40 protein-coding genes (2 of these 40 running past the window's edge) are annotated in these 57,671 nt (G+C 69.1%); 26 read left to right on the plus strand and 14 right to left on the minus strand.

Annotated elements, in window-relative coordinates; all coding sequences use genetic code 11:
• The 4 genes from LRA89_RS00275 to LRA89_RS00290 all read left to right on the plus strand — a co-directional run.
• A protein-coding gene (locus LRA89_RS00275; RefSeq protein WP_230635486.1) for a carboxylesterase/lipase family protein crosses the window boundary here: on the plus strand, positions 1 to 45 show its 3' portion. The gene continues 1,587 nt to the left of window position 1, outside the view; only the last 45 of its 1,632 coding nucleotides appear in the window; its start codon lies beyond the left edge, outside the window; the stop codon is at positions 43 to 45.
• Positions 36 to 1,610 carry an AMP-binding protein gene (locus LRA89_RS00280; RefSeq protein ID WP_230635488.1) on the plus strand — a complete coding sequence of 525 codons (1,575 nt, stop codon included), beginning with the start codon at positions 36 to 38 and terminating at the stop codon, positions 1,608 to 1,610. Before LRA89_RS00275 ends, LRA89_RS00280 begins: the two co-directional genes overlap by 10 nt.
• A gap of 20 nt (positions 1,611 to 1,630) precedes the next feature.
• A complete protein-coding gene (locus tag LRA89_RS00285) occupies positions 1,631 to 2,530 on the plus strand; it encodes an SDR family NAD(P)-dependent oxidoreductase (protein ID WP_230635490.1) in 900 nt (299 codons plus the stop codon).
• A gap of 114 nt (positions 2,531 to 2,644) precedes the next feature.
• Positions 2,645 to 2,995 carry a DUF6481 family protein gene (locus tag LRA89_RS00290; protein WP_055757587.1) on the plus strand — a complete coding sequence of 117 codons (351 nt, stop codon included), beginning with the start codon at positions 2,645 to 2,647 and terminating at the stop codon, positions 2,993 to 2,995.
• Positions 2,996 to 3,041: 46 nt separating this feature from the next.
• On the opposite strand, the gene LRA89_RS00295 is transcribed toward LRA89_RS00290, so the two are convergent.
• Entirely contained in the window at positions 3,042 to 4,040 is a 999-nt protein-coding gene (locus LRA89_RS00295; RefSeq protein WP_230635492.1) for an AraC family transcriptional regulator, read from the minus strand.
• Positions 4,041 to 4,401: 361 nt separating this feature from the next.
• On the opposite strand from LRA89_RS00295, the gene LRA89_RS00300 reads away from it, so the two are divergent.
• On the plus strand, positions 4,402 to 20,535 hold the full coding sequence (locus LRA89_RS00300) for an autotransporter outer membrane beta-barrel domain-containing protein (protein ID WP_230635494.1): 16,134 nt from the start codon (positions 4,402 to 4,404) through the stop codon (positions 20,533 to 20,535).
• Positions 20,536 to 20,763: 228 nt separating this feature from the next.
• On the opposite strand, the gene LRA89_RS00305 is transcribed toward LRA89_RS00300, so the two are convergent.
• The 5 genes from LRA89_RS00305 to katG form a co-directional block, all read right to left on the minus strand.
• Positions 20,764 to 22,917, minus strand: a complete 2,154-nt coding sequence (locus tag LRA89_RS00305) for a TonB-dependent siderophore receptor (RefSeq protein ID WP_230635496.1) — start codon at positions 22,915 to 22,917, stop codon at positions 20,764 to 20,766.
• Positions 22,918 to 23,040: 123 nt separating this feature from the next.
• Complete coding sequence (locus LRA89_RS00310; protein ID WP_230635498.1) at positions 23,041 to 24,123, minus strand: alpha/beta hydrolase; 1,083 nt, start codon at positions 24,121 to 24,123, stop codon at positions 23,041 to 23,043.
• 27 nt (positions 24,124 to 24,150) lie between these two features.
• The gene (locus LRA89_RS00315; RefSeq protein WP_230635501.1) at positions 24,151 to 24,786 is read right to left on the minus strand and encodes a hypothetical protein; all 636 of its coding nucleotides are present in this window, start codon (positions 24,784 to 24,786) and stop codon (positions 24,151 to 24,153) included.
• Positions 24,783 to 25,085, minus strand: a complete 303-nt coding sequence (locus LRA89_RS00320; protein ID WP_329958499.1) for a PadR family transcriptional regulator — start codon at positions 25,083 to 25,085, stop codon at positions 24,783 to 24,785. Before LRA89_RS00320 ends, LRA89_RS00315 begins: the two co-directional genes overlap by 4 nt.
• A 121-nt stretch (positions 25,086 to 25,206) precedes the next feature.
• Positions 25,207 to 27,426 (minus strand): catalase/peroxidase HPI, encoded by a 2,220-nt coding sequence (katG, locus tag LRA89_RS00325; protein ID WP_230635503.1) that lies wholly within the window; start codon positions 27,424 to 27,426, stop codon positions 25,207 to 25,209.
• Positions 27,427 to 27,570: 144 nt separating this feature from the next.
• Here katG and LRA89_RS00330 point away from each other — a divergent pair, with 144 nt between their 5' ends.
• A complete protein-coding gene (locus tag LRA89_RS00330; protein ID WP_230635505.1) occupies positions 27,571 to 28,050 on the plus strand; it encodes a nucleoside deaminase in 480 nt (159 codons plus the stop codon).
• A gap of 156 nt (positions 28,051 to 28,206) precedes the next feature.
• Here LRA89_RS00330 and LRA89_RS00335 read toward each other — a convergent pair whose 3' ends face one another.
• The 3 genes from LRA89_RS00335 to LRA89_RS00345 all read right to left on the minus strand — a co-directional run bounded on the left by LRA89_RS00335 (position 28,207) and on the right by LRA89_RS00345 (position 30,647).
• Complete coding sequence (locus LRA89_RS00335) at positions 28,207 to 29,085, minus strand: polysaccharide deacetylase family protein (RefSeq protein WP_230635507.1); 879 nt, start codon at positions 29,083 to 29,085, stop codon at positions 28,207 to 28,209.
• 242 nt (positions 29,086 to 29,327) lie between these two features.
• Positions 29,328 to 29,717 (minus strand): hypothetical protein, encoded by a 390-nt coding sequence (locus LRA89_RS00340; RefSeq protein WP_230635509.1) that lies wholly within the window; start codon positions 29,715 to 29,717, stop codon positions 29,328 to 29,330.
• Between the two features lie 318 nt (positions 29,718 to 30,035).
• Positions 30,036 to 30,647 (minus strand): TetR/AcrR family transcriptional regulator, encoded by a 612-nt coding sequence (locus LRA89_RS00345; protein WP_230635511.1) that lies wholly within the window; start codon positions 30,645 to 30,647, stop codon positions 30,036 to 30,038.
• A gap of 107 nt (positions 30,648 to 30,754) precedes the next feature.
• Here LRA89_RS00345 and LRA89_RS00350 point away from each other — a divergent pair, with 107 nt between their 5' ends.
• Complete coding sequence (locus LRA89_RS00350; protein WP_230768856.1) at positions 30,755 to 31,207, plus strand: tRNA (cytidine(34)-2'-O)-methyltransferase; 453 nt, start codon at positions 30,755 to 30,757, stop codon at positions 31,205 to 31,207.
• 156 nt (positions 31,208 to 31,363) lie between these two features.
• On the opposite strand, the gene galA is transcribed toward LRA89_RS00350, so the two are convergent.
• Complete coding sequence (gene galA, locus LRA89_RS00355; protein ID WP_230635513.1) at positions 31,364 to 33,850, minus strand: beta-galactosidase GalA; 2,487 nt, start codon at positions 33,848 to 33,850, stop codon at positions 31,364 to 31,366.
• Between the two features lie 151 nt (positions 33,851 to 34,001).
• On the opposite strand from galA, the gene LRA89_RS00360 reads away from it, so the two are divergent.
• From LRA89_RS00360 to LRA89_RS00410, 11 genes are all read left to right on the plus strand, one after another.
• Complete coding sequence (locus LRA89_RS00360; protein WP_230635515.1) at positions 34,002 to 34,436, plus strand: LuxR C-terminal-related transcriptional regulator; 435 nt, start codon at positions 34,002 to 34,004, stop codon at positions 34,434 to 34,436.
• A 29-nt stretch (positions 34,437 to 34,465) separates the two neighbouring features.
• On the plus strand, positions 34,466 to 34,804 hold the full coding sequence (locus LRA89_RS00365) for a hypothetical protein (protein ID WP_230635517.1): 339 nt from the start codon (positions 34,466 to 34,468) through the stop codon (positions 34,802 to 34,804).
• Between the two features lie 21 nt (positions 34,805 to 34,825).
• Positions 34,826 to 35,299 carry a hypothetical protein gene (locus tag LRA89_RS00370; RefSeq protein WP_056498537.1) on the plus strand — a complete coding sequence of 158 codons (474 nt, stop codon included), beginning with the start codon at positions 34,826 to 34,828 and terminating at the stop codon, positions 35,297 to 35,299.
• On the plus strand, positions 35,296 to 35,730 hold the full coding sequence (locus LRA89_RS00375; protein WP_162233455.1) for a MarR family winged helix-turn-helix transcriptional regulator: 435 nt from the start codon (positions 35,296 to 35,298) through the stop codon (positions 35,728 to 35,730). The genes LRA89_RS00370 and LRA89_RS00375 overlap by 4 nt, the downstream gene beginning before the upstream one ends.
• A gap of 31 nt (positions 35,731 to 35,761) precedes the next feature.
• A complete protein-coding gene (locus LRA89_RS00380) occupies positions 35,762 to 35,944 on the plus strand; it encodes a hypothetical protein (RefSeq protein WP_056498539.1) in 183 nt (60 codons plus the stop codon).
• Positions 35,945 to 36,090: 146 nt separating this feature from the next.
• Positions 36,091 to 39,168 carry a TonB-dependent receptor domain-containing protein gene (locus LRA89_RS00385; RefSeq protein WP_230635519.1) on the plus strand — a complete coding sequence of 1,026 codons (3,078 nt, stop codon included), beginning with the start codon at positions 36,091 to 36,093 and terminating at the stop codon, positions 39,166 to 39,168.
• Positions 39,169 to 39,226: 58 nt separating this feature from the next.
• Positions 39,227 to 40,801 (plus strand): rhamnogalacturonidase, encoded by a 1,575-nt coding sequence (locus LRA89_RS00390; protein ID WP_230635520.1) that lies wholly within the window; start codon positions 39,227 to 39,229, stop codon positions 40,799 to 40,801.
• 141 nt (positions 40,802 to 40,942) lie between these two features.
• Positions 40,943 to 42,292: a S41 family peptidase gene (locus tag LRA89_RS00395; RefSeq protein ID WP_230635521.1), complete on the plus strand. Its 1,350-nt coding sequence runs from the start codon at positions 40,943 to 40,945 to the stop codon at positions 42,290 to 42,292.
• A 3-nt stretch (positions 42,293 to 42,295) separates the two neighbouring features.
• Positions 42,296 to 42,775, plus strand: a complete 480-nt coding sequence (locus LRA89_RS00400; protein ID WP_230635522.1) for a disulfide bond formation protein B — start codon at positions 42,296 to 42,298, stop codon at positions 42,773 to 42,775.
• The gene (locus tag LRA89_RS00405; protein WP_056499232.1) at positions 42,772 to 43,311 is read left to right on the plus strand and encodes a demethoxyubiquinone hydroxylase family protein; all 540 of its coding nucleotides are present in this window, start codon (positions 42,772 to 42,774) and stop codon (positions 43,309 to 43,311) included. Before LRA89_RS00400 ends, LRA89_RS00405 begins: the two co-directional genes overlap by 4 nt.
• A gap of 34 nt (positions 43,312 to 43,345) precedes the next feature.
• Complete coding sequence (locus LRA89_RS00410) at positions 43,346 to 43,753, plus strand: hypothetical protein (protein WP_414887053.1); 408 nt, start codon at positions 43,346 to 43,348, stop codon at positions 43,751 to 43,753.
• Between the two features lie 7 nt (positions 43,754 to 43,760).
• Here LRA89_RS00410 and LRA89_RS00415 read toward each other — a convergent pair whose 3' ends face one another.
• The 3 genes from LRA89_RS00415 to LRA89_RS00425 form a co-directional block, all read right to left on the minus strand.
• Complete coding sequence (locus LRA89_RS00415) at positions 43,761 to 44,873, minus strand: acyltransferase family protein (RefSeq protein ID WP_230635524.1); 1,113 nt, start codon at positions 44,871 to 44,873, stop codon at positions 43,761 to 43,763.
• A gap of 451 nt (positions 44,874 to 45,324) precedes the next feature.
• Complete coding sequence (locus LRA89_RS00420; RefSeq protein ID WP_230635526.1) at positions 45,325 to 46,611, minus strand: homoserine dehydrogenase; 1,287 nt, start codon at positions 46,609 to 46,611, stop codon at positions 45,325 to 45,327.
• A 213-nt stretch (positions 46,612 to 46,824) separates the two neighbouring features.
• Entirely contained in the window at positions 46,825 to 47,778 is a 954-nt protein-coding gene (locus LRA89_RS00425) for an isopenicillin N synthase family dioxygenase (RefSeq protein WP_230635529.1), read from the minus strand.
• 32 nt (positions 47,779 to 47,810) lie between these two features.
• Between LRA89_RS00425 and LRA89_RS00430 the strand changes: the two genes are divergently transcribed.
• From LRA89_RS00430 to LRA89_RS00460, 7 genes are all read left to right on the plus strand, one after another.
• Positions 47,811 to 49,190, plus strand: coding sequence for a multidrug effflux MFS transporter (locus tag LRA89_RS00430; RefSeq protein WP_230635530.1), 1,380 nt, complete (start codon positions 47,811 to 47,813; stop codon positions 49,188 to 49,190).
• 124 nt (positions 49,191 to 49,314) lie between these two features.
• On the plus strand, positions 49,315 to 49,656 hold the full coding sequence (locus tag LRA89_RS00435) for a DNA primase (protein WP_230635532.1): 342 nt from the start codon (positions 49,315 to 49,317) through the stop codon (positions 49,654 to 49,656).
• The gene (locus LRA89_RS00440; RefSeq protein ID WP_230635533.1) at positions 49,653 to 50,285 is read left to right on the plus strand and encodes a hypothetical protein; all 633 of its coding nucleotides are present in this window, start codon (positions 49,653 to 49,655) and stop codon (positions 50,283 to 50,285) included. The genes LRA89_RS00435 and LRA89_RS00440 overlap by 4 nt, the downstream gene beginning before the upstream one ends.
• The gene (locus LRA89_RS00445; RefSeq protein ID WP_230635535.1) at positions 50,282 to 50,683 is read left to right on the plus strand and encodes an acyl-CoA thioesterase; all 402 of its coding nucleotides are present in this window, start codon (positions 50,282 to 50,284) and stop codon (positions 50,681 to 50,683) included. Before LRA89_RS00440 ends, LRA89_RS00445 begins: the two co-directional genes overlap by 4 nt.
• A 230-nt stretch (positions 50,684 to 50,913) precedes the next feature.
• Positions 50,914 to 53,829: an isoleucine--tRNA ligase gene (ileS, locus tag LRA89_RS00450; RefSeq protein ID WP_230635537.1), complete on the plus strand. Its 2,916-nt coding sequence runs from the start codon at positions 50,914 to 50,916 to the stop codon at positions 53,827 to 53,829.
• On the plus strand, positions 53,826 to 54,338 hold the full coding sequence (gene lspA, locus LRA89_RS00455) for a signal peptidase II (protein ID WP_200909712.1): 513 nt from the start codon (positions 53,826 to 53,828) through the stop codon (positions 54,336 to 54,338). The genes ileS and lspA overlap by 4 nt, the downstream gene beginning before the upstream one ends.
• Positions 54,331 to 54,732 (plus strand): DUF3035 domain-containing protein, encoded by a 402-nt coding sequence (locus LRA89_RS00460; protein WP_055757637.1) that lies wholly within the window; start codon positions 54,331 to 54,333, stop codon positions 54,730 to 54,732. Before lspA ends, LRA89_RS00460 begins: the two co-directional genes overlap by 8 nt.
• Here the strand turns inward: LRA89_RS00460 and LRA89_RS00465 are convergent, their stop codons facing one another.
• Positions 54,733 to 56,343, minus strand: coding sequence for a glycoside hydrolase family 43 protein (locus LRA89_RS00465; protein ID WP_230635539.1), 1,611 nt, complete (start codon positions 56,341 to 56,343; stop codon positions 54,733 to 54,735).
• 69 nt (positions 56,344 to 56,412) lie between these two features.
• On the opposite strand from LRA89_RS00465, the gene LRA89_RS00470 reads away from it, so the two are divergent.
• Positions 56,413 to 57,671 carry the 5' portion of a hypothetical protein gene (locus tag LRA89_RS00470; RefSeq protein ID WP_230635541.1) on the plus strand. 949 nt of this gene lie beyond the right edge of the window, so 1,259 of the gene's 2,208 nt are visible here — the first part of the coding sequence; its start codon is at positions 56,413 to 56,415; the stop codon falls past the right edge of the window.

Here is a 57,671-nt window from a genome sequence, read left to right on the forward strand (position 1 = left end):
GGCGTGGCGTCGCCGGTGCTCGCCAGGACGGAGGCATGCCGATGACCGCCGAGGTGATGCCGGGGGCGATGCAGGATTTCCCGCTGACGCTCGACCGCTTCCTGACCCATGCCGGCAAATGGCACCCCCATGCCGAAGTGGTCGCCGCCACGCCCGACGGGTCGGTGCAGCGCATCGGCTATGCCGAACTGGAGCGGCGGTCGCGGGCGATTTCGGCGGCGCTGATCGCCAAGGGGATCGGCCTTGGCGACCATGTCGCCACGCTGGCATGGAACAGCCGGGCGCATGTCGAAACGTGGTATGCGATCATGGGGATCGGCGCTGTGTGCCACACGCTCAACCCCCGGCTGACGCCCGCGCAACTGGCCGACATGCTAGGCCAGTCGCAGGCGAGGATCGTGGTGGCGAGCGCCGACCTGGTCGCGTTGGCGCAGGCGGCGGCGGCGTTGCTCGACCACCCGCCGGCATTGCTGGCGATCGACGGGCCGGCGGCGGTCGACGCGCTCGACACGCTGGTCGAGCCGGGGGCGTCGGCGATATGGGGCGGGTTCGACGAGCGGATGCCGTCGGGGCTGTGCTTCACCTCGGGCACGACCGGGCGGCCCAAGGGCGTGACCTATACCCATCGCGCCTGTTTTCTGCATACGTTGCGCAGTTTGCAGGCCGATGTGATGGCGATCACCGCCGCCGACCGGGTGCTGGCGGCGGTGCCGATGTTCCATGCCAATGCCTGGGGGCTGCCGTTCGCGGTGCCGGCGGTCGGCGCGACGCTGGTGCTGCCGGGGCGGACGACCGATGGCGCGAGCCTCGCCCGGCTGATCGCCGTCGAAGGGGTGACGATCGCGGTCGGGGTGCCGACGGTGTGGCTGGGGCTGGTCGAGCATCTCGACAGCGTCGGTGGCGAGGTGCCGAGCCTGAAGCGGATCATCGTCGGCGGCGCACCGATGCCCCCTGCGCTGATGGAGCGGCTCGAACGGCGGCTGGGCGTGACCGTGCAGACGAGCTGGGGCATGACCGAGCTGTCGCCCGCCGGCACCTTCGCCCCGCCCGGCGACACCGACCGGCAGGCGGCATCGTCCGGCCGGCCGGCGATCGGGATCGACCTGTTGCTGACCGATGCCGATGGCGTTGCCCTGCCCGAACAGCGCGAGGTGGAAGGGCATTTGCAGGTGCGCGGCGCGGCGGTGGTCGACCGTTATTTCGGCCATGCGGCGCCGGCGACCGATGCGGCGGGCTGGTTCGCGACCGGCGATCTGGCGCGGATCGGCCGGGACGGCAGCCTGTTCATCACCGGTCGCGCCAAGGATCTCATCAAATCGGGCGGCGAATGGATCAACCCGGCCGAGATCGAGGGCGTGGTCGGCGCGTTGCCGCAGGTGTCGATGGCGGCGGTGATCGGGCGCAGCGACGTCAAATGGGGCGAACGGCCGATCCTGGTCGTCGAACTGCGCGACGGGGAGGACATCCGCGACGAGGCGCTGCTGGCGACGCTGCGCGGGCGGGTGGCGCCATGGTGGATTCCCGACGCGGTCGTACGCCTGCCCGCCATGCCGCTGGCCGCGACCGGCAAGATCGACAAGCTGCGGCTGCGTGCCGAGCATGGCCAATGAACTTCGAAAAGGATGACAGGATGCAGCTTCAGGATCGGGTCGCGATCGTTACCGGTGCCGGCGGCGGGCTGGGCCGGACGCATGCGCTGTTCCTCGCGCGGCAGGGTGCGCGGATCGTGGTCAACGACGTGTCGCCGCAGCAGGCCGAAGCGGTCGCGCAGGAAATCCGCGATGGCGGCGGGGCGGCGATGGCGCTGGCCGGATCGGTGAGCGACGAGGGGGCGATCGGCGAGGGGGTGGGCGCGGTGCTGGCGCGGTGGGGGCGGGTCGACATCCTCGTCAACAACGCCGGCATCCTGCGCGACAAGAGCTTCGCCAAGATGACGATGGCCGATTTCCGGACCGTGATCGACGTCCACCTGATGGGCGCGGCGATCTGTTCGAAGGCGGTGTGGGACCCGATGCGCGAACAGCGCCATGGCCGGATCGTCATGACGACGTCGTCGTCCGGGCTGTACGGCAATTTCGGGCAGGCGAACTACGGCGCCGCCAAGATGGCGCTGGTCGGGCTGATGCAGACGCTGGCGATCGAGGGCGCGAAATACGACATCCGCGTCAACGCGCTGGCCCCGACCGCCGCGACGCAGATGACGCATGGCGTGCTGCCCGACGACAGCCTTGCCCGGCTCGACCCGGCACTGGTCAGCAACGCCCTGCTGGCGCTGACCGGCGATGCCGCACCGACGCGCGCGATCCTGTGCGCGGGCGGCGGACATTTCGCCGTCGCCAACGTCACCCTCACCGATGGCGTCTATATCGGTGACGGCCCCCATGCGGCCGATCGATTGATCGAACGCTGGGACGAGGTTCGCGACCGGAACGGCGAAACCGTCCCCGAATACGGATTTTTTCAGGCGGAGCGCGAAGTCGTCAGCGCGCGGAACGCAGCATCGCGGCGTGCCGCCGCAAGTGTTGGATGACCGCGGCATATACTGTCGCCGAAGCAGGCCTGTGTTCGGTTGTCTCTTTCGTCGACGCCGTTGCGCCTTATATACGGCCCGGGGGCAGAGTCGCCCCTGCAATGGAACGTATTGATGCCGGCATTCAAAACCCCTGATTTCAATGAGCGCACTGCTGCTGCCCGAGCGGCCAAACTACAGGCGTTGAAGCAATATCGCGAACGGCCCGAGCCGGACCCCGCCGATGTAGCTGCACGCCAGGCCGCGCGTCAGGCGCGGGAGGCCGCGCAGGCCGAGCGCCAGGCCGCGAAGCAGGCGGCGATCGAACTGGCCAAGGCGCAAGCTGCACAAGCCGCAGCGGAGGCCGAAGCCGCTGCCCTCGCCGAAGCGGAAGCCATCAAGGCGAAGCGTCCGAAGGTGCCTACCGCAGCCGAGCTGAAGGCGGCACGCGACGCCCGCTATGCCGCGCGCAAGGCCCGCAAATAACACGCCGGCGGGGTTGCTGCCGATGCGGTCGCATGGCTGAACCCCGCTAATCGATACTGTCGAGCGCGTGTCGGATCCGGTCGGGTACGGCACTGGCCGTCGACGACAGGATCGCGGCGTGGCCGTGGCCCAGGTCGCTTGGTGCCGATCCGAACGCCTTGCGAAAGCTTCGGGAAAGTGCTGCCTGATCGCGAAAGCCGTAGCGTGCGGCCAGCTCGACCAGGGTGCTGCCGTTCAGCGGATTGGACATCGCCCGGTGGACCGCCCGCAGGCGGCGCATCCGGTCATAGGCGAGCAGTCCGCCGTCCCGCTCGAACAACCGATAGACGACCGAGCGCGAGATGCCGAGCGCGGCGGTGATGCCCGCGACCGACAAGGTGCCGGGCGGTTGCGCCGCGACATAGTTTTTCGCCATGGCGAGCAGCGACAACTGGTCGGTGCGCCGGTGGATGCCGGCGCGCAGCAGCGCGGCGGCGGCAAGATCGCGCAGGATCGTCGCATAGAGCGGCGCGCTGTCGGCCGATGCCGCCGGAAAGAACCGGATCATCCGGGTCGCGATGGTCTGAAGCAACATCAGGTCGGGAACGGGGGCGAGCGCACCCTGAAAGTCGATCGGCCCGACCGTTTCCTCTAGGAAATCGCGCGCGAAATACAGGATCAGGCAGCGGATACGGGTCGAGGTCGCGGTGCTGGGCCGGCCATAGTCGCGCAGGAAGGAGACGGGCGCTTCCAAGAGCGTCGTCTCGCCATCGGATTCGAAGGTGATCGAGCCTTCGAGCAACTGGACGAGTTGCAGATAATCGGCATCGACCGCGTTGACGAGCATCTGATCGCGGATCGCCACGAACGGATCGACCTCGACCAGCGTGATCTGCAACCCGCCGAGGTCCCACAGATCACCGCGCGCCAGAAACGGTCCCGGCGCAAGCGGTCGCAACCGTGCGCCGCGCGAGTGCGCCGCCCAATAGGCGAATTGCTCGGCCTCCGGCAGAACCGAGGAATCCATGGCGATCTTCGGGATCGTGGCGTGAGAATCGTCGTGCATTGCGGACCCGGTATTGTTGCGCGTCGCGTGTCATCGGTCGAGTAACCGGTCCGGGCAAGCTATCCGTGCCACGGCTTTTACTTCGGAAGCCAATGTTGCGGCGCGCAAAAATCGGGATTTGCGGGTTCCTGGCAAATGATGCCGGCGATTGTGTCCGATATGGTTCGACACAGAATCCCGTATGGAATTGCCGGCCGTCCCAACTGTTCCAAAATGCTCTGACGTAACGATTTTTTGGAAGACGACGCCGATTGTCAATTTGCCCCTACCGGATATGGGTGATGGATTAGGGCGATGTTGCTTCGCGAATGACGGGTTTCGTTCGACGGCGATCATCCTGCCGGGGTATCGGGGGTAGAGTATGATTTCGGAACGCACCGTGTCGCGGGCGGCAGTCGCCGTTGTTCTCGAACGCTTCATGGACCAGTTCGATTTCGCGAAACTGACGGCGGCCGAACGGTCGCTGGCCCGCCGCGAACTCGTCCTGCTCCGCCCGTCGCTGGCGGACGATGACGGACGGCTTGCGGCCGCGCTGGAACGGCTGGATCAGGCGTTGGGAACGCCCGGTCCCGTCCGGCAGGGTCACGTCCGTTCCGGCAACGCCACGCAGGCCAGGCGATTGCAGCGGCTGCTGCGCCAACTGGCGCCGCTGACGCTGGGCGGCGTGGCGGCGGCAACCGTCGGTGCGGCGCCCGCATTCGCCTATGCCGCCCCGGTATTGGGCGATTCGGTCGTCAACCCGGAGACGGGCACCACCGAAACGGTGATCGAGCTGATCGGCGACCATTCGGTCCGCACCGACAAGAACAACGTCATCCTGCTGGCACAGGCGGTCGGCGACGTCTTTACCGCGACGGTGCCCGATACCAGCACGACGCCGACGGGCACCAAGACGGTGACATACACCGTGACTGCCGTGTCGCTGACCGACGGCCGAGTCACCGGCGTCACGCTCAAGGATGCGGCGGACGTGGTGTCGACGACCGCCGTCGTCAAACCGGTCAACTACACGCCGCCCGCGGCGGGCGGTGGCCAGGGTTCCGCCACCAGTTTCACATTGCCCAGGGCGACGGGTGAGCGCGGCCAGTTCTCCGACATCCGGCAGGGCGGCAACGGCGGCAACGGTCGCGACGGCGGCGGCGTCGAGGTGTGCTTCGGGGCGCTCGGCTGCGCGCGCATCGCCTATGATCCCAAGCCCGGCGGTGCCGGCGCGGCGGGCCCGACGTTCGTCGCCACGGTCGATGCGACCAATGGCGATGTCACCACCATCGCCAACAAGCGTCCGGGCATCGCGATCGTCAGCACCGGCGGCAATGGCGGCGAGGGCGGCACCGCCTATGGCACCATCCCGGCGGCGCAGGGCGGTGCTGCGGGCGCGGGCGGTACGGTTCGCGGCAACAATTACGTCAACGTCGTCACCAATGGCGAGAACAGCCATGGCATGTTGGTCCAGAGCACGGCGGGCCGGGCGGGGTCGGGCGGCGGCTGCTATATCGGCTGCACCGGCGGCGGCGGCGGGACGGCGGCCAGTGGCGGCGTCGCGTCGGGGTACAACTACGGCGACATCTTCACCTATGGCAAGGGCGCGGCCGGCATGGTCGTGCAGAGCATGGGCGGCAGCGCCGGGACCGGCGGCGAAAGCTACGGCATCGTCGGGATCGGCGGCAAGGGCGGCGTCGGCGGTAACGGCGGCAACGCCTATGCCCGCAACGAAGGGCGGATTCGGACCGCCGGCGAAGCCGCGCACGGTGTGCTGGCGCAGTCGGTCGGCGGCGTCGGCGGCAATGCCGGCGCGGGCGGCGGGCTGGTCGCGTTCGGCGGCGATGGCGGCGGTGCGGGCAACGGCGGCACGGCCGAGGCGAGTGCGGGGGCCGGCAGCGTCATCGTGACGACGGGCGACTTCGCGTTCGGCATGTCGAGCCAGTCGATCGGCGGCGGCGGCGGCCTCGGTGCGATCGCCGGGGGCATCGTCTCCTTCGGCGCGAGCGGCGGCACCGCCGGATCGGGCGGCACGGCCAAGGTCTCGCTGGACGACGGGGCCTATGTCGAAACCAGTGGCGAAGGCGCGTACGGCGTCTTTGCCCAGTCGGTCGGCGGGATGGGCGGCACCGCCTTCGGGACCGGCGGCGTGTTCACCATGGGCGGGACCGGCGGCGTCGGCGGCAATGGCGGCATGGTCGACGTCGTGTCGGGCGCGACGATCGTCACCGGCAAGGATGGCGACGGCACCGACGCGCGCGGCATCTTCGCCCAGTCGGTCGGCGGTGGCGGCGGCAACGCGTTGGCATCGGGCGGCGTCGTAGCGCTCGGCGGCAGCGGCGGGATCGCCGGCGACGGCCAGACGGTCCGGGTCGAGACGACGAAGGCGAGCAGCGTCACGACGCGCGGACTGGGCGCGGACGGCATCTTCGCCCAGTCGGTCGGCGGTGGCGGCGGCGCGGGCGCGTCGTCGGGCGGCGTCGTGGCGATGGGCGGATCGGGCGGCGGCGGCGGCATCGGCGGTGCGGTGTCGGTCCGCAATGCCGGCGAGATCCAGACATGGGGACAATTGTCGCGCGGCATCCTCGCCCAGTCGGTCGGTGGCGGCGGCGGCACCGGCGGCGACGGATCGGGGCTGGCCGCGATCGGCGGCAGCGGCAGCAAGGCGAGCCAGGGCGGCGACGTCACCGTCGGCAACAGCGGCGCGATCACGACCAACCGGAACCGTTCGCACGGCATTCTGGCGCAATCGATCGGCGGCGGCGGTGGCGAGGGTGGGACGACCGGCATCGACGGCGATACCGGCTTCGCGATGTTGCTGGCGATCGGTGGGTCGGGCGGCGGTGGCGGCAGTGGCGGCATCGTCACGGTCGACAGTTCGGGCAGCATCGTCACCCGGGGCGATGATTCGCACGGCCTGTTCGCCCAGTCGGTCGGCGGTGGCGGCGGCAACGGCGGGTCGAGCACCTCGCTCAGCCTGTTCGCCGGGGTCGCGATCGGCGGATCGGGCGCGGGTGCCGGCGATGGCGGCACCGCCACGCTCAACTTCGCGCAACAGTCGATCGATGTCGGCGGCGTCGCCACGCTGCTCGACCCGACGATCACGACGGCGGGCGAGCGGTCGCGCGGCGTGTTCCTGCAATCGGTCGGCGGTGGCGGTGGTTCGGGCGGCTTCGCGGTACAGGCGACCGGCGGAATCATCGGCGCGGTCAGCGTCGCGCTGGGCGGATCGGGATCGGGCGGCGGCAAGGGCGGCGAGGTGCGCGGCACCGGCGACGTCCGCATCTTCACCGCCGGCGCGAACAGCGAAGGCTTTTACGCGCAGTCGGTCGGCGGCGGCGGCGGGGCGGGCGGCTATTCGATCGCGACCGCGGTCACGCCCGCCGACGGCGCGGCGATCGCGGTCGGCATCGGCGGATCGGGGGCCGGCGGCGGCGATGGCGGCTTCGTCAAGCTGACCACCGGCGGATCGATCGTCACGCAGGGGATGTTCTCGACCGGGCTGCTGGCGCAGTCGGTCGGCGGCGGCGGCGGCAACGGCGGCTACAACATCTCCAGCGCGGTTGCCGCAGGATCGATCGCGGCGCTGGGCGTCGCGTTCGGCATGGGCGGCACCGGTGCTGGCGGCGGCGCGGGCGGCGATGTCGACGTCGTGTACGACGGGTCGATCGCCACCGGAAACATCGACGGGTCGGGCAGCGATTCGGCGGGTGCCGTCATCCAGTCGGTCGGCGGCGGCGGCGGCAACGGCGGGGCCAATACCTCGGGCGCGATCGCCGGCGGCGGGCGCGTCGCGATCGGCGTGGCGATCGGTCTGGGCGGCGCCGGGGCCGGGGGCGGCAGCGGCGGCGAGGTCAAGGGCACGGTTGGCGGCGGCGTGGTGACGCGCGGTGAGCGATCAACCGGCGTGCTGGTCCAGTCGGCCGGCGGCGGCGGCGGCAATGGCGGCTATAACATCAGCGGCAACCTGACGGCGGCGGGCACGCTGGCGGGCGGTGCGTCGATCGGCTTCGGCGGTGCGGGCGGGCTGGGCGGCGACGGCGGCATCGTGACCGGCCGCAGCAGCGGGACGATCGCGACCTACAATGCCGATTCGTCGGGGCTGGTGGTGCAGAGCGTCGGTGGCGGCGGCGGCAACGGCGCGCTGAACGTCGCGGCCGGAATTACCGCGAGCGCGGCGATCGGCGGCGGTTTCTCGCTCGGCTTCGGCGGATCGGGCGGCAAGGGCGGCAAGGGCGGTAAGGTCGAGGGCTATGCCGACCGGACCGTGACGACGCAGGGCGACAATTCCACCGGCGTGCTGGTCCAGTCGACCGGCGGCGGCGGCGGGGCCGGCGGCCTGAACGTCGCGGCGGCCGTGGCGCTGACGGGTACGGCGGGCATCGGCATCGGGATCGGCTTCGGCGGCGCGGGCGGTGGTGGCGGCGACGGTGGCAGCGTTACCGCGGTCGGCCATTCGGTGACAACCGCGGGGCTGAAATCCAGTGGGTTCGTCGCCCAGTCGGTCGGCGGGGCGGGCGGCACCGGCGGGATCAACATCGGCGCAGGGATCGCGATCGGCGTGGGGCAGAGCGCGGCGGTCGGCGTCGGCCTTGGCGGGTCGGGCGGCGGCGGCGGTGCCGGGGGTGTCGTCGATGCGACGGTGATCGGCAGCGTATCGACCAAGCGCGATATGTCGCATGCGGTCATCGCGCAATCGGTCGGCGGTGGCGGTGGTGTCGGCGGGTTCAACATCGCGGGCGGGCTGGCAGCGGGCGGCATGGGCGCGGGCGCGTTCAACTTCGGCCTCGGCGGATCGGGCGGCGGCGGTGGCGGCGCGGCGGCGACGACGCTGCGCGTGAGCGGCGACGCCGTGACCGGCGGCAAGAACAGCGACGGTATCGTCGCGCAGTCGCTGGGCGGCGGTGGCGGCAATGGTGCGTTCAACGTCACCGGCGGCATCGCGGCCGGCGGCACGACCGGGATAGCGATCGGCGTCGGCATCGGCGGTGCGGGCGGCGGCGGCGGGGCCGGCGGTGCGGTCACGCTGGAGGTCAACGAAGGTGCGGCGGCGGGCGATCCGGCGCTGGTCGCCGCAACGACCGTTGGCGACGGGTCGCGCGGGATCGTCGCGCAATCGGTCGGCGGTGGCGGCGGCAACGGCGGCTTCAACGTGACCGGCGGCGCGACGCTGTCGGGCGCGGGCGGCGCGACGATCGCGGTCGGGGTCGGCGGCATCGGCGGCGATGGTGCCGGATCGGGCGCGGTCGTCGCCAAGGTCAGCGGCCGGACGACGACGCAAGGGGCCAAGAGCGATGCGGTGATCGCGCAGTCGGTCGGCGGCGGCGGCGGCAATGGTGCGTTCAACATCTCGGGCACGCTGGCGCTGGCCGGCGGCGGGGACGCGGCGGTCAGCGTCGGCGTCGGCGGGGCGGGCGGCAAGGGCGGTTCGGGCGAGAGCGTCACGCTGGCCGTCAACGCGGCGGCGGCAAACCCCGCGACGACGTTGATCGCGGCGGCGACCGCCGGCGAAGGATCGCGCGGGATCGTCGCGCAATCGCTGGGCGGCGGTGGCGGTAACGGCGGCTTCAACGTCAGTGCGGCCGTCAGCCTGAGCGGCGGTGGGGCCGGTGCGGTCAGCGTGGGCATCGGCGGATCGGGCGGCGACGGCGGCAATGCCGGCAAGGCGGGCGCGGAGGTGCCGGGCACGGCGCTGCGCGATCAGGATTATTCGGTCGACGCCACCATCCGGGGGCGGACGCTGACCACCGGCGTCAACAGCGACGCGGTGGTCATCCAGTCGCTGGGCGGCGGCGGCGGCAACGGCGATTTCAACGTGTCGGGCGCGCTGGCGATCGGCGCGGGCGGCGTGGGCGGCACCGGCAGCGTCGGGATCGGTGGGTCGGGCGGCAAGGGCGGTCAGGCGGGCGCGGTCCGCCTGCGATTGAACGACGGGGCCGATGCGAGCGATGCGGCGCTGTTCGCCGCGACGACGCAGGCATCGGGATCGCGCGGCGTCGTCATCCAGTCTCTGGGCGGCGGCGGCGGCGGCGGTGCGTTCAACGTCAGCGGCGGGATCGCGATCGGTTCGGGCGGGGCCGGGGCGGCCTCGTTCGGGATCGGCGGATCGGGCGGCGGCGGCGGGGACGGCGCGCGGATCGACGCGACCGTGACCGGGCGGAGCGCGACGGCCGGCGCGGGCAGCGACGCGCTGGTTGCGCAATCGATTGGTGGCGGTGGCGGTTCGGGCGGTTTCAACGTCGCGGCCGGCGTGGCGTTGTCGGCAGGGGGATCGGGATCGGTCGCGATCGGCATCGGCGGATCGGGCGGCGGCGGTGGCGATGCCGGCGTGGTCCGGCTGGGCGTCAATCAGGGCGTGGCCGTGCCCGCCGATACGCTGGTTGCGGCATCGACCGAGCGCGAAGGATCGCGCGGGATCGTCGCGCAGTCGCTGGGCGGCGGTGGTGGCAATGGCGGCTTCAACGTGTCCGGTGCGCTGTCGGGCGCGTCGGCGCTGGGCGTGGCGGTGGCGGTCGGCATCGGCGGTGCCGGTGGTGATGGCGGCGACGGCAAGGCGGTCGACCTGTCGATACAGGGAATGACGCAGACGCTGGGGGCCGACAGCCATGGCGTGGTGGCGCAGTCGGTCGGCGGCGGTGGCGGCAGCGGCGGGTTCAACGTCGCGGGCAGCATCGCGTTGGCAGGGGGCGGATCGGCGGCGATCGGCGTCGGCATCGGCGGATCGGGCGGCGGCGGCGGCAATGCCGGCGCGGTAGACCTGCGGCTGAACACCGGGATCGTCATCAACACCGACGTGGCGGCGGCCGTTACCGGCGGCGATCGTTCGGGCGGCGTGCTGGCCCAATCGATCGGCGGCGGCGGCGGCACCGGCGGCTTCAACGTCACCGGCGGGCTGAGCCTTGCCGGACAGGGTGCGGCGGCGATCGGCATCGGCATCGGCGGATCGGGCGGCGGCGGCGGCAGCGGCGGCGCGGTGGCGGCGGCGATCAGCGGCCGGACGGCGACGAGCGGCAAGGCGAGCGACGCGGTGCTGGCGCAATCGGTCGGCGGCGGCGGCGGGTCGGGGGCGATGAACATCACCGGCGGCATCGCCATCGCCAAACAGGGGGCCGGCAATTTCGGCTTCGGCATGGGCGGCAGTGGTGGCGGGGGCGGCGATGGCAGCACCGTCGACCTGCTGGTCAACTACGGGATCGTCGATCCCGCCGACGGCCTGATCGCGGCATCGACGCAGGGCAGCGAATCGCGCGGCATCGTCGCGCAGTCGCTGGGCGGCGGCGGCGGCACCGGCGGCTTCAACGTCACCGGGCAGCTCAATGCGGCGGGCCAGGGTGCAGGCGGCCTCGCGATCGGGGTCGGCGGTTCGGGCGGCGGCGGCGGCAAGGGCGACCGGGCGACGCTGGTCGTGCAGGGCGCGACGCTGACGCAGGGCTTCAAGAGCGACGCGGTACTGGCGCAATCGATCGGCGGCGGCGGCGGTGACGGCGCGTTCAACGTGGCGGGCGGCATCTCGCTGGCCGGCAAGGGGGCCGGCACGGTGGCGATCGGCGTCGGCGGGTCGGGCGGTGACGGCGGTGCGGCGGGGGCGGCATCGGCGATCATCAACGCCACGGTCCGCGACAGCCGGCGCGATCTGGTCGCGGCGCTGACCTCGGGCGATCAGGCGCGCGGCGTCGTGGTGCAGTCGATGGGCGGCGGCGGCGGCAATGGCGCGTTCAACATCAGCGGCATCGTGCAGATCGCCGGCACCGGCGCGGGTGGCGTCGCGTTCGGCGTGGGCGGATCGGGCGGCAAGGCGAGCGACGGCGGCCTCGCGACCGCATCGATCACCGGACAGACGATCACGCGCGGCGCGGACAGCGATGCGATCGTCGTGCAGTCGGTCGGCGGCGGCGGCGGCAATGGCGGCTTCAACGTGTCGGGCGCGCTGTCGTTCGCCGGCAAGGGTGCTGGCGCGGGCGTGATGGGCGTCGGCGGATCGGGTGGCGGCGGCGGCAAGGGTGGCGATGCCGCGGTGCGCGTCAATTCGGGGGTGATCGTCCCCGGACTGGACCTGTTCGCGGCCAGCACGACCGGCGCGGGATCGCGCGGCATCGTCGTCCAGTCGCTGGGCGGCGGCGGCGGCGACGGCGCCTTCAATATCAGCGGGCAGATCAGCGGCGCGGCGACCGGCGCGGGGGGCCTCGCGATCGGTATCGGCGGATCGGGTGGCGGCGGCGGCGATGCCGGCAGCGTCCTCGGCGACATCACCGGTCGGACGACCACGGCGGGGGCCGGCAGCATCGGCATCCTCGCCCAGTCGGTCGGCGGCGGCGGCGGCAACGGCAGCTTCAACGTGGCGGGCAGCATCGCGCTCGCCAAGAGCGGCGCGGGCAACGTCACGATCGGCGTCGGCGGATCGGGCGGCAGCGGCGGCGATGCGGGCAGCGTGACGCTGGACGTGAACCAGCACAGCAGCGACCCGACCAACGCGCTGGTCGCGGCGGCGACGGCGGGCGACGGATCGACCGCGATCGTCGCGCAATCGCTGGGCGGCGGCGGTGGCAACGGCAGCTTCAACGTGTCGGCCGGCGTCGCGATCGCCAAGGACGATGCCGGCAACCTCGGCTTCGGCATGGGTGGATCGGGCGGTATCGCCGGTGTGGGCGGTGCGGTGAAGGCGCGCATCCACGGCGACATCGCGACCGGCGGCATCGATGCCGGCGGCGCGCTGATCCAGTCGGTCGGCGGCGGTGGCGGCAATGGCGGCTTCAACGTATCGGGCGGACTGGCGGCCACCAAGAGCGGTGGCGCGGGCAATATCATGATCGGTGTCGGCGGCTTCGGCGGCGCGGGCGGCAACGCCGGCACGGTCGACGCGGCGCTGGTCAGCGACATCGTCACGACCGGGAACAATGCCTATGGCGCGGCGATCCAGAGCATCGGCGGCGCGGGCGGCATCGGCGGCTTCAACGTCACCGGCGGCGTCAGCCTGACGATGGGCACATCGGCGGCGGGCACGTTCGGCCTTGGCTTCGGCGGGTTCGGCGGCGGCGGCGGCGATGCCGGCAACGTGGTCGCGCGGATGCTGGGCAGCATCACGACCAGCGGCGCGCAGGCGCACGGCCTGCTCGTCCAGTCGCAGGGCGGCGGCGGCGGTGCCGGCGGGATGAACATCACCGGCGGCGTCGCCATCGGCAAGGGCGGCACGGGCAATATCGGCATCGGCGTGGGCGGCTTCGGCGGCACCGGCGGCTATGCCGGAACGGTCGATGCGACGACGCGCGGGCCGGTGTCGACCAGCGGGGCCGGCGCGTACGGCGCGCTGTTCCTCAGCCTTGGCGGGGCCGGCGGGGTCGGGGCGATGAACGTCACCGGCGGCGTCAGCGTTTCGGTGGGCGATTCCAGCTCCACCTCGGTCGGGATCGGCGTCGGCGGCTTCGGCGGCGGCGGCGGCGATGCGAAGCGGGTAACGGCGAGCGTCGACGGCCTCTACCGGACCGATGGCGTCGGCGCGGCCGGCGTGGTCGCCACCAGTCTGGGTGGCGGTGGTGGTGACGGCGGCATCAACGTGTCCGGCACGCTGGCGATCTCGTCGAAGGGGGCGGGCACCAGCGTCGTGATGGGCGTGGGCGGCTTCGGTGGCGACGGCGGCACGTCGGGCGACGTGACGCTGACCCGCACCGGACAGACGGTGACGCAAAAGGCATCGTCCGACGGCGTGGTCGCGCAGTCGATCGGCGGCGGTGGCGGCCGGGGCGGCATGAACGTGTCGGGCGGTATTTCGGGCACGCTCGACGGCGAAGGCACCAGCGTCGTGATCGGCGTGGGTGGCTTTGGTGGTGCGGGCGGTAATGCCGGCAAGGTCGACGCAACCATTCGCGACAGCGTGTGGGCGGCGGGCAGCGACGCGGCGACGCCCTTCTACCCCGAGGATCTGGCGCTGGCCGATGACCAAGTGGTTGATTTCGGTGCCAGGACCAGTTTGCGCAACGGATCGAGCGGGATCGTCGTCAAGTCGCTCGGCGGTGGTGGCGGTTCGGGCGGCATCAACATCAGCGGCGGCATCGCGCTGGCCCCGAGCAAGGGTGACGGCAACGCCAGCGCGCTGGTGCTGGGCATCGGCGGGTTCGGTGGGGCAGGCGGCGATGCCGGCGACGTGACCGCGACCATCGGCGCAGCATCGGGTCCGCGCATCCAGGTGCAGGGCACGGGCGACCAGAAATCGGCGGTCTATGTCGCATCGATCGGCGGCGGCGGCGGTGACGGCGCGCTGAACGTCTCGGGCGGAATCACGACCGAGGGGCAAGTGGTCGCCGGGATCGGCGGCAGCGGCGGCGGCGGCGGTTTCGGCCGTGCGGTCGTCGCCCGGGTCGATGCCGATCTGTTCGCCACCGGCTATCAGTCGAGCGGGCTGGCGGTGCAGTCGCTGGGCGGCGGCGGCGGCAATGGCGGCATCAACATCTCGGGCGGCCTGAAGACGCTCCGGCGCGAGCCGGTCATCGTGTTCGGCATGGGCGGCGATGGCGGCGTCGGCAATTCGTCGGGCAACGTAACGGCGTATCAGCACGGCCAGGTCGTAGTGAACGGCTTCAATTCCACCGGCGTGCTGGCGCAGAGCATCGCCGGCGGCGGCGGCAACGGCGGCATGAGCTTCGTCTCGGCGATCAGCCTTCAGGGCGGGAACAGCCAGTCCGATTCCTTCACCGCCGCGATCGGCGTCGGCGGCAGCGGCGGGCGCGGCAGCAAGGCGGGCGACGTCCGGGTGGAAAGCACCGGCGACATCCTGATGAACACCGTCGTCACGATGGACGACAAGGATAATGCCGTGCTGTCGGCCGGGTCCGAGCAGGGCATGTCGACCGGCATCAAGGCGCAGTCGATCGGCGGCGGCGGCGGCAACGGCGGCTTCAACTTCGTCGGCACGGTCGCCTTCAAGAACAGCCCGCTGGTCGTCGCGGTGGGGGGCAGCGGCGATGTCGGCGGCGACGCGGGCGATGTCACCGTCATCCGCGGGCTGCGCGAGGACGGATCGATCAGCCGGTCGCTCATCAACACCTTCGGCATCGCCTCGACCGGGCTCGTCGCCCAGTCGATCGGCGGCGGTGGCGGCAGCGCCGCGACCAACCTGTCGCTCGGCTTCGCGCAGACGCCCGCCGAGCGCACGTCGTTCGGCGGCCTGTTCCAGGTCGGCGGGGACGGCGCCACGTCGGGCGATGCCGGGCGGGTGAACGTCGTCCATGTCGGGTCGATCCAGACCAACGGCGCGGCCAGCGAAGGCATCCTCGCCCAGTCGATCGGCAAGGGCGGCGGCAACGCCGCGGTCAATCTGGGCATCCTCGTCGTGAAGGCGGCGAAGGGTGCCCCCGATTCGGGCAAGTCGTCGACGATCAACGGCCTTGCCGTTGCCGTCGGCGGGGCGGCGGGCGACGCCGGAACATCGAACACCGTGACCGTCCGCCATGACGGCACGATCCAGACGAAAGGCAACAGTTCGAGCGCGATCGTCGCGCAGTCGATGGCGGGCGGCGGCGGGAACGTCGCGCTCAATACCGGTGCGGTCGTGGGTGCCGACAACCTGCTGTCGATCGGCATCGGCCGTCAGGGCGGCCGGGGCGGTCGCGCGGGCAATGTCGCGGTCACGGCCAGCGGGCTGCTGGTCGTCGACGGGAACGACAGCAACGGCATCGTCGCCCAGTCGATCGGTGGCGCGGGCGGCCTGAGCGGTACGTCGGTGGTCGGCGGCGAGGCGAAGGATGGATCGGGCGATACCGCGATCAAGCAGGGCTTCGCGCTGTCGGTCGGGCTGGAGGGCGGCGCGGGCGGCCTGGCCGGCACGGTCGATGTCGACAATCGTGCGGACATCGTCACCAGCGGCCGGAACGCGCGCGGTATCCTCGCGCAATCGATCGGTGGCGACGGCGGCGTCGGCGGCAGCGCGTCGGTGCTGGGCCGGGGACAGGCGCAGAGCGTCTCGCTGGCGCTGGGCGGCGGCGGTGGCGGCGGTTCGCGCGGTCAGAAGGTGTCGGTCCGCAATCTCGGCACGATCGTGACGACGGGGGTGAGCAGCGATGCGATCTTCGCCCAGTCGATCGGCGGCGGCGGCGGTATCGCCGGGGCCGCCGCGACGTTGCGGCAGGGCGAGGCGCCTGCCGGCAAGACCTTTGCGACGGTGGGCGTGACCGTCGGCGGCAGCGGCGGGTCCGGCGCGGTCGCGGGCGATGTACAGGTGGACAATTTCGGGCAATTGTCGACCAGCCTCGACGACAGCCTGGGCATTCGCGCCCAGTCGATCGGTGGCGGTGGCGGGTCGGGAGGTGCCGCGTACATGGTACAGAAGGCGTCGGGCACCGAACTGAAGTCGTTCAGCCTGATGCTGGGCGGCAGCGGCGGGGCGGGTAATGCGGCGGGTCGGGTCGACGTGACCAATTACGGCCTGATCCGCACCGCCGGCGAAGGGTCGCACGGTATCGGCGCCAATTCGATCGGCGGCGGCGGCGGCAATGCCGGGTCGGTCGGCAACATCACCAAGATCGGCGCCGGCAGCGGCGACGCGACCGTCGTCCAGGTGGCGATCGGCGGTTCGGGCGGCTCGGGCGGTTCGGGCGGCACGGTGCGCGTCGCCAATATCGCCGGCGCGACGATCAACGAAGGTACGATCACCACCAGCGGTGCCAAGGCGCACGGCATCTTCGCGCAGAGTCTGGGCGGCGGCGGCGGCAACGGATCGTCGGTCCTGTCGCTGCTGTTCGGTTCGGCCGGCGCCGACAGCGTTTCGGCGGGGCTCAGCCTTGGCGGCGCGGGCGGCGACGGCAACCTCGGTGGCAGCGTTACCGTCGAGAACAGCGGGCGGATCTATACCGACGGTGTCGAATCGCATGGCATCCTTGCCCAGTCGATCGGCGGCGGCGGCGGCAACGGCGGCGTCACCGTGGCGACCAACGGCTTCTGGGGCGGCGCGACCAAACGGGCACCGATCCTCGCGCTCGGCGGGATCGGCGGCACCGGCAACGACGGCGGCACGGTCCGCGTCGTCAACACCGGGCAGATTTTCACCACCGGCGCGCGCGCCGACGGCATCGTCGCCCAGTCGATCGGCGGTGGCGGCGGCAATGCCGGCCTCGCGGTCGGCCTGACCGGAGAGGTCCGCACGCTGGTCGCCTCCAACCTGCTGGCCTTGACGGTCGGCGCGGTCGGCGGCGGCGGGTCGGGCAAGGGCGGCGAGGTGTTCGTCGAGAACAGCGGCGACATCACCGTCACCGGCGCGGGCGCGAAGGCGATCGTCGCGCAAAGCATCAACGGCGGCGGCGGCGGCACGCATTTCTCGCTCGCCGACCTGCAACTGCCGAGTGTCGGCGTCGCGATTCCGGGCGTCGCCATTCCGCCGCTCGGCGAACTCGACGGCATTCCCAATCTGGTCGCGGGCGAACCGGTCAACCGGAAGGTCACGCCGGTCATCGTCGCCACGCGCCTCGGTGCCGACGGGGTCGCGTCGATGAACGCGGGCAAGGTGACGGTCAGCAATACCGGCACGGTCCGCACCGCCGGCGATTACGGTGCGGGCATCAGCGAAGTCTCCGTGGGGAGCGGCGGCGGTGCGCTGACCATCGAGGGCAATCTGGTCAAGGCGGTCGTGCCGCTCGCCGCCACGGCAACCGCCTCCGCCCCCGGTGACGCGCTGGCGCGGCTCGCGGCCGCCACGCCCGAGACGTTCAGCGCGCAGATGATCTACGCGATCGGGCTGGGGGCGAAGAACAGCACCGACGGGTCGGGTGCGGACATCGTGTCGACGCAGACCGGCGACGTCGTGACCACCGGCGCGGCGACGCCCGGCATCATGGTGCAGACGATCGGCGGCGGCGGCGGATCGGCGCTGGTCAACGTCACGACCGAGGATGCGACGCTGATCGACAGCGTCCGCTTCGGGCTGGGCGGCGTCGGCACGTCGGGATCGTCGGGCGGGGCCATTACCCGGACGCAGAACGGCATCGTCGCGACGACGCAGGCGCTGTCGCATGGCGCGCTGATCCAGTCGATCGGCGGCGGCGGCGGTTCCGCGATCGGGCGGGTGGCGATGACGCCGGCCAGCGGGGCGGCGGCAGCCGTGACCTCGACGCCGATCGCCGCTGCGATCGTCTCGCTCGGCGCGAATGGCGGCGCGCGCAACGACGGCGGCGCGGTCGACGTGACGTTCAACGGCGGCTTCGCGACGCAGGGCGCGCAGGCCCATGGCCTGATCGTCCAGTCGATCGGTGCCGGCGGCGGATCGGTGTCGCTCGACGGGTTGCAGCCGACATCGCTGATCGTCGGCGGCGTCAACGGGGCCAGCGGTTCGGGTGGTACGATCCGCGTCGCCAACACCGGTGCCGTCACGGCGCAGGGCACCGGCGCGCACGGCATGGTCGTGCAGTCGATCGGCGGCGGCGGCGGCATCGTCTCGGGCGCCTTCGCGCGCACGGCGGCGACGCTGTCGGCGGCCAACAGCGGCAATGGCGGCATGATCGCCGTGACGCAGAAGGGCGACGTGATCGTCGGGGGCGACCGCGCGTTCGGTATCGTCGCGCAGAGCCTCGGCGGCGGCGGCGGCCTGATCGGCGACGGCTTCGCCGGGTCGGCGGGCGGGGTCGGCTCGGCCGGCGCGGTCACGCTCGACGTGCAGGGATCGGTGATGGCGATGGGCGTCGATTCGACCGCGATCGTCGCGCAGAGCATGGGGTCGCAGGGGGCGGGCGACATCGCCGTCACGACCTCCGGCAACGTTCGCGGCGGCAGCGGCGCGGGCGCGGCGATCCGCCTTGCGGGCGGTGCGAACAATGTCGTGCGCAGCGCGGGAACGCTGTCGGCGGTTTCGGGCCTCGCGGTCGTCGGCGGTGCCGGCAACGACCGGGTCGTCAACACCGTGCTGGCGGTCGGCAATTTCACGCTCGGCGGCGGCACCAACGCGCTGGAGAATGCGGCCGGCGCGACGCTGGTCACGCTCGACACGATCGACCTGCGCGACGGGGCCGGCAGCAGCGGCACCTTTACCAACGCGGGGCAGCTCAGCCTTGGCTTGTCGGCCAGCGCCTATCCCATCGACCTGCTCGCCGGGGCGACCCAGCCGGTGCGGACGGTGGCCGATGCCAGGACCGACCTGCTGAACGGTACGCGGGTCATCAGCCAGGTCGCGCTCGACGGCGATTTCGTCCAGACGAAGACGGGCAACACGACGTTCGACGTCGCGTTCGGCCCCTATGCGTCGGACCGGTTCGACGTGACCGGGCGGGCGAGCGTGAACGGCACCGCCGGCATCACGCTCACCTGGCTGGAGAACAGCGCGCCGGTGCTGCTGTGGGCGGCGGCGGGCGGCGGGGTCGACAACGGCCTGTCGATCCCCGACACGCTGGCGATCGATTATCGCACGATCGCCGATGCGCAGGGCATCAAGCTCGGCCTCACCAGCAATTTCGGCCTGTCGTTCCTGACCGCCAACCAGCAGGCGATCGGGCGGTCGCTCGATTCCGCGCTGACCGTCGGCAATGCGGCCGGCATCGGCCGGCTGATGGCGCTGCTCGGCAATCTGGGGGCCGGGCAGGAGGCGACCTATCAGCGGATCATGGCCGAACTCGACCCCGAACCGCTGCTGGCACCGGGGCTGGTCCAGTTCGCGGCGGCGCGTACCTTCGCCGGCCATCTGTCCGGCTGCGACGCGCTCGCCATGGGCACGCGGTGCGTCTGGGGCCGGGTCGAGCGGAACCAGTACGACCGCAACGACAAGGCCGGCGATTCCACGATCGCGCAGGACGACAATGCGCATCTGCGCGCCGGGTTCGAACTGCCCTTTGCGGAAGCCTGGGCGCTGGCCGGGGCGGTCGGCTATGACGACAGCGGGCGGCTGGACGTCGGCGGCGGTCGCGCGCACGGCGACTGGAACGCCGTCCATGCCGGTCTGGCGGTCCGCCGCGCGATCGGCGGCGACGCGCAGGGCGCGGTGTCGCTGGGTGTCGCGGGTGGCCTGCAACGCGGCGACATCGACCGGCGCCAGACGGTGTTCGTCGATGCGGTCGGCCAGTCGCGCGTCCGCAACGACTATGTCGCGTTCAACGCCAACGCCGCCTACACGCTGACGGCGGGCCGGGTGTTCGCACGGCCCGAACTGAACCTGTCCTATGTCGGGCTGGGTCAGGGCGAGTTCGCGGAGAAGGGCCTGCTCGGCCTTGGTGTGCAGGCAGTGCGCCATCGCGACTGGATCGCCACGGCGTCGCCGGGCGTGACGCTGGGCGTGAAGCTGAGCGACGGGGTGCAACTCTCGGCCAATGGTGCGGCGGTGCTGCACGACAAGTCGAGCTATGCCGCGCCGTTCCGTTTGCTCGGCGCGGACGCCAGCGCCGATCCGGCCACGATCCGCTCGGGCTTCGACCGGACCGGATGGGCGGCGGGCGTCGACCTGACGCTGGTGCGCGCCGACCGTTTCTCGGTCGATGCCGGCTATCGCGCGGAATGGGGCAGGACGACGACGGTCCAGAACCTGCGCCTGAAGGCGAAGCTCGGGTTTTAGGGCGGATCGACATTCAGCTTTGGCAGGGGGAAATCTGCCCTTGCCCCCCTCCGCGTCATCCCCGCGCAGGCGGGAATCCATACACGCCGACGCTGGTGATCGAACCGAGCCCGTTGCGTCTATGGGTTCCCGCCTGCGCGGGAACGACGAACAGCCGTAGCATCCGCTCCGCCCGGTCTTGCGGTGGCCAGCCGGTGTCGCGGTGGAGGGGGGCCGGTTTCCTCCTCCTCAAAAACTCGTGCGCAGCCCGATCGCGGCGGTGCGCGGGGCACCGGGCTGGACCCACAGCGGCGAATAGCTGTTGGCGTACCACCGCGCGTCGAACAGATTCTGCACCGCCGCGAACAGCGTGACGCCGTCGACCGGCTCGACCTCGCCGAAGATGCGGGCAAGCGTGTGCGAGGGCAGGGTGAAGGCGGTGCCGGTTTCGCCCGATCGATCGCCGACATGGTGCATGCCGCCCCCGGCGCGCGCCTTGCGGCCGGCGAGGGTTAAGTCCCTGGCAAGCTGCACGTTCAGACTGTGGTCGGGAATGTTGACGAGCCGGTCGCCGGGGCGGATCTGGAAGTTGAAATTGGGTTCGAGCAACGTCGATCGCGCCTCGGCATCGAGATAGGCATAGCTGAACAGCACCTCGACATCGCCCGGCAGGCGGCCGGTCAGGTCGAGTTCGACACCGCGACTGCGCGCCTTGCCGATCGCGACCGAAAAGCCGGGATTGCCGGTGTCGCTGGCCAGCACGTTCGACTTGGTCAGTTCGAACGCCGCCAGCGTGGCGTTCCACCGGCCGCCGGGCAGGGCCAGCTTGATGCCGACTTCCTTCGACCGGCTGATCTCGGGATCGAAGATCGCGCCGGTCACGTCGGTGCCGATGTTGGCGCGAAACCCCTCGCCATAGGCGGCATAGAGGGTGAGCGGGTCGCTCAACCGATAGACGAGCCCGGCCTGCGGGCTGAAGCGGCCGACGCTGCGGTCGCTGTCGATTCCGGTCAACCGGTTGAGCGTGCGCAGGCGGACCGAATCATACCGCCCGCCGACGCGCAGTTGCAGCCGGTCGGTCAGCGCGATCTGGTCCTGCACGAACGCGCCGCCCGATTCCTGCACGTCGAGGCGATCGTTCTGCGGTCCCGGCGTCGGCAAGGGGAAGCGGCCATAGACCGGATCGGCAATGTCGAGGACATAGCCCGCGCGGTCGGTGGTTGTCGCGCCGACGACGGCGGGGCGGAAGCGGCCGAACTGCTGGTCGTTCTCGAACCGGTCGAGATCGGCACCGATCAGGACGCGGTGGCCAAGCGTGCCCGTATCGAACGCGCCCGACAGTTCGGCGCGCACGACCCACTGGCGCGAATCATACCGCCGCGAGCGGCGCTGGCGCGACAGCGAGCGGCCGTCGCGAAACAGCTTCTGGCGGGCCGGCACCAGTTCGGCATCCGACGAGAAGCCGGTGAGCAGCGTGTCGCGCAGGCTGGCCCCGACGAGCAGGCTCCAGTCGCCGCTCAGATCATGCTGGACGCGAAGCTGGTGGCCGGTCGCGCGCGCGACGGTATCGCCGTCGCCCGGCTCGCCGAGGAAGCGCGTGCGCGGCACGGTGGCGAAATCACCGTTCAGCACGACGATGCCGCGATCGAACGGCGTTTCGACCCGCGTCCATTCGAAATCATAGGTCAGCCGCGTTCTCGACCCGATCGCCAGCCCGACCGAGGGGAGGAAGCCCCGGCGGTGGAGGTCGACGCTGTCGCGGAACGTGTCGCCGTCCTCGGCATAGCCGATCAACCGGGCGGTGAGCGTGTCGGTAAGCGCCAGATTGACGTCGGCTTCGCTGCGCAGCCGGTCGAAGCTGCCGAGTTGCAGCGACGTGCTGCCGAAGGTGCGGCCGATCTCCGCCTGTTTGGTGACGAGGTTGACGGTGCCGCCGGGCTCGCCGCGTCCCAGCAGCGCCGCCGCCGGGCCTTTCAACACCTCGACCCGTTCGATCCCGGCGACGTCGCGCGGGCCGCCGAAACCGCGCCCGCCGTTGAAGCCGTTGACGAGATAGCCGGTCGGAATGTTCTCGTCGCCGGCGAAGCCGCGCACCGCGAAACTGTCGAACAGGCCGCCGAGCGTGTTCTGGCGCGAGACCGAGGCGTTGAGATCGAGCGCGTCGCCCAGCCGCAGGAAATTGTTTTCCTTGAGCGTTTCCTCGTCGATCTGCGCGATCGACTGCGGGATTTCGGCAAGGGTGAAGTCGCCGCGATACGCCTGCCGCACGCCGGTGACGGTGATTTCCTGATCGGCCGGCGCGGCATCGTCCCCCGGCTCGTGCGCCGCCGCCGGTGCCGCCGCCAGCAGTGCCGAACCGGCGAGGCGCATCATCAAACTCGCGCGCGAAGCGTGGCGCAGCATATCAACCCCCGTTATTGGCCAGACCGCGCGGGCAGGACCGGCGACAGGAGCGCGCCTATTGGCGGCACGTTACACCATCGTCAATGAGATGTTATATCAGTTACGCCGCCAACGCCGACCCGGCTATCGTTTCACCGACAGCGCATCGTCCAGCCAGTCGCCGACCAGCGCGACGGCGCGCGGCGAGCCGAAATTGGGGCCGAGCCTTGCCACCTCGTCCTCGCCACCGGTCACGGCACCGTCCTGAAACCAGTGGCTGAGGCCGGCGAGTACGACCACCTTGCCGCGCGGGTTGTCGCGCAACGCTGCCCGCGCGGCGGCGGATTCTTCGGCGGCGGAGATCAGCGGGTCCTTCTCGCCGAACACCGCAAGGACCGGAACGTGCAGCGCCTTCAGGTCGGAGGCGGAGCGTAGCCGGTCGGCCTGCCACGCTTCCTCGGTATCGATCATCGCCAGTGCGCCCTGCGCCTGCGCGGGCGAGAAGCCGGCATCCTCGAACCGCGCGATCGCCGCGATGCGCAGCGGCGTGATCGCGGCCATGTCCCGCCGGTCGATCCGCGCCTGAAGCAGCGCGGTGATCGCGTCGATCGCGGGGTCGACCACCGCCGGCGCGCGGCCGGCGGCGATCATCTGATGGCGGATCGCGCGGGTGAGATAGGGCAGGCCGTCGCCGACCGATCCGGCCAGCGTCACGACCGCCGCGATCCCCGGATCGGCGGCCGCGACCGCCGGGGCGACGACCCCGCCCTGGCTGTGCCCGACCACCGCGATGCGCCACCCGTCGATGTCGCCGCGCGCGCGCATCGCCGCGACGGCGGCCGCCGCATCGGCGGTCAGAAGCGTCAGATCCTCTTGGTACGTGCCGCTCGACTGGCCGACGCCGCGCTTGTCATATTCGAGCGCGGCGATGCCGTCGGCGTTCAGCCGCCGGATGAGGTCGCCATAGCCACCGCGCCCGTTGCGACCATGGCCCTGGACCAGCACCGCCAGCGGAACCCGTGTGCCGGGCGCTGCAGCCGGCAGATGCAGCGTGCCGGCCAGGGTGACGCCCGGTTCGGACGCGATCCGCACCTCGGTCGCCATGCCTGTCGGGCGTTCGGTGATTCGTGCCGGCCGGACATCGCCGGCCGGTGGCAACCATCCGCCCAGCATCAGCGCCGGGCACAGCCCCGCCGCCAGCCGCATCAGGTTCAACGCGCCGGTCATTCTTCCTCTCCCGCTGGATCGGGCCGGTCAGGATGCCGTCCCGAAGTCCTCCCGTGCCGCGTGGTGCCACCACGCGAAGATCGACACCGCCGCCAGTTCGGCCACCACCGCCGCGACCGGCAGCAGCAGCGTGGTCACGTCCAGCATCGCGCACGCCGTCAGGAGCGCGAGCGTCGTGATCGTCGCCGCGCCGAAGCGCATCGCGGTCGCGACCCGTGCCCAGTTCCGGTCGAGCACCCACCACGCCAGCGGCAGGTGGCAACCCGCCAGCGCCAGCAACAGCACCGCCAGCACCGGGCCGGTCGACCGCGTGCCCGCGTTCAGCAGCGAGACGTGCGTGCCGCTGCCGGTCAGGAAGCCGCCGAGGCCGTCGCTCGCCGCGACGAAGGGAAAGCCGAACAGCGTCGCGACCACCAGCATCGCCGCCACCGGCAACAGCAGCCCCAACGCCAGCGCATAGCCGGCCAGCAACCGGCGGCCCTCGCCATGCCGTGGCAGCATGCGCCATGCCCCGATCAGACAGCCCAGCGCGAAGCGGAGCGACCGTCCATCGGCGGCGGCGGCGGGCTGTTCGGCGAGCATCGCCGCACCCCATGCCGCATGGCGCGTGCCGAGGCTGCGGACCGCGAGCGCGAGGAGCAGCCGGACGAACGGCGCGCTCATGCCGGAAACGGCACGCCGTCGGGCGCGGGGCGATCGGTGGCGAGGTCCCGCGCCAGTTGCAGCCCGGCGGCGGTCAATCGATAGGCGTGGCGCGGCGGCCGGCCGGGGTGCTCGGGCGCGCACCATTCCGCCTCGACCAGTCGCTGATCGGTCATGCGCATCAGCAACGGATAGATCGTCCCCGACATCAGCCCGGTGGCCTTCATCAGTTCATAGCCGTGCCACCATTCGGGCGCGCGCGCCGCCAGTGCTTCGATCAGCGTCAGCATCTGTGGCGAAGGGCGACGGGTCCGGGCCATAAACCAATAACAACATATGTAGAGTTAAGCGTCAAGCGGTACGATCGACGCCCATGAAAAGGGGTGCCCGGACGCTCTGCCCGGACACCCCCGTCACGCCGAAGCGTGGATCAGAGCGCGATCATGCCTGTCCGAGATCGAACCGGTCGGCCATCATCACCTTGGTCCATGCCGCCACGAAGTCCTTGGCGAACTTCTCGCCGGCGTCGTCGCAGGCATAGACTTCCGCAATCGCGCGCAACTGCGAGTTGGAGCCATAGACCAGATCGGTGCGCGACGCGGTCCACTTGCGCTCGTGGGTGTGGCGATCGGTGCCGACGAACTCCTGATCGCTGTCGTCGCTGACCTGCTTCCATGCGGTGGCCATGTCGAGCAGGTTCACGAAGAAGTCGTTGGTGAGCTGCCCCGGCCGGGTGGTGAACACGCCGTGGTCCTTCGCCTTGCCATGGTTCGCCCCCAGCACGCGCAGCCCCGCGACCAGCACCGCCATTTCGGGCGCCGACAGGCCGAGCAATTGCGCCCGGTCGATCATCAGCTCCTCGGTCGGCACGTTGAACTGTACCTGGAGATAGTTGCGGAACGCATCGGCCTTCGGCTCCAGCACCGCGAAGCTCTCCACATCGGTCCAGTCCTGCGTCGCGTCGGTCCGGCCGCCGACGAACGGCACCGCAACGGCGTGACCGGTCGGCGCGATCGCCTGTTCGACACCGACGACTCCGCCCAGCACGATCAGGTCGGCGATCGACACGCTCTTGCCACCCTTGGCGTCGAAACCGGCCTTGATCCCGTCATAGACCGCCAGCACCTTCGCCAGTTGCTCCGGCTCGTTGACCTCCCAGTCCTTTTGCGGGGCGAGGCGGATGCGCCCGCCATTGGCACCGCCGCGCTTGTCCGACCCGCGATAGGTCGAGGCCGAGGCCCATGCGGTCGTCACCAGTTCGGCGATCGACAGGCCTGACGCGGCGATTGCCTGCTTGAGCGTCGCGACCTCGGCATCTCCGATCGGCTCGCCGGTCGCCTTGGGGACCGGGTCCTGCCAGATCAGGTCTTCCTTGGGCACTTCCGGGCCGAGCAGGCGGATGTTCGGCCCCATGTCGCGGTGGGTCAGCTTGAACCACGCGCGCGCCCAGACATCGGCGAAATAGGCCGGATCGGCGCGGAATTTCTGGCAGACCGCGTTATAGGCGGGGTCGACCTTCAACGCCATGTCGGCGGTCGACATCATCGTCGGCACCTTCTTCTCCGGGGTATGCGCCGCCGGGGCCAGCGTATCCTCGGGATTGCCGACCGGCTGCCACTGGTGCGCGCCCGCCGGGCTCTTCACCAGTTCATATTCATGGTCGAACAGCATGTCGAAATAGGTCATGTCCCACGTCGTCGGCGTCGGCGTCCATGCCCCTTCGAGGCCCGAGGTGATCGTGTGATCGCCCATGCCGCTCTCATGCGTCGATGCCCAGCCCAGACCCTGCGCGGCGATGTCCGCGCCTTCGGGTTCGGTGCCGACATGGGCGGGATCGCCCGCGCCATGCGCCTTGCCGAAAGTATGGCCACCGGCGGTCAGCGCCACCGTCTCCTCGTCGTTCATGCCCATCCGCGCGAACGTCTCGCGCATGTCGCGCGCCGAGCCCTTGGGCATCGGGCAGCCGCCCGGACCTTCGGGGTTCACATAGATCAGCCCGTGCTGGATCGCGGCGAGCGGGCTTTCGAGCGCGAGGCCGGCTTCCTCGTCGATCCGGGTCTGGCCGAGCCATTCTTCCTCGGTGCCCCAGTACACGTCCTTTTCGGGCTCGAACACGTCCTCGCGACCGCCGCCGAAGCCGAAGGTCGGCCCGCCCATCGATTCGATCGCGACATTGCCGGCGAGGATGAACAGGTCGGCCCAGCTCAACTGGCGGCCGTACTTCTGCTTGATCGGCCACAGCAGGCGGCGCGCCTTGTCGAGATTGCCGTTGTCCGGCCACGAGTTGAGCGGGGCGAAGCGCTGCTGCCCCGCCGACGATCCACCGCGCCCGTCGCCGGTGCGATAGGTGCCGGCCGAATGCCACGCCATGCGGATGAAGAACGGGCCGTAATGGCCGTAATCGGCCGGCCACCATGGCTGGCTGTCGGTCATCAGCGCGGTCAGATCGGCCTTGAGCGCATCATAATCGATGCCTGCGAATTCGGCGCGATAGTCGAAGTCGTTGCCGAACGGATTGCCGCTCACGCCCTTCTGGTGGAGGATGTCGATCGACAGCGCCTCGGGCCACCAGTCGCGCGCGGTCTGGCCCAGCAGGCGGCGCATCGCGGCGGGTTGCTTCTTGGGATCGTTGATCGGGCTGTTTTCGGGGATGGCGTCCATCGCAACTCTCTCCATGACTATTCCGCGTGAGATGACCGACCGGGGACACGTATTCCAACGATTTGAACCAATGTGTCCGATCGGATTTTTCGATGGGCCGGCCGCAGCGGCGGACCGGTCACACGACTTCCATCGAGGCCCGTCATGAACGCAACCGATATTGCCTGTCTCCGTCGCTGCGTCGATCTGGCCGGCAAAGCGGTGTCGGCGGGGGACGAACCGTTCGGGTCGCTGCTGGTGTCCGCCGATGGCACGGTGCTGTTCGAGGATCGCAACCGGACAGGCGGCGGCGATCCGACGCGGCATCCCGAATTCGCGATCGTCCGCTTCGCGGCGGAGCATCTGTCGCCGGAGGAACGCCGCGGCGCGACCGTCTATACCTCGGGCGAACATTGCGCGATGTGCGCGGCGGCGCACGGCCTCGTCGGGCTGGGGCGGATCGTCTATGCGACGTCGACGCCGCAACTGGGGCAATGGCTGGCCGAACTGGGCAGGCCGTCGCTCGGCATCGCGCCGCTGCGCGTCACCGATGTCGTCCCCGGTATCGAGGTCGCGGGACCCGTCGAGCAATTCGCCGACGAGGTCCGTGCCCTGCATGCGCGACGTGGGACGGACCGGGATTGAACAAGGCGTTCGACGTCTCCCCTCCCTGACAAGGGAGGGGGCGGGGGTGGGTCGGCCGGTTGTAGGAAGCTTACGTTTCCTCTCCGACCCACCCACCCCCAGCCCCTCCCTTGTCAGGGAGGGGGGCAACTTGCCGGAGTCCGGCGAATGTCGATCCTACACCGCCAGCCCGTTCGCCTCGACATGGGCGGCGATCTCGCCGGCGGTCGTCCACCAGATGCGCGGATCGTCCGCCCCGCGCAGGTCGCTCAACACCCGGGCGAGCGCGGGAACGCGGTGCGCCTGCCCCATGATATAGGGGTGGAGCGCGATGCCCAGCACGACCGGGCGGCGGTCACATTCCGACAGGAGCTGATCGACGGCGGAGCGGATCATGGCCGCGAACGTCTCCGCCTCCTGCCGGCGCTGGATGATCGACGGGATGTCGTTGATCTCCTGCGAATAGGGCACCGATAGCATGCCGCCGTGTCTGGTCGACAGCCGGGTCGGCTGGTCGTCGTGCGCCCAGTCGAGGACGTAGCGATAGCCCGCTTGCGCCAGCAGGTCGGGCGTGTCGTGGCTTTCCGAAATCCATGGGCCGAGCCACCCGGTCGGCCGCGTGCCGAGCGCGGCGAGGCGTTCGGTCACGTCCGCGATCAGACGTGCTTCGCGGCCGGGCGTCATGTCGCCCTGCGCCCGCGCGTTGCCGCCACCATGCGCCGCGATCTCGTCGCCCCGGTCGCGGCAGGCTTCGGCAAGGCCGGGGCAGCGGTCGAGGACATCGGCGTTGAGCAGCGCGGTGGTGCGCAGCTCCAGCCGGTCGAACAGGTCGAACAGCCGCCATGCCCCGACGCGGTTGCCGTAATCGCGCCACGCATAGTTCATCACATCGGGGTCGGTCTGCGACGGCGCCAGTTCGGCGCCCAGCCCGCCGCCGAAGTCGAACACCTCGTAATTGACGCCGAGATAGAGCGCGAGGCGCTTGCCGCCCGGCCAGTCATAGACCGGGCGATCGACGATGCTGCGATAGGGATAACGATCGTGGTGTGTGGCCATGGCGGGGCGAACGCACGACCCCGGCCATCGCTGCACCCCCGGTGTGTCGGAGTCCGTTTGAAAATTCGCGGGAGAGCGAGTTTCGAGGCGGTTCCGGCCCGCTCCCCCTCGGGTCCCAGCAAAGTAATACTTTGCTGGGCTACCCTCTCCCGTCCACCCATTGAGTGTACCCTGTAGGTGGACGGGAGGGGGAGCGGGCCGGAACCGCAAAACGCGGCAATCGCGCGTTTTCCAACAGCCTCTCAGCCGCGGGCGTGGTTCCGGCTGCGCGCCGTGCCGATGCTGGCGACTATGGTTTCATACTGGTCGGTCGAAAAGCCCGCGCGCAGGAACGTCTTGAGTTCATGCACCGGCACCGCGAACCCGCGATGCCAGCTCAGCACCGCCATGCGGCGCAGCGCTTCCAGTTGCGGATCGGCGAGGTGCGGGCTGCCGCGTCGCGTACCGAACACCCGGCCGAGCGCGACCGATACCCGCCCCGGCTCGCGCAGCGACGACAGGCGGTCATGCTGCGCCAAGGCGACGACCGACCATTCGAGCGCGCTCAGCCCGGTACGCGGCACAGCGGCGGTCTCGACGCTGCCTGCCTGCACCGCAAGCATCGGATCACCGGTGAAATCGACATAGGCCATGAACGGATCCTCCCTTTGGATGGCGCACGGTGGCTTGATCGAGGCGCGACCGGGCGGTCGCGGCCCCATGATGGTGCCGACGTGCAGATGCACCTCCGCCATCCGCCCGATCATCGGGCCGGCGGACGTGCCGAAATCGAAGCATTGGACTGCGGCGTCGCCGACGTTACCGGGCGATCACCGCGAACACACAGGGTCGGGCATGGTGCAGCCTTTGCGGATACCATCGAGGCACCGCTGCGATGCCCTCTTCTATACTGGTCGGTATATTAAGCGGAGAAGCGGTCGTCAACGCCTTTTATACCGACCGGTAGCTTTTTATCGCCCCGGCCACATCATCAGGCTGGTGGCCACCACCCGTTCCAGATCGGCGCGGGTCGCCCCCGATCCGGCCTGCACCGCCATCCCCTGCAACACGGCGTAGAGATAGCCGGTCAAACCGGCGACATCGACATGGTCGGGCAGGTCGCCGTCGCGCTTGGCGCGTTCGAATCGTTCGACCAGTGCCGCCTGCGCGCAGGCGCGCCGCTGGATCATGTCGGCCTTGATCGATCCGGCGTCCGCGCCGCACGCGGTGGTGCTGATGACCCCGAGACACCCCTTGGGGCCACCGCTGTCGGTCTGCGCATCGATCGCGCCGCGCATGAAATATTCGGCGACGGCGCGCGCGGTCGGCTGGTTCAGCGCCTCGCGGGTATAGGCCATCTTCTCGGCTTCGTAGAGGTCGAGCGCCTTGTGGAACAACGCTTCCTTGTTGCCGAACGCGGCATAGAGGCTGGGCTTGGTGATGCCCATCGCGTCGGTCAGATCGGCCATCGACGCGCCGTCATAGCCCTTTGCCCAGAACACGCCGAGCGCCTTGGCGAGTGCTGCATCGACGCAGAATTCGCGGGGCCGACCCTTGGGCGAGGGAGTTGCAAGCGATTCCATAACGGCCGGTACATAAGGAGAGCGTCCCCCGGTGGCAAGCCGGCGTGGCGGCAGCGGCCTTGATCGCCCCGCTTGCCAAGCGCGTGCGCCCACGCCAAGCGGCGGCGATGCGTATCGCCCTGTTCGAGCCCGAGATCGCCGGTAACGTCGGTGCCGTGTTGCGCCTGTGCGCCTGTGTGGGCGCCACGGTCGACCTGATCGAGCCGCTGGGCTTCGCATGGGACGACCGGCGGGTGCGCCGCGCGGCGATGGACTATATCGATCACGTCACCGTCACCCGCCACGCCGATTTCGCTGCGTTTCGCGCCACGCTGGACGGCGGCCGGCTGGTGCTGTTCTCCACCAAGGCGACCGAGTCGGCCTATCGCTTCGCCTATGCGCCGGGCGACGTGCTGCTGTTCGGCAAGGAGAGCGCGGGCGTGCCGCAAGCCGTGGCCGATGCGTGCGACGCACTCGTCCGCCTGCCGATGAAGGACGCGGTGCGATCGATGAACCTCGCCACCTCCGCCGCGCTGGCACTGGGCGAGGCGCTGCGCCAGACCGGTGGCCTGCCCGGGTAGGGGTTGATCCATCCACCTTCGAAACAGGCGTCATCCCAGCGCAGGCTGGGATCTCCCGGGGCTGATGCGGGGCAGGAGCCGCGGGAGGCCCCAGCCTTCGCTGGGGCGACGCTTCCGTTCAGATGGATCGGATTCGGGCGGGGAACCGGCCGAGCATCACACCGGCTGTGGCAGCAACAGCAACCGCCCCGGCGTCAGCTCATCGCCGGTGGCGGTGATCCTGACCGGGCCGGTGCCGCGCCCGATGCGGACGATCGCCTGCGCCAGCCCGGCGAATGCGCGGCGCCGGTCGGCCTGATCGGCCTCGAGACTGGTCGGGTTGCCATTGCCGACGCCGATGATCGTCGCATCGCCCGCCACCGCGAAGCGCAGCAGATCGGCGGCATCCGGCACGATGCGCCCCTTCGCATCGACCACTTCGGCGCGGACCATCACCACGTCCTGCCCGCTGGCCAGCGGCCGACGGCGATCGGCGGTCAGCACGACGCCGGCGGCGGCCCCGGCCGTCTCGCGCACGTCGCGCGCGGTGCGGCGGCCCTTGTCAAACCCGCGCGCCTCGATCCGGCCGGGGGCATAGGGCACGTCCCAGCGCAGGTGCCGGTTGCGCGGCATCGGCTTGCGCCCGAGCGAGCGGCCGTTGAGCAGCAGTTCGACCTCGGCGCAATTGCCATGCACCCACACCTCGATCGGCTGGCCGTCCTTGCCCGGCCAGTTCCAGTGCGGCAGCAGATGGACCAGCGGCTGGTCGGGCCGCCACCATGCGCGGTAATAATAGAAATTGTCCTTGGGGAAGCCGCAGGTGTCGAGCACCCCGAAATAGCTCGAGATGCTGGGAAACGCCGGATAGGGCGTCGGTTCGCCGCGATAGTCGAACCCGGTCCAGATGAACCCGCCGGCGATGTCGCGCCGGTCGGCGACGATCGTCCACCATTCCTCGGCGGTCGATGCCCACCACGGATGTTCGGTGTCATAGGCGCGCACGATCTGCCGCGCGGCGTCGTTGGCATAGGCGCCGCGCGTCGCGACCGTGCTGCCGGTTTCCGATCCATAGACCGGTACGCCGGGATGGGCCGCCTTGAACGCGGGCATCCTGTCGGTGCGATAGTTGAAGCCGACCGTGTCGACGATCCTGGCGGCTCCCTTGTCCCAGCTATTGTCGAACGCAAAGGTCGTGGGCCGGGTCGGGTCAAGCTCGCGCACCAGATCCTGCATCGCCTGCGTGACCCGCGCGCCGCGCGGCGATCCCTGCTGCGGTTCCTCGTTGCCGAGCGACCAGCTTATGACGCTGGGATGGTTGCGGTCGCGCCGGACGATGCGCGACAGTTCGTCCATCGCCGCGGGATCGCTGCTGTTGCGCCGCGCCTCGACGATCATCAGCATGCCCATCGCGTCGCACAGGTCGAGCATCGCGGCGGCGGGGGGATTGTGCGCGCTGCGCCAGGCGTTCGATCCCATCTCCTGCAACTGCGCGATCCGCCATGCGTGGAGCGCGTCGGGGATGCCGGTGCCGACCCCGGCATGGTCCTGATGGTTGCAGCTTCCCAGCAGCTTGACCGGCCGTTCGTTGAGCAGGAAGCCGCGCGCGCCGTCGAAGCGGACCGTGCGGATGCCGAACGGGGTGACATAGGTGTCGACCATGATGCCGTCGACCACCACCTCGCTGTGCAGCCGGTAGCGATACGGCGTCTCGACCGACCAGAGCTGCGGCGCGGCGATCCGCGCGCTGCCGGTCGCGGTCGCGGTGGTGTGCGGGGCAACCGTCAGCGACGTCTCGGGCAGCGCCGCCACCGCCTGTCCGTTTGCGCCGACGATCCGCTGGCGCACCACCGCCGCGACCGGGGCGGGGCCGTCGTTGCGGATGTCCAGCGCCGCGCTGACGATCGCGCCATCGCTGCCGACGGTGCTGCGCACCACGCTGCCCCATTGCGGCACATAGACGCGATTGGCGCGCACCAGATCGACATGGCGGTAGATCCCAGCCCCTTCGTAGAACCAGCCTTCGCCAAGCGACGCATCGACCCGCAGCGCGATGACGTTCGGCCCGCCCTCGTAATCGAGGAAGTCGCCGATCGGCACCGCGAACGGCGCATAGCCGCTTTCGTTACGGCCGGCGACATAGCCGTTCACGAACACGATGCAGTCGCGGAACACGCCGTCGAACTCGATCCAGAGCGCGCGGTCGCGGTCGGCGGCGTCGATGGCGATCGGGGTGCGATACCAGCCGACGCTGTTCCCGGGAAAGTCGCGGCCGATCGCCTTGAAGCCATGCGCGGCGGCGGCGTCCTCGGTTTCCTTCGTCGCCGGCGCGGCCGGTCTGGCGAACGGCAGCGCCACCGCCCAGTCGTGCGGCACCATCACCGCCTGCCAGCCCTTGTCGTCGAACGCCGGGCTGGAGGCGTCGGCGGTGACGCCCGCCTTGGCATAGGTCCGCTGATACCGTCCGAAGCCGAAGTCCTGTTCGACGTCGGCGGCATGGCCGAGGTGGAAGCGCCAGTCGGCCAGCCGTTCGACCCGCCGGGGACCGATATACGCCGGGGCAGGGGCATCGCCCGGCACGCCGGCATGCGCCGATCCCAGTCCCGGCAGCGCGACCGCTCCGGCCAGCGCGCCTGCGGCAATCGCCTCGCGACGGGAAATCAGCATCGTTCGTCTCTCCTGACGTGGCGGCTGCCGCTTCCGGCCCGCCTTGATTTGTCTGATGAATGCGTAGCCAAGAATATACCCGGCAGCAATGTGGTTTCGCCGCCGCGTACGCCCGGTCGATCTCGCTGAAAATGACGTTAATGATCGCGTGATGGAGCATCCCGCCGACGACCGATTCGCGAAACTGACCCCGCGCCAGCGCGAATTGCTGCGGCTGGTGCATGAACATCGCAAATCGGCCGAGATCGCGCATCTGCTGGGCCTGAGCGCGCGCTATGTCGATAACCAATTGATCGACGCCAAGAATATCCTCGGCGCGACCAGCCGGTTTGATGCCGCGCGGCGGTTCGCGGCGCATGAATCGGGGGTGGAATCGATACACCCTGTATCTTCTCCATCTTCCCCGCCGCCGCTCTGGCCGCTTCCCATGCCGTTGCCGGACAGCACCGGCCGCAGGAACATGATGAGCTGGCAACAGGTCGCCCTGTGGGGGGCAATCATCGCGATCGCCACCCCGGTCGGGTTGACCGTGGCGGCGATGGTCATCGTGGCGCTGGGGCTGCTGTTCGGCCAGACCGCATCATAGCCGGCATGCAGATGCCGAGGGGAACGACCATGCAGCACCTCACCGCCACCAGCCTCACCGTCGCCGACGATCTGCGTCGCGCCGAACATTCGATCAACGTCGCGATGCGCGATACCGCGCAGTTCCTGATGACCACGCTCGACGCCACCTCGGCGCACGGCCTGTCGGCGGCGATGACCCATGGCACGGTCAAGGCGACGGTCGGCGCGCTCGGCTCGCTGGTCGAGAGCCAGTCGCAGATGGCGATGCGCGCGCATGTCGCGATCGAGCGGACCGGACGGCAACTCGGCCTGACCGAGACGAGCTGGGGCGAATTGCTGCCCAAGCCGTCGGGCAGCGCCGACGCGCCCGTGCCCGTCATGGCCTGATCCGGCGGCCGAAGCTTCCCGATGGCGACGAACGTCCTTTTCGCGCTGCTGTTCTGGGCCGTCTTCCTCGGCGTCAACGGCTATGCCGCGTGGCGCGGCGGCCGGCCCGAACGGATCGGCGCGGCGATCAACGTCGTCGGCTGCATCGCGACGCTGGTCGTCCGGCTGCTGTCGGCCTCGGCATGGCTGCCCGCCGCGTTGTCGGTCTTGACGATCGACTTCGCGGTGGCGGCGGGCTTCTTCTGGCTGGCGGTGCGCACGACGCGCTTCTGGCCGGTCTGGGCGTTCGGCTTCACGCTGGCGAACCTGCTGGTCAGCATCGCCGCCGCGCTGCTGCCGGCGGTCGCGCCCTTCGTCTATCACACCGGCCTCGGTCTCTACGCCTATCTCGCCTTCGCGGCGCTGGCGCTCGGCACGATGCAATTGCCCCGCGACGCCGGGCCGGTCCTTCGTAACGGATTCCGATCGTCATGGATGCCACCGCAACCGAAATGATCGACGTGTTGGTGCGCCTGCCGCGCGCCACCGTCCTGCAGTTCGTCGGCACCGCCCGGCCCGACCCGGTCGATCCCGCCGCCCGCCGGCTGGAACAGGCGAGCGCGATGCTCGCCGGCCGCCGCGCGCGCGGTGCCGCCTTCGCGGGGCTGCGCTTCGTCGAACCGGCGTGGGACATGATCCTCGCGCTCTATGTCGCCACCGCCGAGGGGCAGCGGACCAACGTCCTGAAACTCTGCGCGGCGAGCGGCGCGTCGACCACCACCGCGCTGCGCCTGATCGAGAATTTCGAGGCGCGCGGCTATGTCGAACGGCGGCCCGATCCGACCGACGCGCGCAGCATCCTGATCGTGATGCTGCCAACGCTCGCGAACGCGCTCGACGGCTGGCTCGATTCGTTCGGCCGGGGCGCGCTGCCCGACCTTGGCTGACGCGGCTGCATCGGCCCCACGTGATCGATCGATGACCCGGACCCGCCGCCTCGTCCTGTCGGCCATCATGTCGGTCGCCATCGCCGGCGCGGCAGGCGGGGCGGCGACCCATCGCCCCGCGATCGCCCGGTGGTGGCAGCGGATGCACCTCCATCATCCCGGCGACGCGCTGCTCGATCGGCGCGGGCATAATTTCCATCATTTTGCCGATTGACTGCCAGCGCTGGCAATCGTAGCAGTTCGCTCAGGGATACAGCGGTCCAAAACTGGTAGCGCTATCATTCCTTTCCGCCAGCCGAAGGATCGGCGGCGGAAACCCGTGTCGCAGTCGCGGCGACGGGAGGGACTAGGGGAGGACATATGAATCAGCACCGGGCCACTCGCCATCTTTGCTCCGTCGCGTTGCTACCGCTGGCAATGCTGGCGTCGCCGTCGTTCGCGCAACAGGCCGCGCCGCAGGGCGAGGCGACTCCCGCCGTCGAACCGGATGCCGCCGCCGAGATCGTCGTCACCGGATCGCGCATCGCCCGCACCGGGTTCGACGCATCGACCCCGGTGAACGTCGTGGGGCAGGAGGACATCAAGCTGTCGGGCAACGTCAACGTCGAAAAGACGCTGGCGCAGATCCCGCAGGCGGTCGGCTCGGCGCTCGGCAGCGCGACCGCGAACACCGTGCCCGGCGGCTATGCCGACGTGAACCTGCGCGGCTTCGGGTCGCAGCGCAATCTGGTGCTGGTCAACGGCCGCCGCTTCGCGATCTTTGGGCCGGAGCAGGTGACCGATCTCAATACCATCCCCTCGACGCTGATCGCCCGGACCGAGGTCGTGACCGGCGGATCGTCGGCGGTCTATGGATCGGATGCGATCACCGGCGTCATCAACTTCATCATGCGCGACGATTTCGAGGGGCTGGAGGCACGCGCCCAAGTCAACCTCGACGCGCATACCACCACCCCGGTCTACAACTTCGACGTGACGCTCGGCGGCAACTTCGCCGAGGATCGCGGCAATGTCGTCGTGTCGGGCAACTACCTCAAGCGCGGGTCGATCACGCGCGGGCAGCGCGGCGGCTATGCGTTCGACACGCTGGTCGACGGTTGCGTCGTGCCCGGCACCGCCAGCCCGAACCGTGCCGGCACCCCGTTCAGCAACAGCTCGACGACCAACTGCGCCGCGAACGGTGGCGAACTGGGCTTCGTGGCGGGCGGCAGCGGCGACATTCCCAACGGCCGTTTCTCCGGCATTCCTGCCTTCGCCAACGCCAGCCCCGCGTTGCAGGCGGCCTATGGTGCCGCCGGCCTCACCGGGCTTGGCTCGCGCGGCTTCACCTTCAACAACGGCGGCACCGCCGCGCGGCCCGCGCTCACCCCGCAGGACGATTTCAACCTCGGGCCGTTCAACTATCTCATCCAGCCGCAGGAGCGCTGGATGATTAACAGCTTCGGTCATTACGACCTGAACGACAACATCACCGCCTATATGGAGCTGCACTACAGCAACAACACGGTCGATGCGCAGCTTGCGCCGGTCAACGTCGGCACCTCGACGCTGCTCGACGTCAACAATCCTTTCCTGACGCCGCAGCTCCAGAACGTGCTGCGCCTGCTCGACCAGGCGGAGACGGGGACGATCACCGTCACCAGCGGATCGGCGCGGCGCACGACCGTCGCCGGCGACGGGCTGGCGGTGCTGACCGCCGGGCGGCGGTATGTCGAGAATGGCGCGCGCTTCGCCAGCGAACGGCGCAACGTGTTCCGCGGCGCATGGGGCCTGCGCGGCACGATCGGCGATGCGACCGAGAATTTCCTGACCGACCTGAAGTTCGACGTCTATTACACCTACGCCCGCAGCGAGGACACGTTGCAACTGCGCAACGCCATCTCGCGCAGCCGCTTGCAGACGGCGCTCCTGTCGCAGAACGGCGCCGCGCCGGTCTGCAACATCTTCGGCGCCAACGTGTCGGCGGCCTGCGTCAGCGCGGTGTCGATTGGTGCTACCAACACGACGATGGCGACGCAGCAGGTCGCGCAGGCCAGCGTCACCGGCAATCTGTTCCGCCTGCCCGCCGGGCCGGTCGGCTTCTCCTATGGCTATGAATGGCGCGAATCGAGCGCGCGCTTCACCCCCGACACCTTCCTCGCCTCGGGCGATGTCGTCGGCTTCAATCCCGGCCTGCCGACCGCCGGCAAGGTGGGCGTGAAGGAAGTGTTCGGCGAAGTCCGCGTGCCGCTGATCCACAACACGCCGTTCATCGACAGCCTCGTCGCCAACGGCGCGTTCCGCTATTCCAACTATGACCTGAACGGCATCGGCGGGGTGTGGACCTACCTCGGCGGGCTCGACTGGCGGATCAACCGCGACGTGACGTTGCGCGGCCAGTATCAGCGCGCGATCCGCGCGCCGAGCGTCGCCGAACTGTTCGGCGGCACCAGCCGGCAGATCGCGACCGCGACCGATCCCTGCTCCGGCCGGTCGGCGGCGGCGCAGCAGACCGCCGCCGTCCGCGCCCTGTGCGTGGCGACCGGCGTTCCCGCCGCCAACGTGTTCGGCGGCGGCGTGCAGCCCAATGCGTTCTTCTCGTCCGACTTGGGCGGCAATCCGAACCTTCGCGAAGAAGTGTCGGATACCTATACGCTGGGCGTCGTGTTCACGCCGCGCTTCGCCCCGCGCCTGACCGCCAGCGTCGATTATTTCAACATCTCGCTCGAAGGGGCCGTGGCGCAACTGGGCGGCGGGCTCCAGAACACGCTGAACCTGTGTTATTACACCATCCAGGACATCAACAGCGAGTTCTGCCGCGCGGTGCAGCGCAACCCGCTGAACGGCGAAATCAACGAGCCGTTCGCGGTACAGGTGCGCAACGCCAACAGCGGCCTGCTCAAGACCTCGGGGCTGGACTTCGCGCTGCGCTACCGCGTGCCCTTGGGCTTCGGCTTCCCCGGTGTGGCGAGCGACAGCTCGCTCGACATCGCCACCAGCTATACGTGGCTGAACGAGTTCACCTCGACGCCGGTCGCAGCACTCCCCAACCTGCGCAACGAATGCGTCGGCGCGTTCGGCACCACCTGCGGCCAGCCGCTGCCGCGCTGGCGCGGCAACACCCGGCTGACGTGGAACAACGATGGCCTCAGCCTCTCGCTGCGCCATCGCTACATCGGCCCGGTCTATACCGACCGTTATCTGGTGCCGCTGCGCCAAGGCGCGGCGGTGGTGCCGGACCGTGCCACGCTGGTCTATCCGCGCCTGCCCGCGCAGAATTATTTCGACCTGTCGTTCAACTATGACGCGACGCGCAAGATCGAGCTGTTCGGCGGTGTGAACAACATCTTCGATCGCGATCCGCCGGTGACGACGCAGGGGCCGAACGCCAATACCTTCTCCGCCACCTACGACGTGATCGGTGCGGAATTCTTCCTTGGCGCGACGCTGAAATTCTGATCCCTCCCTGGGGCCGCGCAATCCCCTGCGCGGCCCCTTTTTCTTTTGAGGTTGGCCGATGCTCGATCGTCGTCATGTCATGCTGGGCGGGGCGGGGCTGCTCGCCGCCGCGACCCTTGGTGCGCATCCCGCCCGTGCGCTGGCCCGGCCCCTGCGCGGTGGCGGCATGGTCGACGTCCGCCGCTTCGGCGCGAAGGGCGACGGCATCCGCATCGACAGCCATGCCGTTAACAAGGCGATCGATCATGTCGCGGCGCGCGGCGGCGGCACCGTGTATTTTCCGGCGGGCACCTATGCCTGCTACACCATCCGCCTGAAAAGCCGGGTGACGCTGCACCTCGACAATGGCGCGGTCATTCTGGCCGCGGCACCCGTCGGCACCACCGGCTACGACATCGCCGAACCCAATTCATGGGACATGTACCAGGATTACGGCCACAGCCACTGGCGCAACAGTCTGATCTGGGGCGAAGGGCTCCACGACATCGCGATCGAGGGGCACGGCCTGATCTGGGGTAAAGGGCTGGGGCGCGGCGACGGCAAGGACGACTGGCTGAAGGACCCCAATGGTCCGGGCACCGGCAACAAGGCGATCGCGCTGAAAAACTGCCGCAACGTCACCTTGCAGGATTTCCGCATGCTGGAGGGCGGCTGGTTCGCCTTGCTCGCGACCGGCGTCGACAATCTGGTGATCGACAACGTGCTGTGCGACACCAACCGCGATGGCTTCGACATCGATTGCTGCCGCAACGTCCGGGTGAGCAACTGCACCGTCAACTCGCCCTATGACGACGCGATCTGCCCCAAGAGCAGCTTCGCGCTGGGCGAGGCGCGCGTGACCGAGAACGTCACTATCGCCAATTGTCTGGTGATGGGCAATTATCAGGTCGGATCGGTCCTCGATGGCACCTTCAAGCGGATGCCACCCGAGTTCGCCCCGCTGATCCATGGCCGGATCAAGTTCGGGACCGAGAGCAACGGCGGTTTCCGCAACATCGCCATCACCAACTGCATCTTCGACCAGAGCCGGGGCCTCGCCTTCCAGACCGTCGACGGCGGCGTGGTGGAGGACATCACCGTCAGCAACGTGACGATGCGCGGCACCGTCAACGGCCCGCTGTTCCTGCGGCTGGGCAAGCGGATGCGCGGCCCCGCCGGGCGGCCGATCGGCACGATGAAGCGTATCCTGATCCAGAACGTCACCAGTTCGGACGCGACGCCGCTCCCATCGGTCATCGCCGGGCTGGCCGACCGTCCGATCGAGGATCTGACCATCTCGGGCCTCTATCTCCATCATGTCGGCGGCGCGGCCCCGGCGATGGCGGCGCTGGTGCCGCCGGAGAACGAACTGGGCTATCCTGAAGCGACGATGTTCGGCGATCTGCCCGCGACCGGGCTGTTCGTGCGCCATGTGCGGGGGCTGGAACTGCGCGACGTCGAGATCGCCGTCGCCACGCCCGATCCTCGCCCGGCGCTGCGGCTGGAGGATGTGGTGGGCGCCGATCTCCACCGCATCCGCGTGCCCGCCGGGGCCGGCGCGCTGGTGACGCGGGACGTGCGCGACCTGTCGCTCACCGGCAACCGCTGGACGGCGGACCGTCAGCTCGCCGGCCCGCTCGACGCGCGCTACTGAGAAAAGCCCTTGCCCGGGGTGACGGATGCCCCGGGCACGCCCGCACCCCATCCATCTCCCGTTCATCCACTCTGTTCTTTGATCGTACGGACTTTTCCCGCTAGTGTTGCGCCGGTGCCGCAGTTGAAAGCTCCTATGGTCATGTCCCGTTCGTACTCCCACGCCGCCGCCATTCTCGGCGCGCTGGCACTGGTTCCCGTCGCCACGGGGGCGATGGCGCAGGCCGATGCGGGCAGCTTCCGCGAACTCGATACCTTCATGGACGTCTATAACCGGGTGAAGGCGAGCTATGTCGACAAGGTCGACGACAAGACGCTGATGGAAGGCGCGATGCGCGGCATGCTCGCAGCACTCGACCCGCATTCGAGCTATCTCGACGCCAAGGATTTCGAGAATCTGCGCATCGCCACCTCGGGCAATTATTCGGGCCTCGGCCTGTCGGTCACGATGGAGGACGGCGCGGTCAAGGTCATCACCCCGACCGAGGATACGCCCGCCGCGCGCGCCGGCATCAAGTCGGGCGATTACATCACCCATGTCGATGGCAAGCTGATCGTCGGCGGCACGCTCGACGAAGCGGTCGCGCAGATGCGCGGGCCGACGGGGTCGAAGGTCTCGCTGACCCTCGTCCGCCCCGGCCGCGACAAGCCGATCGAACTGACGCTGGTGCGCGGCACGATCGTGCAGAAGCCGGTCAAGTGGGAGGTGAAGGACGACATCGGCGTCATCAACATCAACACCTTCAGCGAATCGACCGGGGCCGACACCCGCGCCGCGATCGCCGCGATCGACCGGCAACTGGGCCACAAGCCCAAGGGCTATATCATCGACCTGCGCGACAATGGCGGCGGGCTGCTGACGCAGGCGATCGAGGTGTCCGACACCTTCCTCGCGCGCGGCGAGATCGTCTCGCAGCGCGGCCGCGACAAGGCCGACACCGAACGCTATTTCGCCGAGGAGATGGTGCCGGGCGATCTGGCGCAGGGGCTGCCGATCATCGTCCTGACCAACCCCGGCACCGCGTCCGCCTCCGAGATCGTCGCCGGCGCATTGCAGGATCACCACCGCGCGATCGTGATGGGCGAGCGCAGCTTCGGCAAGGGATCGGTCCAGTCGATCTTTGATCTCTCGAAGAACACCGCCGTGCGCCTGACCACCGCGCGCTATCACACGCCGTCGGGCCGGTCGGTGCAGGAAGGCGGCATTGACCCCGACCTGAAGGTGCCGCAAATCTCCGATCCCGATTACAAGGATCGCCCGGTCTATCGCGAGGCCGATCTGCGCCGCCACCTCGTCAACGAAGCCGGCGTCGACGACAAGACGCTGACCGAGGATACCAAGGACGATCCGCGCTTCGCCGAGAGCGCCGAATCCTTGAAGAAGCGCGGGGTCGACGATTTCCAGCTCTATTACGCGCTCCAGACGATGGGCCGCACCGGTCCCGCGACCCGCATGGCGGCCACCGCCGCGCCCAAGACGGCCCGGCGCTGATCCATGCGGGCCAACGACCTTCCGCTCGCGCGCCTGATCGCGCTGCTGCTGCCGCTGACGCTGATCGCGGGGGCGCTTGCCTCGCAATATCTGGGCGGGCTGGTTCCGTGTGAGATGTGCCACTGGCAGCGCTGGCCGCACTATGCCGCCATCGCCTTCGCCGCGCTGTCGTTCGTGGTGCCGCGCACCCATGCCAAGCGCGCGCTGGTGATGCTCGCCGGGGCGTCGGTCGCGATCAGTGGCGTCATCGGCGTGTTCCACGCCGGCGTCGAATATCACTGGTGGCAGGGCGTCACCGCCTGCACCAACACGCTGCGCGCCGGCGGCGGCGACCTGCTGGCGGCGATCGTCGCGCAGCCGGTCATCCGCTGCGACGTGGCGCAATGGTCGTTCCTCGGCATCTCGCTGGCCGGATTCAACGCGATCTTTTCGCTCGTTGGCGCGTTCATGATCCTGTGGCTGGCGACGCGGAGGCGGACATGAGCAAATGGCGGCCGGGCGACCGGAAACCGGGCGGCATCCGCTCGATGATCCGGGTGGATCAGGCGGGCGAATATGGCGCGACCCGCATCTATGCCGGGCAACTGGCGGTGATGGGCGATCGCAGCCCGATGTCGGCGGCGATTCAGGGCATGGCGGCGCAGGAGGTTGAGCACCGCGCCTATTTCGACGCGCTGATGGCCGAACGCGGCGTGCGCCCGACGATCATCCAGCCGATCTGGGACGTGGCGGGCTTCGCACTGGGCGCGGTGACGGCGGCGATCGGGCCGGAGGCGGCGATGGCCTGCACCGCCGCGGTCGAAACCGAGATCGACAAGCATTACGAGGACCAGTTGATCGAGCTGGGCGACGACGATCCCGAACTGGGCGCGGCGATCGCCAAATTCCAGGCCGAGGAACTGGAGCATAAGGAAGCGGCGCTGGCGCATGGGGCGGAACGCGCGCCCGCCTATCCGCTGTTGTCGGGGGCGATCCGCGCGGGGTGTCGCATCGCCATCGAAGTATCGAAACGGATTTGACCGACGGTGCGTTGTCGGCTTTGAACAGGAGCGTATGATGACCCGCTATCTTCTCGCCGGTGTCGCCGCGATCACCGCCTTCGCCATGCCCGTTTTCAGCACGCCTGCCGCCGCGCAGGTGCAGAACGGCACGCTGGTCATCTACGGCAACGACAAATGCCCGACCAACACCAATGGCGAGGAAATTGTCGTCTGCGTCCGCCGCAGCGAACAGGAACGCTTCCGTATCCCGAAGGAGCTGCGCGAGCTGGAAGTGACGCCCGAGAACGAAAGCTGGGCGATGCGTGCCGAAGCGAACCAGAATGTCGGCGCGACCGGCACCGGAAGCTGCTCGACCGTCGGCCCCGGCGGCCAGACCGGTTGCTTCGTCCAGCGCGCCAACGCCGCCCGCGCCGAACGCCGCGCCCGCCGCGATGCCGAGACGAACATCCCGCTGCCGTAAGGGGGTATCAGGGCGCGACGGTCATCGGTGCCGCCAGCGGGCGGCCGCGCAGCCGGACCGTCAGCGGATATTCGACGAAGCGCCATACCAGCCAGCCGGCAATCGCGCATCCCGCGCATGCCAGCAGTGTTACTGGATAGATCAGTACGTCGCGACCCCCAACAAGCGATGCCGTTGCTGTGGCGAGCGCGCCCAGAAAGAAACTGTGCGTCAGATAAATGGCATAAGATGCGTTGCCGAGCGCTAGTGCCGAACGTTCGAATGTCGGCGCGGCACCCGGTGTTGGCCGAACCAACGTTACGACGGCCAGCGCGGCAGTGATCGCGATCATCTGCATGCCTGGAAACAACTTCATCGCGGCAACCAGAACCAGCGCCAGCGCAACGCTGCCGGACAGTGGAGCGGAAACGACCGGCAACCGGAGTTCCAGATTCTGCCGGATCAACGAAATCGCCATTCCGATCGCGAAGTACAGCAGAACCGGTCGGGTGTAGAAATAGGCAAATACCGACAATCCGAACGCTTGCTGCGGCGCGTTAATCCACGAACCTGCCGCCGCCAATGCCAGTAACGTCAGGAAGACAAATGGAAGTCCCCGCCGAACGCCGAGTACCATGCCGATCGCGAACAGCGCGTAGAAAAAAATCTCATATTCCAAAGTCCAGCCTAGCCCATAGACCGGTTGAATCAGGCCGTCGGCTTTACGGTACGGAATAAACAACAAAGAGTGGATCCATTCCGCAACCGCCGGAAACTGAAAGCTCGAATTCGTACTGAAACCCAACGTGGCATAAGCGAACAGTACGTTCAGAACGGTGGTAAGATAGTAGAGCGGCGCGATACGGGTAAAGCGATCACGAGCGAATCGCCAGCCTGCGGCCGTCCGATCTGTACCTGCCGCCTTGCGCAACAGGATATGCACCATGATGAAACCGCTGATCGCGAAGAAAGTCAAAACACCCGTCTGACCTAATTGTCGCATGAGGTCGGGTAGTACCGACAGCGGCACATCACGTCGCTCATAGCGTGCCAGCAGATGCTCGACGACGACCCCGCAGGCAGCGATACCACGAAGAAATTGCAACGGTGCGATGACATCCGATCTTCCGCGTTCGCTCACGTTTCACCAGCCCCATTGTATGCAGCCCCCATTCGCCGCGTGTCCCACACATAGCGAGTGATAGCCGGAAGCGCCTGACAAATTCCTGGGTGAAGACGCTACATACGCATAGCGCTGGCATAGCCAGGGCGGACATTCCGCTGCCACGAGGCTGTCCTACAGCGCAGGGTGCGGGATAGGCTTCGGGGATCATGCCCGATCCGCTCGCCCGTTCTCATAACTTCGGCTTTGTTGTGCGGTCCGCCCTCCGCAAATGGTGCTGTCCGCGACGATGGGAGAAGCCATGCCGATCGTTGCGATTCAGTCGCAACAACTGCGCTGTTAGTGTAAACTTTGTAAACTTTGGACCCGCCACGGGCAAAGCCCGTGGCGTCGGTCGGCGCTGCCAGCGCCGCCGGCCGGGCGCGCCTTGAGGCTCGGCGTAGCGTTGCTACCCCTTGCCCGGCGCGCCTTACAGCACGTGCATCCACATCGGCTGGCCGATCACGCTCGGCGATCCGCCCAGCTTGTCGAGTGCCTGCGCGACGCAACGTTCCGGCCCTTCATGCGTCACGATCGCGACCAGCACGTCGCCGCCGGGATTGGCCCCGCGCTGGATCAGGCTTTCGATCGACACGCCGGCATCGCGCATCGCCGCCGCGATCTCGGCCAGCACGCCGACCTTGTCCGCCACGGTCAGGCGGACATAGGCGCGGCCGCGTCGTTCGCCCGGCGCTTCGGGGCTGGGGGCGGTGAGGTCAGCGGCGGGCATGGCATAGGGTACGCCATATTCGCCGCGCGCGATGTCGATCAGGTCGGCGACCACCGCGCTCGCGGTCGGGCCATCGCCGGCACCGCGCCCCTGGAAGAAGAGGCGGCCGACGAAATTACCCTCGGCAACCACCGCGTTCAGCGAGCCCGTCACGTGCGCCAGCGGATGGTCGAGCGGCACCAGATGCGGATGCACCCGCTGGAACTGCCCGCGCGGCCCCGCCTCGGCCATGCCCACCAGCCGGATGCGATAGCCGAGCGCCGCCGCCTCGGCGATGTCGGCGGCCAGCACATGGCGGATGCCGGTGATCGCCACCTCGTCGAACGCCGGGCGCGTGCCGAACGCGACGCTGGCGAGGATCGACAGCTTGTGCGCGGCATCGACCCCGTCGATGTCGAAGCTCGGGTCGGCCTCGGCAAAACCCAGCGCCTGCGCCTCGGCCAGCACCCCGGCGAAGTCGCGGCCCTCGGCCTCCATCTTCGACAGGATGAAATTGCAGGTGCCGTTGAGGATGCCGTACACCTGCGACAGCTCGTTGGCGGCGGCTCCCTCGCGCAGCCCCTTGATGACCGGCACGCCGCCCGCCACCGCCGCCTCGAACTTCAGCGCGACGCCGCGGGCCTCGGCGGCCTCAGCCAGTTCGAGGCCGTGATGCGCGATCATCGCCTTGTTCGCGGTGACGAAGCCCTTGCCCGCCGCCAGCGCCGATCGCGCCAGCGTGAGCGCCGGGCCGTCTGATCCGCCGATCAGCTCGACGACTACATCGGCATCGCCCGTCGTCACCAGCGCGGCGGTATCGTCGACCCATTGGTAGCGCGACAGGTCGACGCCACGATCGCGGCTGCGATCGCGTGCCGATACCGCGACGACCTCGATCCTTCGCCCGGCACGCCGCGCGATCAACTCGCCATTGGTTTCGATCAGCCGAATGACACCCGCACCCACGGTTCCAAGACCGGCGATGGCGATGCGGAGCGGTTCGGTCATAACTTCCTCTTATTACAGACGTAACAAAATTGCGGCCGGAGCATCGCCCCGGCCGGTTTCGTGTTTCTAGTCGCTGGGGAAGCGGAGGGGAAGGGCGTTCCCCGCCGACCTTCGTCATCCCCGCGCAGGCGGGGATCCTTATACGCTGACGCTCATGCAGGAGGCGAAAGGACAGCGGCTATGGATTCCCGCCTGCGCGGGAATGACGAATGCTTACTTCTTGATGAGCCCGATCTCGACCAGCCGCTCGTACAGATAGTCGTGCGCGGTGATCGGTTCGGGATAACGGTCGGGGTTCGTCTCCGACACACAGCCCGGCAGCGTCTCGATCAGGAAGTCGGGTGCCGGGTGCAGGAAGAACGGCATCGAATAGCGCGAATGGCTGCGCCGCTCGGCCGGCGGGTTGACGACGCGGTGGGTGGTGGAGGGCAGCACATGATTGGTCAGCCGCTGGAGCATGTCGCCGACGTTCACCACCATCGCGCCCGGCGGCGGGGCGACCGGCAGCCAGCGCCCGTCGCGGTCGAGCAGTTCGAGCCCGGCTTCCTCGGCGCCGAGCAACAGGGTGATGAGGTTGATATCCTCATGCGCCCCGGCTCGCACCTCGGGCGCATCCGCCGCGACCGGCGGATAATGGAGCAGGCGCAGCACCGAATTGCCGTCCTTCACCGCCGTATCGAACCAGTCGGGTGCCAGTTCGAGATAGCGGGCAATGGCGGACAGCAACCGGTCGCCGGCGGCATCGAGCGCGGCGAACAGGTCGAGGAACGCCTCGCGGAATCCTTCCGGCCGTGTCGGCCAGACGTTGGCGGGCATGACATCGCCATAGCGATGCCCGGCGGCCAGTTCGCGCCCGACGTGCCAGAATTCCTTCAGATCGACATGGCGGGCGCCCTTGGCGATCTCGGTCTTGAACGGGGTATAGCCGCGCGCACCACCGCCGCCCTCGACGAAATAGCCGCGCTTTTCCGCTTCGGGCAGGTCGAAGAACGCCTTGGTCATCGCCCAGGCGCGATCGATCACGTGGCTGTCGACGCCATGATCGGATACCATGGCGAAACCGAAGCGTTGGAACGACTGCCCGAACGCCTGTGCGAAACCATCGGGGTCCGCTTCGGCCTGCGCCATCGAGACGAGCGGAACTTCTGCAAGCGGCGTGTCGACCATATCCATTCCCAAACACACGGAATTCACAAGCGATGACGATAGACCGTGGCGAGGGCCGCGAACAGGCCCATCCTTTGCGTGACGCCGACGACGACATCCGTCATGGGGATATTGCTATGCTCGATCGCCGTGATACCGCCCCGCTCGCCCGTCCCGATACCGGCGTCGACGCCGCCGCCGACCTGGCGTCCGCGCAACCGACCGCATCGGCCGACCGCGCGCCGCTGCCGTTCGGCGAGTTCGTCACGCTGATCGCCGCGCTGATGGCGCTGACCGCGCTCGGCATCGATTCGATGCTGCCGGCACTACCCGCGATCGGCGAGGCGCTCGGCGTCGCCGAACCGAACAGCCGCCAGTTCGTCGTCACCGCGTTCCTGCTCGGCTTCTCGGTCGCGCAGCTCGCCTATGGCCCGCTCGCCGATCGCTATGGCCGGCGGCCGGTGCTGATCTTCGCGCTGGTCGCCAGTGCGCTGACCAATCTGGTCGCGGCGGTCGCCGGCAGCTTCACCCTGTTGCTACTCGCGCGCTTCGCGTCGGGCGCGGCGGTGGCGGGCGCGCGGGTGGTGACGGTGGCGCTGGTGCGCGACTGTTATTCGGGCCGGGCGATGGCGCGGGTGATGAGCCTTGCCTTCATCTTCTTCATGGCCGCCCCCGTCCTCGCCCCGTCGTTCGGGCAGGCGGTGCTGGCGTTCGGATCATGGCGCTGGATCTTCGGCGGGATCACCATCGTCACCGTGGTGATTTTCGCATGGTTCGTCGCGCGCATGCCCGAGACGCTGGCGGTCGGTGACCGTCATTCGCTCGATCTCCGGCGCATCCTGCAAGGCTATGGCATCGTCCTGCGTGATCGCTATGCGGTCGGCTATACCGTCGCCGCCGCGTTGCTGTCGGGAGGGCTGTTCGGCTTCGTCGGATCGATCCAGCAGATCATGGAAGTGACGTTCCGCGCGCCGCAGCTCCTCACCATCGTCTTTGCCTGTGTCGCGGGGACGATGGCGGCGGGGTCCTTCTTCAATTCGCGGATCGTCATGCGCTTCGGCACGCGGCTGATCTCGCATGCCGCGCTCACCGGCCTCGTCGTGGTCGCAGGCGTCCATCTGGCGGTTACGCTGCTCGGAGTCGAATCGCTCGCCAGCTTCATCGTGTTGCAGGCGATCATGATGGCCTGTTTCGGGCTCGCCACCTCCAACTTTTCGGCGATGGCGATGGAGAATATGGGGTCGATCGCCGGCACCGCCTCGTCGTTGCAGGGGTTCGTCTCGATGCTCGTCGGCGCGCTGCTGGGCGCGGCAATCGGCCAGTCGTTCGACGGGACGACGGTGCCGCTCTACGGCGGGTTCCTGATCCTCGGGCTGATCGCGCTCGTCGTCGTCCATCGCACCGAACACGGCCGGCTGTTCCAGCGTGGTTGATGGCTGATCCTGCCAAGCAGGATCAGGGCCGGTGCCGTGTCCGCATGAGCGGATCATGCGCTAGGAACCGCAGCCCCGATCGGCGGGTTTGATCCTGTTCAACGACCTTTCAAGGAGTCAGGCGATGGGCGGTCATCAGGTGAACGGACAGGGCACGGGCGACGACGGCTATGACGAGGACGGCTATGACGAAAGCCAGCGCGCCGAAATCCTCGAAGCCACGCGCGATGGCCCGAGCGACGGCACGATCCTGACCGACCTCGAACCCGATCTCGGGCTATCCGATGACGAGGATGAGGACGAGCTGGAGATGGCGGACGACGATCTCGCCGAAGAGGATGACAACGTGACCGTTACCGGCAAGGGCAACCAGACCGAGGACGAGTTGCAGGAAGATTTCGACGAGGACAATCTCGCCGAGGACGACGACCTCGACGATGCCGATCGCGACGCGATCGAGCCGTGAGGCTGCTGCCCGGGGTCGCCGCCGCGCTGTTGCTGAGCGCATGCGGCGGCGGTGACGATAGGGACGACAACGGCGCGGCGGCGGACAATGCCGCGTTGGTCGGGTCGACCCCGGTCGCCGGTGCGCTGACGCCCTCGACGCCGTTGCCGGCGGGTGAGGGGATTCCCGGCGTCTCCGCGCCGCCACCGGCTGAGACGCCGGGGCCGGCACCAGTGCCCGATCTGCCGGTCCAGCCCGAAGCCGGTGCCGATGCGGCGGTCACGGTGCTGCGCGACTATTTCGCCGCGCTGTCGGGCGGGCGCTATGCCGAGGCGTATCGCCTGTGGAATGGGCGCGGCGAGGCGGCGGGCATGACCCGCCAAGCGTTCGCCGACAGCTTCGCAAAATATGCCGAATATCGCGCGACGATCGGTACGCCCGGCCGGATCGATGCCGGGGCAGGGCAGCGCTACATCGACATTCCGGTGCGCGTGACCGGCCGGCTGCGCGACGGGACGCCGGTGGTCCTCGAAGGGCCGGTGACGCTGCATCGTACCGGCGACATCGATGGCGCGACCGCCGAGCAGCGATCGTGGCGGATTTCGGCCAGCGCGCTCAAGCCGCGACCGACGGGCGACGCCGCGCGGTGAGCCCGACGCCGCGCTTCTCGCTGTCGATCACCGCCGGGCCGGAGGCGATCGACGAACTGGGCCATGTCAACAACGCGGTCTGGGTCCGCTGGATTCAGGACGTGGCGGTCGCCCACTGGTGCGCGGTCGCCACGCCCGAACAGCAGGCGGCGTATCTGTGGGTCGTGACCCGGCACGAGATCGATTATCGCGGCAATGTGAGCGTCGGCGAGACGGTGCTTGGCGAGACGTGGATTCCTGAAGGTCCGCGTGGTGCCCGCTTCGACCGGATCATGCGCTTTACCGGGGCCGACGGGCGGGTGAAGGTCGATGCCCGGACGACATGGGCGCTGATCGACCGGGCCAGCGGCCGCTTGCTGCGGGTGCCCGCGGAAGTGACGGCGCGGTTCGTCGAGTAGAAGTAGTTGGTTCGCGCAGAGGCGCAGAGGCGCGGAGGCGCGGAGTGGGTCTGCCCGGCGGCAACTGCCGCCTTTTCATCGCTACGTTCGACAGGGGGCGGGTGCGCTGCCGCGCACGTTCCTTCTCTCCGCGCCTCCGCGCGAACCAACCTTCTTCCGCCCACGAACACCCCCCCCAAAGATTCCGTCCTAGGCGCGCGCCCTCGCATCGGCTAATCGCGCACATTCCTATGACTGACACGCCCGATACCGCACGCGACTGGCGCGACACCGTCTTCCTGCCGAAGACCGACTTTCCTATGAAGGCGGGGCTTGCCGCCAAGGAGCCGGCGATTCTCGATCGCTGGGCGAAGATCGGCCTGTACGATCGCCTCCGCGCCGAACGTGCCGGGCGCGAGCGGTTCCTGCTGCACGACGGCCCGCCCTACGCCAATGGCGACATCCACATGGGCCATGCGATGAACAAGGTGCTCAAGGACATCGTCGTCCGCACCCAGTCGCTGATGGGCAAGGATGCGCCGTACATCCCCGGCTGGGACTGTCACGGCCTGCCGATCGAATGGAAGATCGAGGAAGCCTACCGCGCCAAGAAGCGCAACAAGGACGAGGTGCCCGCGCCTGAGTTCCGCGCCGAATGCCGCGCCTATGCCGCCAAATGGGTCGATGTGCAGAAGGCGCAGTTCCAGCGGCTGGGCGTGATGGGCGACTGGGCCGATCCGTACCTCACGATGAAGTTTGACGCCGAGGCGACGATTGCCGAGGAACTGCTCAAGTTCGCGATGAGCGGCCAGCTCTATCGCGGGGCCAAGCCGGTGATGTGGTCGCCGGTCGAAAAGACCGCGCTCGCCGAGGCCGAGGTCGAATATGAGGACGTCGTGTCGACGCAGATCGACGTGGCGTTCGAGATCGTCGACGCGCCCAACGCGCCCGAACTGGTCGGCGCGCATGCGGTGATCTGGACGACGACGCCGTGGACGATCCCGGTGAACCAGGCGTTGGCCTATGGGCCGGAGGTCGAGTACGTTCTGTTCCGTTGCGAAGGTACAGCAGTATCCTCGGTTTTTGGCCCGCTCGATGAGAAGTCTGCGGAAGTCGTTTACGGTCACGGCATCGTTGTCGCCGAAGCGCTACTGCCAATCGTATCGAAGCGTCTTGGGCTACTTGCTCACCCGGAAATACTTTGGCGTGGCAAAGGCTCGCAACTCGCCGGTGCCACCGCCCGCCACCCGATGCACGCGCTCGGCCCCTTCTTCGCGCGTCCGCGCCCGTTCCTGCCCGGCGACTTCGTCACCACCGATGCCGGCACCGGCCTCGTCCATATGGCCCCCGACCACGGCGAGGACGATTTCGAGCTGTGCAAGGCGAACGGCATCGATCCCGTGTTCGCGGTGCAGGGCGACGGCAGCTACCGCGCCGACTGGGCATGGCTCGGCGGGCAGGGCAGCGTCATCAACAAGAAGTTTACCGCCAGCGACGGCCCGATCTGTTCGGACCTGCGCGAAGCGGGCGCGCTGCTCGCCGCATCGGATGATTTCGCGCACAGCTATCCGCATAGCTGGCGCTCGAAGGCCAAGGTGATCTTCCGCGCGACGCCGCAATGGTTCATCCCGATGGACCGCAGCGCCAACGTCGACGCGCTGGCGATCGCCGCCGCCGCGATGCCCGCGACCGATCCGTTGCTCGGCCTGACCAACCTCATGCCTTTGCCGGTCGGCAACGGGCCGACCTTGCGTGAACTGGCGCTCGACGCGATCGAGCGCACCCGTTTCGTGCCAGAAAAGGGCCGCAACCGCATCGGCGCGATGGTGTCGGGCCGTCCCGACTGGGTCATCAGCCGCCAGCGCGCATGGGGCGTGCCGATCGCGCTGTATGTGAACCGCCAGACCGGCGACTATCTGCGCGACGAAGCGGTCAACGAGCGCATCCTCGCCGCTTTCCGCGAGAGTGGCGCGGACGCATGGTATGCCGCCGATCATCAGGCGCTGCTCGGCGACCGCTACGATCTGGCCGAGTATGAGGTCGTCACCGACATCCTCGACGTGTGGTTCGATTCGGGTTGCACCCATGTGTTCACGATCGAGGCACGCTTCGGCAAGGGCACCCGCGCCGACCTGTATCTCGAAGGGTCGGACCAGCATCGCGGCTGGTTCCAGTCGTCGCTGCTCGAAGGGTGCGGCACACGCGGCCATGCGCCGTATAAGGCGGTGCTGACTCATGGCTTCGCGCTCGACGGCAACGGCCGCAAGATGTCGAAGTCGCTCGGCAACGTCGTCGATCCGCTGAAGGTGATCGGCGAATCGGGTGCGGACATCCTGCGCCTGTGGGTCGCGCAGACCGATTATTTCGAGGATGTGCGCATCGGCAAGGAAGTGCTCGCCGGGACCGGCGATGCCTATCGCAAGCTGCGCAACACCTTCCGCTATCTGCTGGGCGCGCTCGACGGCTTCGACGAGGCCGAACGGGTCGCGGTGGCCGACATGCCGGGGCTGGAGCGCTATGTCCTGCACCTGCTCGGCCAGCTCGACACCGAACTGCGCGCTGCCGCCGAAGCCTATGAATTCAACCGCTATGCCCGCGCGCTGATCGATTTCGCCAACGAGGACATGTCGGCGTTCTTCTTCGATATTCGCAAGGATTCGCTGTATTGCGATGCGGCGGGTGATCCCAAGCGGCGCGCCTATCGCACCGTGCTCGACACGCTGTTCCATGCACTGGTGCGCTATGCCGCGCCGATCCTCGCCTTCACTGCCGAGGAAGTGTGGCAGGCACGCTTCCCCAGCGAGGATGGGTCGGTCCATCTGCTCGAATGGCCCGAGCTGCCGCATCTGCCCGCCGACCTGCCGCTCGGCACCGAATGGGCCGAGGTGCGTGCGCTGCGCCAGCAGGCGACCGAGGCGATCGAACCGCTGCGCCGCGCCAAGACGGTGCGTTCCAGTCTCGAAGCCGAGGTGGTCGTGCCGGCATTGCCGTTGCCGGCGGACGAACTGGCCGAACTGTTCATCGTGGCGAAAGTCACGCAGGGCGATGACGATGCGATCGGCGTGGAGCGGACCGGCTATGCCAAGTGCGGGCGGTGCTGGCGGCATCTGCCCGATGTGGTCGAGGACGGGGCACTGTGCGGTCGCTGCGAAAAGGTGGTGGCATGATCCGCGCGCGCAAGGTCGCCGTCGTGCTGGCGGTCGCCGTGCTGGCGATCGACCAGCTCGTCAAATATCTCGTCACCGGGCCGCTGGGAATCGATTATCCGGGGGCCGAGCGCGAGTTGCTGCCGATCTTTACCCTGCGCTTCGTCCAGAATTTCGGCGTGTCGCTGGGGCTGTTGCAGGCTGGCAGCGAGACGGCGCGCTGGGCGCTCGTCGCGATGACCGCCGCGATCGCCACCGGCGTCGCGGTATGGATGCGGCGCGAAACCGGTCGCGCGGAGCTGACCGCGCTGGGGCTGGTGCTGGGCGGCGCGCTCGGCAACATCATCGACCGGGCGCGCTTCGGCTATGTCGTTGACTATGCCGATCTGCATTTCGGCGGGTTCAGCCCGTTTCTGGTATTCAACATCGCCGATGCGGCGATTACGATCGGCGTCATCATCCTGCTCGCCCGGGCATTGTTTGCCAAGGATGCGAAGCGCGACGTTCCTGTGGAGAAGGCCAATGCGTAACCTTATCGTCGTCAGCAGCCTCGGCCTGCTCCTTGCCGCCTGTCAGGGCGGTGGCCTCAACCGGGCGCGTCCCGACGAGTTCGCCGTCGCGCGTCAGGCGCCGCTGGTGATCCCGCCCGATTATTCGCTGGTGCCGCCGCAGCCGGGCGCACCGCGTCCGCAGGACACGTCGGCATCGACCCAGGCGATGCAGACGCTGTTCGGCGGCCCGGCCCCGCGCAGCGCGACCGAGCGGCTGACGCTGGAGCAGGCGGGCAATGCCCAGGCCGATGCCGGCATCCGCTCGGGCGTCGCCGATCCGGGCACCAACGTCGTCGACAAGGGCGCGACGACCCGCGACATCGTCGCCGCACCGCAGGGCGATGGTCAGGCCGCGCGGACGACCACGCCCTAATCAGCCGGAACTGCCGAGCGCCTCGGTCGGATCGACTCGCACCCAGTCGAAATCGACCGAGCCGCCCGTCGCCTCCGCATCGCGGGTGAAGGTGAACAGCCCCGGCCGGCTGCCCCGCCACCACGAGAAACGCGCGAGCGGGATCGCGCCGCCCAGCGCGGTGAAGCGGCGGCCATCGATGCTGTAGGCATAGCGCACCTGCTGATCGGGGCCGACCGCCGCGCGCAGCAGCAATGGCCGGGCGGGCACCACCACGCCGGGTGTCTCGACCCCCTCGATCGCCAGCGTGATCCGCGTCGCGCCGCCGTCCTTCACCAGCCCGACCCAGCTCGGCCGTACCCCGAACAGCGTCAGCCCGGCGCGCTGCCCGTCACGCATCGCATGGGGATCAATCCGCACCGTCGTCCGCATCGCCGGGCCGGTCAGCATCTGCGTCAAAATGTTGCGAGCACCGACCAGATGTTCGGCATGGCCCGCCGTCAGCCGCAGCCATCCGGGGCGCTGCGTCAGGCTCCAGCGGCGATCGTCGGGATTGTGGTTCCATTGCCATTGCAGTCCGAGCTTCGGCGTGTCGAACCCGTCGCCGGTCTGCGGCGTCCAGCGCGGTTGCCCGGCGACCGGCAGGCGGTGGCTGGCGACCGGCTGGCCCGAGGTCTTGCCCGGTATCGGATCGCCGACCACCGGCCAGCCGTCCGGCCCCCACGCCACCGGCTGCAGATGGGTAATCCGCCCGAACGCGCCGGTGCTGTTGAAATGGACGAACCAGCCCTTGCCGTCGGGTGTCTCCACCCAGCCGCCCTGGTGCGGTCCCTGCACGTTCGTGTTGCCGGGTTCGAGGACGACGCGGTGGTCGTACGGCCCCTCGATCGATCGCGAACGCAACACGACCTGCGATCCCGTCTCGACCCCGCCGATCGGTGCCCAGATCTGATACCAGCCGTCGCGCTTGTAGAGCTTCGGTCCTTCCAGCACCGGCAGCGCCGTCTTGTCCTCGACGATCACCTTGCCCGCGTCGAGCACCCCCGTCCCGTCGGGGCGCATGCGGTGGAGGATCAGCGGCCCCGCCCCCACGCGCGAATGGACCAGCCACGCGCTGCCGTCGTCGTCCCAGAAGGGGCAGGGGTCCTCCAGCCCCTTTTGCGCGATGACGTGGACCGGCGCGCTCCACGGCCCGGCGGGGTTCGTGGCGCTGGCCATGAACACCCCTTCGTCGGGGGTCGCCCAATAGACATAGTATTTTCCGGCATGATGGCGGATCGACGGTGCCCAGACCCCGCCGGCATAGCGCGTGCCGCCGACCGGCTTGGAAATCCGGTCGGTCAGCGTGTGCGGCCCCGGCATGTCATATTCGGGCGCGAAGGGCAGGCGCGGCAGGACATGGCCGATGATCCGCCAATGCACCAGATCGCGCGAGTGTAGCACCGGAATACCGGGCGACAGGTGGAAGCTGGACGACACCAGATAATAGTCGCGACCGACGCGGATGACGTCCGGATCGGAATAGTCGGCGAACAGCACCGGATTGGCATAATTGGCATAGTCGCCGCTCGGCGCAGCCCCGGCCAGTGCCATCCATGCGAGCGCCACGCCCGCCATCGCCCCGTATCGCATCGGCCATCCTCTCTTGTGCCAGCGGTAGCAATAGGACATTCGGAGCGAAAATACACCGGGAGAGGTGCTATGCGACTCATTCGATCCGCTGCATTGGCGGCAATTCTGCTGGCGACCGGCGCGGCGGCCGCGCCACCGATCGATCGTGCCGCGCTGGTGGCGCGTCATGCGGTGCGGCTGACCGCGATCGATCCATGGACGCCGGTGATGCTGGGCAACGGCTCGCTTGGCTTCACCGCCGATGTCACGGGGCTTCAGACCTATCCGCAAGCCTATGCCAAGCCGGTGCCGTTGCTGACGATGGCGCAATGGGCGTGGCACCGTACGCCCAATCCCAAGGGCTATCGCCCGGCCGACGGGATGGTCGGCGTACCGGTGCCGGGGCGCGGCGTGCAGCCCTATGCCTATATCGCCGACTTCGCCGAGGTCGCGAAACGGCCGGCGCTTGGCTGGCTGCGCGAGAACCCGCACCGCTTCGCGCTCGGGCGGCTGTCGCTGCGCCTCGCCACGCGCGACGGACGGCAGGCGCCGGTCAGCGCGCTGACCGCGATCGACCAGCGGCTCGATCTGTGGACGGGAACGCTTACCAGCCGTTTCATGTTCGACGGGGCGGTGGTGCGCGTGGAGACGCGGGTCGATCCGGCGCGCGACATCGTCGCGGTGCGGATTCGTTCGCCGCTGGTCGCCAGCGGGCGGATCGCGCTCGACACACGCTATCCGGGTGTCGGCACCAGCCTGAACCCCGATCCGCAGGACTGGGGGCATGACGACGCCCACCGGACCGAGGTGATCGAACAGGCACCCGGCATGGTCCGGCTGCGGCGAACGATCGATGCCACCCGCTATCAGGCGAGCCTGCAGGTCGCGGGCGGCACCGTGACGCGAATCGGAGCGCATGGCTTTCGCGCGGCGGCACCGGGGCAGGGCGAACTGATCGCGCAGGCGGGGTTCGAGGCGCAGGAGCGACCGCTGCCCCAACTCGACGCCACCGCGACCGCGCGGGCGGTCGCCGATCACTGGCGGCATTTTTGGCAGCGCGGCGGGGTAATCGACTTTTCGGGCAGCACCGACCCGCGTGCCGGCGAACTCGAACGGCGCGTCGTGCTGTCGCAATATCTCGCCGCGATCAATTCGGCGGGCACGTTCTTGCCGCAGGAGGACGGGCTGTTCAGCAATAGCTGGAACGGCAAATTCCATCTGGAGATGCACCCATGGCATGCGGCCCATTTCGCCGCATGGGGCCGCCCGGCGCTGCTCGAGCGCAGCATGGGCTGGTATCTCGCGCATCTGCCCCAGGCGGAGGCACGGGCGAAGGCGCACGGAGTCGA

Origin of the sequence: Sphingomonas sp. Leaf4 (assembly GCF_920939515.1) — a bacterium.
In the GTDB taxonomy this organism is placed as follows: Bacteria; Pseudomonadota; Alphaproteobacteria; order Sphingomonadales; family Sphingomonadaceae; genus Sphingomonas.

Excerpts from the sequence above, each read along its gene's own strand:
- LRA89_RS00420 (WP_230635526.1), bottom strand. The coding sequence starts at position 46,611 with ATGACCGAACCGCTCCGCATCGCCATCGCCGGTCTTGGAACCGTGGGT.
- LRA89_RS00365 (WP_230635517.1), top strand. The coding sequence starts at position 34,466 with ATGCAGCACCTCACCGCCACCAGCCTCACCGTCGCCGACGATCTGCGT.
- LRA89_RS00310 (WP_230635498.1), bottom strand. The coding sequence starts at position 24,123 with ATGACCGGCGCGTTGAACCTGATGCGGCTGGCGGCGGGGCTGTGCCCG.
- katG (WP_230635503.1), bottom strand. The coding sequence starts at position 27,426 with ATGGACGCCATCCCCGAAAACAGCCCGATCAACGATCCCAAGAAGCAA.
- LRA89_RS00315 (WP_230635501.1), bottom strand. The coding sequence starts at position 24,786 with ATGAGCGCGCCGTTCGTCCGGCTGCTCCTCGCGCTCGCGGTCCGCAGC.
- LRA89_RS00375 (WP_162233455.1), top strand. The coding sequence starts at position 35,296 with ATGATCGACGTGTTGGTGCGCCTGCCGCGCGCCACCGTCCTGCAGTTC.
- LRA89_RS00300 (WP_230635494.1), top strand. The coding sequence starts at position 4,402 with ATGATTTCGGAACGCACCGTGTCGCGGGCGGCAGTCGCCGTTGTTCTC.
- LRA89_RS00330 (WP_230635505.1), top strand. The coding sequence starts at position 27,571 with ATGAACGCAACCGATATTGCCTGTCTCCGTCGCTGCGTCGATCTGGCC.
- LRA89_RS00410 (WP_414887053.1), top strand. The coding sequence starts at position 43,346 with ATGATGACCCGCTATCTTCTCGCCGGTGTCGCCGCGATCACCGCCTTC.
- LRA89_RS00280 (WP_230635488.1), top strand. The coding sequence starts at position 36 with ATGCCGATGACCGCCGAGGTGATGCCGGGGGCGATGCAGGATTTCCCG.
- LRA89_RS00350 (WP_230768856.1), top strand. The coding sequence starts at position 30,755 with ATGCGTATCGCCCTGTTCGAGCCCGAGATCGCCGGTAACGTCGGTGCC.
- LRA89_RS00460 (WP_055757637.1), top strand. The coding sequence starts at position 54,331 with ATGCGTAACCTTATCGTCGTCAGCAGCCTCGGCCTGCTCCTTGCCGCC.
- LRA89_RS00425 (WP_230635529.1), bottom strand. The coding sequence starts at position 47,778 with ATGGTCGACACGCCGCTTGCAGAAGTTCCGCTCGTCTCGATGGCGCAG.
- LRA89_RS00360 (WP_230635515.1), top strand. The coding sequence starts at position 34,002 with ATGGAGCATCCCGCCGACGACCGATTCGCGAAACTGACCCCGCGCCAG.
- LRA89_RS00400 (WP_230635522.1), top strand. The coding sequence starts at position 42,296 with ATGCGGGCCAACGACCTTCCGCTCGCGCGCCTGATCGCGCTGCTGCTG.
- LRA89_RS00285 (WP_230635490.1), top strand. The coding sequence starts at position 1,631 with ATGCAGCTTCAGGATCGGGTCGCGATCGTTACCGGTGCCGGCGGCGGG.
- LRA89_RS00335 (WP_230635507.1), bottom strand. The coding sequence starts at position 29,085 with ATGGCCACACACCACGATCGTTATCCCTATCGCAGCATCGTCGATCGC.
- LRA89_RS00465 (WP_230635539.1), bottom strand. The coding sequence starts at position 56,343 with ATGCGATACGGGGCGATGGCGGGCGTGGCGCTCGCATGGATGGCACTG.
- LRA89_RS00305 (WP_230635496.1), bottom strand. The coding sequence starts at position 22,917 with ATGCTGCGCCACGCTTCGCGCGCGAGTTTGATGATGCGCCTCGCCGGT.
- ileS (WP_230635537.1), top strand. The coding sequence starts at position 50,914 with ATGACTGACACGCCCGATACCGCACGCGACTGGCGCGACACCGTCTTC.
- LRA89_RS00290 (WP_055757587.1), top strand. The coding sequence starts at position 2,645 with ATGCCGGCATTCAAAACCCCTGATTTCAATGAGCGCACTGCTGCTGCC.
- LRA89_RS00385 (WP_230635519.1), top strand. The coding sequence starts at position 36,091 with ATGAATCAGCACCGGGCCACTCGCCATCTTTGCTCCGTCGCGTTGCTA.
- LRA89_RS00390 (WP_230635520.1), top strand. The coding sequence starts at position 39,227 with ATGCTCGATCGTCGTCATGTCATGCTGGGCGGGGCGGGGCTGCTCGCC.
- LRA89_RS00435 (WP_230635532.1), top strand. The coding sequence starts at position 49,315 with ATGGGCGGTCATCAGGTGAACGGACAGGGCACGGGCGACGACGGCTAT.
- LRA89_RS00430 (WP_230635530.1), top strand. The coding sequence starts at position 47,811 with ATGACGATAGACCGTGGCGAGGGCCGCGAACAGGCCCATCCTTTGCGT.
- LRA89_RS00295 (WP_230635492.1), bottom strand. The coding sequence starts at position 4,040 with ATGCACGACGATTCTCACGCCACGATCCCGAAGATCGCCATGGATTCC.
- LRA89_RS00405 (WP_056499232.1), top strand. The coding sequence starts at position 42,772 with ATGAGCAAATGGCGGCCGGGCGACCGGAAACCGGGCGGCATCCGCTCG.
- LRA89_RS00380 (WP_056498539.1), top strand. The coding sequence starts at position 35,762 with ATGACCCGGACCCGCCGCCTCGTCCTGTCGGCCATCATGTCGGTCGCC.
- galA (WP_230635513.1), bottom strand. The coding sequence starts at position 33,850 with ATGCTGATTTCCCGTCGCGAGGCGATTGCCGCAGGCGCGCTGGCCGGA.
- LRA89_RS00370 (WP_056498537.1), top strand. The coding sequence starts at position 34,826 with ATGGCGACGAACGTCCTTTTCGCGCTGCTGTTCTGGGCCGTCTTCCTC.
- LRA89_RS00320 (WP_329958499.1), bottom strand. The coding sequence starts at position 25,085 with ATGGCCCGGACCCGTCGCCCTTCGCCACAGATGCTGACGCTGATCGAA.
- lspA (WP_200909712.1), top strand. The coding sequence starts at position 53,826 with ATGATCCGCGCGCGCAAGGTCGCCGTCGTGCTGGCGGTCGCCGTGCTG.
- LRA89_RS00395 (WP_230635521.1), top strand. The coding sequence starts at position 40,943 with ATGTCCCGTTCGTACTCCCACGCCGCCGCCATTCTCGGCGCGCTGGCA.
- LRA89_RS00340 (WP_230635509.1), bottom strand. The coding sequence starts at position 29,717 with ATGGCCTATGTCGATTTCACCGGTGATCCGATGCTTGCGGTGCAGGCA.
- LRA89_RS00345 (WP_230635511.1), bottom strand. The coding sequence starts at position 30,647 with ATGGAATCGCTTGCAACTCCCTCGCCCAAGGGTCGGCCCCGCGAATTC.